Raw genomic sequence first — 57,671 nt, forward strand, 5'->3', positions numbered from 1 at the left:
ACGAGCCAAGCTCCAAGGCTTGAGGGTGCGTCCAGAGTCTCTACCGGATGGGAGATGGTCGATTATGCCTGAGCTTAACCTTCCTTCTCCACCGCCTTCCACATACAAGGGTGGGCAGTGCCCACCGAACTGTTGCTTCATGGCATTTGCGATATGGCGTGCCAATTATTTTAGGTAAAGGCTGTATCTGGCGAATATCTGGTCAATATTTGGCAGATGTTTTATGTATAGAAATTAATAATTGTACTAATTTCATTAATTTCACTAAAACTCAAATTCTGGGGGACATAATGATCAATCATTGCTGATCATGTCCCTAGGGCATCATGCTGATCATGAGTGATCCATACCCCCGTCCCCAGGAACCGGTATCCCATACGCCGCCCCAAGATTCCGATCGATGGCATAGCCTGCGCGACCATTTGCAGCAAGTGGCTCGCCTAACCGCACAATTTGCCGTCCCCCTAGGAGCCGATCGCCTAGGTTACTACGCTGGTCTTTGGCATGACCTGGGCAAATATAACCCTAAGTTTCAGGACTATCTCTACCACTGTCACCAGGCAACCCGGCACGGACAAAATAGCCCAGCGCCCAAGTCTGTTCCTCACGCAGTCCACGGCGCAAAGTTAGCAGAGCAGCAACTTCCCGGCGAGCTGGGCTGCAAACTGGCCATGATCATTTTTGGTCATCATGCCGGTATTCCTAACTTGGCGGATATGGATAGCAAGCTAGCCGGTAACCATAGAGCCAAAACTGAACAGGCCTATCAAGCGGTCTTGCGGGAAGCGGAAAAAACCGATATTGAATTGGAGCCAGATCAGGATTTAACTGATTATGCTCCGGCAGAAAATGATGATTGTTACCAACAGGAAGTTTTTTGGCGGTTTCTGTTTTCTTGCTTGGTTGATGCGGACTATTTGGATACGGAGCAGCACTTTAAGCCCACAGAATCGAGCCAGCGCCACTTGGGAATCACAATTGCCCAATTGCAATCGACCTTTGAGCGTGCCTATGCCCAAAAAATCCTGAAACCCTTAAAAAATCCCCAATCTCCCCTCAATTGCCTTCGAGCTGAAATCTATCAACTTTGTCAGCAAGCGGCGAAACAACCGCCGGGTGTATTTCGGCTCTGTGTCCCCACGGGCGGCGGCAAGACTCTGAGCGGCCTGCGGTTTGCCCTTGACCATGCGGTGGCCCATGGGCGATCGCGTGTCATCTTTGCTGTGCCCTACACCAGCATCATTGAACAGACCGTCAATGTCTATCGCGATTTGTTTCAAGCTGAACTGGGCCCCGAGGCGGTTTTGGAACACCACAGCGCTGTTTGGCAAGAAGCACCTTCCAAAAACGAAAACGAATCCGTAATGCATGGTGACGATCTCGCCGAGGATGCTCGCCAGGCCTTTGCTCGGGCCCGGTTAATTGCCCAAAACTGGGATGCTCCCTTGATTGTGACCACAACGGTGCAACTGTTCGATAGTTTGTTTGCCAATCGGCCGAGTCGTTGCCGCAAATTACACAACCTAATCAACAGCGTGATTGTGCTGGATGAGGTGCAAACCCTCCCGATTGAGCTGTTGGATCCAATTCTTTGTGTGCTGCGTGAGTTGGTCACCCACTATGGCGTGACGGTGGTGCTTTGCACGGCCACCCAACCCGCCCTCGCCGGTCAAAATGGCTATCTTCAAGGATTTGCCACCGACCAAGTGCGGGATATTGTGCCCCCGGAACTGGCCAAAGCTCATTTTCAACAGTTGCAACGGGTGAACTATGTTGTGCCGCCGAAATCTTGGTCTTGGGCGGATTTGGTGACGGATTTGCAAAACCGGCAGGCAAACCAAGCACTCATCGTTTTGAATACGCGCCGCAATGCGTTGGATGTCGTGGCTGCGTTGCAAGGCGCTGGCTGGCCCCGCGAGGCGCTCTTTCACCTCTCCACTTTGCTTTGTGGGGCCCATCGTCGCCAGGTGTTAGCCCAAGTGCGCGATCGCCTGCGGTCAGGGCTGCCTTGCTTGCTGGTGGCTACTCAAGTGGTGGAGGCGGGGGTGGATATTGATTTTCCGCTGGTCTATCGGGCTGAGGGGCCGCTCGATCGCGTTGTGCAAGCGGCCGGCCGCTGCAACCGAGAGGGCAATCTTTGTGATCAGTCAGGCGAGCCAATTTTGGGACAAGTGGTGATTTTCTCTCCCCAAGAGGGCCGGTTACCTGATGGCAGCTACGAAACCGCCGTTGGTACGGCCAATCGCTATCTTCAGACCGATCGCGTGAATCAAGCCTTACACGACCCCAAAACCTTTGAGCAGTACTTTCAGGAGTTGTACCAAACGGTTGGGCGCGATCGGGGTCAACAGATCCAGAACAGCCGAGAAAGTTGGAGCTATGCCGAAGTAGCCGAGCAATTTTCGTTGATGAAAGATGAGACCGTGCCCGTGGTGGTTCAGTACGACGATCGCGCCAACAACCTGATTCAAAAAATTGAGCGCTCCGGTTCCCTAAACAGGGGCGATCGCGATGCGCTCCAGCCCTACATGGTGAACCTGCGCTTCTACGAGTTCAACCAATCAGCCCATTGCCGCCGTGAGGTTGTTCCTGGGCTGTGGTTTTGGAAAGGGGGCTACGATCGGCAACTTTACGGAATTGAGATCAATGGCCAACCTATCCAATACGACCCAGCCGATCTCATTCCCGAAATTTCTAATCAGTAGAGCCGGAGGAATAGCGTAATGTATAAGTCGAAGCGTCAGAAGCTTTATCTGGCGAGGATTGAAACTTACTCTGTTCCGTTTAGGATTTTGCGGGCGGTTCATCCGCCCCTCAGCATTCATTCTTACTTTGTTCTGTTTAAATGTGCTACTGTGTGATCGTACTCGATCAGCACAGGAGTGCTATGCCGTGAACCAACAGCTCAACATCTTAGAAGTTCGCCCCCTCAGCACGATCCTTCACGAGATTTACAAAACCAGCAGAAGCCCAGCCCTGCGATTCGCAATCAAAACCGGTGTGCAGTGCTTGGAGTCAACTTTGCAAATGGCGGCCAAGTCGGAATGTGCAACCATCCGCGACTCAGCCGAAGAGTTACGGCGAATTTGGTGATTCGGAAGTGGTGAGTTGCCTTCGCAATCAATTGGATTACAGGGCAACTCAAGCCGTTAGTTCAGTATTTTTACTGAGACAAAATCCATGGGAAATTCATTGAGGGTGAAATTTACCGCGCCCTATGCTTGCTTTACACGCCCTGAGTTCAAAGTAGAACGCATTTCCTATGATGTGCCCACCCCAAGTGCAATGCGGGGAGCCTGCGAAGCCATTTTCTGGAAGCCAGAAATGCGCTACAAAATTCGCAAAATTCATGTTCTGAAGCCCATCAAATACTTTTCAATTTGGCGCAATGAGGTGAATAGTCGCCAAGTGTTTGCCACTGCCCAAGGTTGGGCCAAAAAAGGCGAAGGATCCTATTTTGCCGATGACGATCGGGCCCAAAGGCACACCCTTTGTTTGCAAGATGTGGCCTATGTGGTTGATTTGGATATTGAAGTTTTGCCCCATGCGGCCGCTGATGTGGCCAAATATCGCGATCAGTTCCAGAGGCGAATTGAGCGAGGCCAGTGTCACCATCAACCCTATTTGGGAACGAGGGAATTTTCAGCATTCTTTGAGAAGCCAAATCCCGATCATTCTGCTGATTGTGCAGATCCCAGTCTCAATCGTGAACTGGGTTTGATGTTGTATGACGTGGAATTCCAAGAGCAGCCGAAGGGGCCGGTTAGCTATCGCAAACGAGATCAATCGGGCGATCGAATCGTTACGGCTCAGGCTCGTCCTCGTTTTTTTCGGGCTTCTTTAAAACAAGGTGTGCTGACCATTCCTGAACAACCCTTATCCTAGGAGGCGCTTATGCTTCTGAGCGAGTTGGCCAAGCTGGCAACCCGAATTGATGAAACACCATCAATGTATGGTTTTTCGCCAGTCAGTTGGCTGATTGAAATTGATCAACAGGGAAGACCGATCGGAACAAGCCTGATGACTCCAATGGTCGAGGAGTCACGAAAGGGGAAAAAACGAGGCAAGAAAATTATTGTTCCCCACATTGGCCGCACAGTAGGCATTCAGCCCAAGCTGTTGGCAGATACGGGGGAGTATGTCCTGGGAGCCGCCCGATCGACCTCTAAGCCAGAGCGTGTTGCCGAATGCCATCAACAGTTCAAAGACCTAGTTGCTAACTGTTTTAGTGCAACTCAAGAACCCGCTGTAGAAGCCATTTTGAAATTTTTGGAAAGTTGGGATCCTGTTCAACAGCGATCGCAATTTTCACTCAATTTGCAGCTTCCTTCTGAGTTTGATGCCAGTGAAGTTATCACCTTTCGAGTTCATTTTTCCGATGCCCCCGCACTCATTCCCGCAGAGAACAAGGCGAATCTAGAAAAAGTTCAACAATTTTGGGCTGCTTACACATCTGGTGAAACAGCATCAGATAGACAAGAACGTCCCATGGGTTGGTGTTTGGTAACCGGAACCTATGGCCCATTGGAACAACGATTACCTTTTTTCATTAAAGGTCTTCCCAATGGACAACCTTCAGGAACAGCTTTGGTTTCTGCAAATTCCGTTGCCTTTGAATCCTTCGGGCTGGCAAATTCCCTGACTTCTCCCATTTCACGGCCAGCAGCGGAAGGATTTGCTAAGGCGCTGAATGCCCTTATTGCCAGTGAAAACGACAGTCTTCGCATTGGGGATAGTGTCTATGTTTGGTGGGTGCAACAGGGTGCTGAAGCAGTTGATTTGAAGATCTTGGGCAAGCCGCGTGATCCATTGAATTCAAAAAGAATTCAGAATCTACTGAAATCACCAATAACTGCTCAGAAAACCAGCGAGAAGACAAGTGCAGCCCTCGCTCAACGTTTTTTCGCAATTGCGCTCACTGCCAACAATGCCAGAGCGGTCATTCGTAGCTGGATTGATGTGACGATCGAGTCAGTCAATCACAACCTGAAAATTTGGTTTCAGGGGCAAAAAATTGACTCACTCTATGAGGAAAATCGCGAATTCTTTGGACTCTATGAATTAGCTGCTTGTGCTTATCGCGAGCCAAAGGACATGTTGTCCCGAACTCCAACAGCGCTGTTTTTGGCAGCTATTGAAGGGCGGCCATTGCCTGCTGACTTGCTCGATCGCCTCCTGCGTCGAATCCGAGTCGAAGGGGGCAGCATCACCCACACAAGGGCTGCTTTGCTCAAGCTAATTCTGACCTTGGAAGGAAAAATCAACATGAATGAGCCTCAAAATGCGATGGAAAGCCTAACTCGCAATCCGCAATTTCAAGATGAGCAATTGGGCGATCGCCTCGCCTACCATGCTGGTCGTCTGTTGGCGCAAGTTGACAGGATTCAGTATGCCGCCTTGGGCAAAGTTAATGCCCCGATCGCCGATCGATACTATGGCTCCATGTCCATCAGCCCTTGCTATCTTCTGGGAAAAATTATTGGCAAAGCTCAAGCCAATCTATCCAAACTTCGCAAGGAAAAACCAGGTCAGCACAACCGGTTTCAAGAGGAGTTGGAGGAAATTCTTAGCAAAATTCCCGATCGTGATCTGCCCAATTTGCCCAGTCGCCTTTCGATGCAGCAGCAAGCTATTTTCGCCATTGGCTATTACCACCAACAAGCACACAACCGCCAGCAAATTCGCGATCGGGCTGCTAATTCTGTTTAGCCAAGCCTATTGCTAGCACCCAGTCATGCTGTTTGCTTGATCACTTGAATTAATTTTCTGGAGCTTAATCATGTCCGCAATTCACACTAATGCTCAGCGTCGCCATGATTTTGTGCTGTTGTTTGATGTGTTGGATGGAAATCCCAACGGCGATCCAGATGGTGGCAATCTTCCACGGGTTGATATGGAAACCATGCATGGTTTGGTAACGGATGTTTGCTTAAAACGCAAGATTCGCAACTGGATCGCTACCTATGGCGATCTGATGGCAGAAAATAGTGAAGAAGCAAGGCGGCTTAAGCTTTTTGTCAAGCATCACGGCGTTTTGAATGACCAAATTCGCGAGGCTTATTTAGCTGAAGGACTACCAGTTGGTCAACCGTCAGAAGAAACGGTTAGGGACTCCAAAGTTTTGGAGGCACTATACCAAGTTCGTGAATTCCTACCTTCAAGTTTTACTCTGTTTGAAGAAGATGATGACAACAATGATCCCGTTGTAAAGTTGCGCTACAGCGGTGAACTAGATGCCGATGAATTGAAAGAACAACTACAAGAGGCTGAGGCTTCACCGGAATGGAAGGCTGTCAAAAAATTGGTGGAAGACCTGATTAAAAATTCTCGCAAGCCCAAGAAGAGCTTGCAAAATACGGAGAAGGCAAAGCACTGGATGTGCGCCAATTTCTTTGATGTGCGAATGTTTGGGGCAGTGATGAGTACTGGTTTGAATGCTGGTCAGGTTCGTGGGCCCATGCAATTAACCTTTTCTCGGTCAATTGACCCAGTTTTTCCAGAAGATTTGGCAATCACACGAGTAGCAGTTGCTGACGCGAAGGATCGTGAAAAGCTACAAACGATCGGGCGCAAAACCAAAATCTCTTACGGTCTATATCGAGGCTATGGTTTCTTTTCGGCTCCTTTGGCCAAGCAAACCGGTGTGACCGATCGGGACTTGGAACTGTTTTGGGAAGCGGTTCAAGGAATGTTTGAAGTGGTGGATCGATCGGCTAGTCGCGGGCTAATGGCTGTGCGTGGGTTATATATCTTTTCCCATGAAAATCCATTGGGTAATGCACCAGCCCACAAATTGTTCGATCGCATTTCGGTGCAAAAGCGTCCTGAGGTCGATACACCGCGATCGTTCGATCACTACGTCATTGAACTAGACGAAACAAATTGGCCCCAAGGAGTCACCCTAACCAAGCTGATTGAAGGCTAATTAGGCCTTGGCGGAAGCCAACTCTCAACCTAGTTGGCTTCCGCACATTTTCTTATCTTTTGGTTCAGGCCAGTTCGTAAACCCTGCAGCGCCCGGCCCCCGGGCTGGGCGAGGATTGAAACCGACGACACCCGCGTCAACTCCTGCTAGGACAATAGGCAGCGCCCGGCCCCCGGGCTGGGCGAGGATTGAAACTTTAGGGATGGCCGTTGGGATCGACAGCGCTGCAATCGCAGCGCCCGGCCCCCGGGCTGGGCGAGGATTGAAACAGGTAAGTGTATGGGCGTGCATAACCCATCGCTGATGCAGCGCCCGGCCCCCGGGCTGGGCAAGGATTGAAACCTGAAATGGGCCAGTGGACGGGTGGTTATCCTGCGCAGCGCCCGGCCCCCGGGCTGGGCGAGGATTGAAACAGTATGCCCAGCAAGAGCAAGGCCCGATGAGGACGAGCAGCGCCCGGCCCCCGGACTGGGCGAGGATTGAAACCCAGAGTTGTCAGCAATTACCAACTCTTTTTCCGCCCCGCAGCGCCCGGCCCCCGGGCTGGGCGAGGATTGAAACTTTGAGCGATCGGGCGAGTTGGCATTGGGCCCGATAAGCAGCGCCCGGCCCCCGGGCTGGGCGAGGATTGAAACCAACAGCTTGCGCGTGGTGTGGCCACTCAGGCGACGGCAGCGCCCGGCCCCCGGGCTGGGCGAGGATTGAAACCGGTTTCTGGGTCATGGCGATCGACAAACTTGCTCCAGGCAGCGCCCGGCCCCCGGGCTGGGCGAGGATTGAAACGATAAACGCACCGGGGTTTGAGTCTAGGTCGAAATGCCGCAGCGCCCGGCCCCCGGGCTGGGCGAGGATTGAAACAGGATCTAGAGCTGGTTGGTAGCGCAGTTACTTTGGCAGCGCCCGGCCCCCGGGCTGGGCGAGGATTGAAACCGGGGTTGCGGTGAGCCTGAGTCGCAATCGTAGGCAGCGCCCGGCCCCCGGGCTGGGCGAGGATTGAAACAGGGGAAATCGTCTTAAATTTGCGGCTAGAGCGCTGCAGCGCCCGGCCCCGGGCTGGGCGAGGATTGAAACCCAATCGTCTGGGGTCGTTTCTTGGGGCTTGCGCTTGCAGCGCCCGGCCCCCGGGCTGGGCGAGGATTGAAACCGGGCCGCGGCCACCGCCCTCGGAATTGCCCAAGGCAGCGCCCGGCCCCCGGGCTGGGCGAGGATTGAAACACCTGGTGCAAGATGCCAAGGGATACAAGCCGGTCGGCAGCGCCCGGCCCCCGGGCTGGGCGAGGATTGAAACAGGCTGGTGGTGTGGATGTTCTGGTCACCGATCAGCAGCGCCCGGCCCCCGGACTGGGCGAGGATTGAAACGTCTATCCTGAGACAATGGAATTGGTCAAACAGTTGGCAGTGCCCGGCCCCCGGGCTGGGCGAGGATTGAAACACCCGGCCATGGTGGCCTCTTACGCCCTGAGCTATCCCGCAGCGCCCGGCCCCCGGGCTGGGCGAGGATTGAAACAAGTTGTCGTACCAGAAGAGTACGTTGATTCTGTCAAGGCAGCGCCCGGCCCCCGGGCTGGGCGAGGATTGAAACAAGCTCAGGGCAACCGCTGGCATGGGATGGATGCAATGCAGCGCCCGGCCCCCGGGCTGGGCGAGGATTGAAACTTAAAACGCTTGGATAACTCATCAGCAACCCGTGCAGCAGCGCCCGGCCCCCGGGCTGGGCGAGGATTGAAACAAGCGTATTACCACGCACCGCAACAGCATCGCCTTTGGGCAGCGCCCGGCCCCCGGGCTGGGCGAGGATTGAAACGGTGATTGATAAGTCGAATTTATATAAATATCTAAGCAGCGCCCGGCCCCCGGGCTGGGCGAGGATTGAAACCACCTGGGCCGCCACCGCCGTTTGGGTGTCTTGGCAGCGCCCGGCCCCCGGGCTGGGCGAGGATTGAAACGACGGCCCGCTTGTTACCGCGAACCAATCCACCAAACGCAGCGCCCGGCCCCCGGGCTGGGCGAGGATTGAAACTATATATAGGGGCTGAAAGGCTTGAAACTTCGTTGCAGCGCCCGGCCCCCGGGCTGGGCGAGGATTGAAACCACACCAAACAAGGCGTTGAATAAAACATCATTGTCCTCGCAGCGCCCGGCCCCCGGGCTGGGCGAGGATTGAAACTGCCCACCACCGCGCCTTACCAACATCTCCTCGCATGCAGCGCCCGGCCCCTGGGCTGGGCGAGGATTGAAACACCGGGCAAGTTTACCGAGTCTATTCAGGCGATCGGTGCAGCGCCCGGCCCCCGGGCTGGGCGAGGATTGAAACATGGCTTCCAGGGTTTTGAGTGGCTGATTTTTCGGCGCAGCGCCCGGCCCCCGGGCTGGGCGAGGATTGAAACTCAATGCCCTTGAGCCAATCCTCAAACTTTTGGGCGCAGCGCCCGGCCCCCGGGCTGGGCGAGGATTGAAACCGAGTTGATTAACGATCGCTAATCTGTCAGGCGATCGCCGCAGCGCCCGGCCCCCGGGCTGGGCGAGGATTGAAACTTCTAGGCGTGGGTCGATCGGTGCAATTGCTACTGGCAGCGCCCGGCCCCCGGGCTGGGCGAGGATTGAAACACCTTTTGGTGTGCAAGGGGTTCGAGCCGGGGCGATCGGGCAGCGCCCGGCCCCCGGGCTGGGCGAGGATTGAAACCCGATCGGCTTTTCCGTTGGCCTCGCCATCAGCGCGGCAGCGCCCGGCCCCCGGGCTGGGCGAGGATTGAAACCCACTGTTGCCACCCGATCGCCAATCCCAGGTTGGGGCAGCGCCCGGCCCCCGGGCTGGGCGAGGATTGAAACCATTGATCCATTGCTGAATCGCTAAGGCTTCGGGTGGCAGCGCCCGGCCCCCGGGCTGGGCGAGGATTGAAACGATCACCATGGCCGCGTTGTTGATCGTGCTGCGATGCAGCGCCCGGCCCCCGGGCTGGGCGAGGATTGAAACCTTGCCCCCAAGTTGGTCTCGAAAGCATCCATCAAGCAGCGCCCGGCCCCCGGGCTGGGCGAGGATTGAAACGCAAACTTCCGAGAGAGATAGCCCATGCTCAGGCTCGCAGCGCCCGGCCCCCGGGCTGGGCGAGGATTGAAACCCGATCTGGCCACCTGGTTGCGCGGCTCTGGCCGCACAGCGCCCGGCCCCCGGGCTGGGCGAGGATTGAAACCGGCTTGCCAATCAACCCAAGAGAAGCGTCCTCCTCCGCAGCGCCCGGCCCCCGGGCTGGGCGAGGATTGAAACCAAACCCCGCGCGGGCGGGGTGGCTAGGGTTTACGGCAGCGCCCGGCCTCCGGGCTGGGCGAGGATTGAAACAGCGACTCCTTGCGCGGCGCTGGCCAGGTCAAAAGCAGCAGCGCCCGGCCCCCGGGCTGGGCGAGGATTGAAACACGATCGGCGCTCGAAAACGTGTTAAACATGGATCAAGCAGCGCCCGGCCCCCGGGCTGGGCGAGGATTGAAACCAATCAACAGCCCTACAACCTTTCTAACGGTCAGGCAGCGCCCGGCCCCCGGGCTGGGCGAGGAATCAAGAACCCCGCCGCAAGCGGACGGGGTATGGAATTGGATCTGCTCCCAAACCTGAAGATTTGGATTGCAGGTTTTTTTGTTTTCGCCGCAGAGCGGCGGGGAATCTGACCCATACTCGATTGAAACAATGGACACCGGGCGATCGTACAGGAAGTTTTAGGCAGCGCCCGGCCCCCGGGCTGGGCGAGGATTGAAACACTTTTTGGACGGCTGAGGCAATCTATGACCCAAAATCAGCAGCGCCCGGCCCCCGGGCTGGGCGAGGATTAATAGTCGCTTTATAAATCAGCTCTAAAACCGGGTCGGCTTTAGATTCTCTTTATGAGTTAGCTCCTAGGTTTGAACTGGGCTAAAAACCGGCATTTCGGTTAGTTCAAGCTCATGGTGATCAGCCCCTGTTGCCCCAGCAGCACTTCACGCAACAGGCTCACCAACCCAACCCAAATGATCGGGCTGATGTCCACGCCGCCGATCGGGGGGACGATCGCGCGGGTCACCTTCAAAAAGGGTTCCGTCGGAGTCACCGCCAACTTAAAGGGCAACTTTTGGGCATCCACCTGGGGATACCAAGTCAGCACGATTCGGACAATGAACAACAAAATGAACAGACCCAACAGCAGGCTCAGGGCCCACGATCCAATCACAACGGTACTCATGCCGAACTTGGGGTAGAAATTGAGAAGGGCGGGCGATCGGCCTCGGGGGGATGGCTAGCGCAAAATCTGGCTCAGAGGGCAGCGCCCGGCCCAGATGCCACCCAACCCCGCTCGGAGATATCAGCCGCAGCACGGATGATCGTAAAGCTTGACGGATCATTCTGGGAAATTCTCAATTCCGCTGGGGCGACAGAGCGTCGATCGGGCGATAAAATACAACCCTAGAGCCAATTGTGCGTTTTCAATCCGAGGATAACTATGACTGCTTCTTTGGCGAATTTCCTGTGGAGCCTGCTCTTGGGAGCCGTAATTGTGGTGCTGCCGATTACCGTTGGCTTGATCGTCATCAGCCAGAACGACAAGGTAAAACGCACTTTCTAAGGTTGCTTGTCGTGCCGCTCAGCCCCTGCGGTTGGGATAGCCTCGGCGCGATCGCCCGCAAAGGACGGCGGTTCCGGTAACCCCATCGGAGCCGCCGTTCGTCGTTAGAATAAACCCGTAACGTTCTTGAGGGACGATGGTTAACGTTGGCTTTAGCTGGGGCAGCCTCATCGGCATCATCCTCGCGGTGGCGGGCGCTGCACTCTATTTCATTCGATCGTACAAGCCAGGACTGGCCCGCGATTACGACATCTTTTTCGCGGCGGTGGGTCTGCTGTGCGGTGGCATTCTGTTTTTTAATAGCTGGCGGCTGGATCCGATTCTGCAATTCAGCCAATTCCTCTTGGCAGGGTCAGCCATCTTTTTCGCTTACGAAAGTATTCGGCTGCGGAACGTGACCACGGAGCAGGCCAAGCGCACTGCGCCCCTGGTGGATGACGATCGGCCCGTGAGTCGGGTGTATCGGGCGGAGCTGGATGACATGGAGCCGATCGAGCGCCAGCCCTACAATCGCCGGATTCGGGGCAGCGACGACAGCCGCGACAGCCGCGCCGCCGAGGAATATGGCAAGGAATATGGCAGCCGACCGCGCGATGGCCGTGAAGTCCGCGACAGCCGCGATAGTCGCGATGGTGGGTATGATGCGCCGCCGCGCCGCCGACCGCCGACCCAACGCCCCCCGCGCGATGACCGCGATTCCTTTGGCGGCCCCAGTGCCGGAGCCAGCCCCGATGGTGGTGGTGTTCCTCGCAAGCGTCGGCCCGCCCAGCGCCCGCCCAACCGCCCCGAAACGGGAGCCGATTGGAGCGAGCCGCCCGTGAGCCGATCGAGCCGTCGCCCCGCTGCTGACTCCACGCGAGTTGACTCCACAAGAGTTGACCCCACCCGATCGGAGGAATCTTGGGGGGAAGATCGCTGGGAACAGCCCGATCGATCCCCTCGCAGTCGGCGCGATCGACCCAGCGGCCCCGAGGATCGCGCTCCCACGCGCAAGCGTCGTTCTGGCGCAACTCCCTTGGCCGATGAGCCACCGGTCAGCCGCACCAACTACGTTGACGAACCGCCCGCCCGCAAAAGCAGCTACAGCGATGGCTATGCCGCAGAGGTGGAACCCGCCGATAGCTATGTGTCCTATCAACCGATCGACCCGGAACCCACCGAAGAAGATTGGGATCGCTACGCCGACCAGGCAAGCAGTCGTCCGCCCCTGGATTTGAGTCCCAAGGACGAAGAAGGTGATGGCTCCCTGGGCAGCAGCCGTGACTCGGAAGCCCGTTTTTCCGACGGTAATGGCAGCGATCGCTACGAAGACGACTTCGATCGCCCCGTTAAGTTTGAACGCTAACCTCCAGCGAAACTTCCCCTAAACGCCCTTGTCCGTTTTGCGATCGTCCCTCAGATTGGGTCAACGGGCCCTAAGCCGGAGCGCGGTTGTTCTCAGCACAGCCGCGCTCCTGGTTGCTTGCGGCAACGGAGCCAACCTCAACATTCCCCTCACCCTCAATTCCCGCTATGCCGATGAGCAGCCCAGTCTCAGCGGCGATGGGCGGATGTTGGCCTTTGTTTCCAACCGAGGGGGCAACCGCCAGATTTTGCTATTTGACTTGCAGCAGCGCCGCTTCATTGAGCTGCCTCGGTTAAACCGCCGAGACGCGATCGCCGAGCAACCCAGCCTCAGCCAAACCGGTCGCTATTTGGTTTATCTGGCCAGCGACTACGCCCGCCCAGAAGTTGAGCTATACGATCGGGCGACGGGCCAGGTTCAAGTGCTCACCCAGGGCTATCGCGGTTGGGTGCGATCGCCCCGCATCAGTCCCGATGGTCGCTTTATTGTGTTTGAAAGCGGGGCCCGGGGCCAGTGGGATATTGAAGTGCTCGATCGGGGAACCAACATCGAACTGGATTTGCCAGAAGGACAACCCCAACCCAGCACGGAACCCTAGCACTTCTCAGTTCTCAACCCTACAGGCTGGGGCCTGAGATTCTGGTTAAAGATTTTGGTTAAAGATTTTGGTTAAAGTTTTGGATTGAAGACCCTGGTTGAAGAGTTGGATTGAGGATTCTGGTTGAAAATTTGGAGAGAAATGCTTGGGTGAAGCGCTGGGCTGAAATGGGTTTCTAGGCCCGGGTTTGCTGGCGTTGAATTTCGTACAACAGGAGTGCCGCCGTCACCGACACATTCAGGGACTCAACCCCCGGCGCAAGAGGAATGCGCACAGCCGTATCCGCCTCAGCAATTAGCTCCGGAGAAAGACCCGCGCCCTCGTTGCCCAACAACACCATCACGGGCGATCGCAAATCCGCCTCCCAATAGCTGAGGTCGGCCGTGGGTACTGTGGCCACAATCTTGAAGCCCTGTTGCTTCAGGTCACGCACAGTCGATCGCAAATCTTCCGCCACCTGCATCGGCATTCGGAACCACTGACCCGCCGTGGAGCGCAACACCTTGGGATGATCCAGATCAACGCTGTCGTCACTTAACCAAATTTGGTCACAACTGGCCGCCGCCGCCGCCCGTACGATCGTGCCCAGGTTCCCCGGATCCTGAAGCCGTTCCAAGCCCAAGGCGATTTGGAGCGATCGCTGAGGGGCGATCGGGCAACGCTGGGCCACCGCCACCACCCCGTCCGGGTTCACCGTGGTAGCAATCGCTTGGAGCACTGGCTCGGCCACCAGCTCGATCGGGGCATGGGCCGCCGCCCGCGCAAAATCCGCCGGATATTTTTCTTGCCAAGTGGGTGTGCAACAAACAAAATCGAGGGAATAATCCACTGCAATTGCTTCTTGCAACAGATGAGTTCCCTCGATTAAGAATTGATTTTCTTCGCGTCTTCCCTTGGCTTGATGAAGCTTTTTAAGCTGCTTAACCAGTGGGTTTTTGACGCTTGTAATCATGTTGGCGTTTAAGATGCGGAACCCGGGACTTGAACCCGGAAGTCCTTGCGAACACAAGAACCTGAATCTTGCGCGTCTACCAATTCCGCCAGTTCCGCTTGCGCGGAATCAATATTAGCACTTTCAGTCTGGAGCGCAACCCCTTTTAGAAATTTTTTTTGGATTTTTTTGAGCAGCATTGAAAAAGTGGGTTCCATGGCGATCGGATCGCCAGCGATCGCCCATGATCTTTGCTCCCGCTCCAGTACCCCTCAGACGCTAGCTAACCGCCTCCGAGGAGCATTGGCTCAGGTAATCGACCCGCCCCGTCCGAAGCTAACCGCCTCCGAGGAGCATTGGCTCAGGTAATCGACCCGCCCCGTCCGATCGCCCTGACAGGGGTTCAGCTTGCTGGGAAAGCGCCGAAACCGGAATTGACAGATCGCCCCCCATACGTGGGTTTCAGGATCTGGAGAACATTGCCAGGGAAGTTGAGTTGTGTAGAATCTAAACGAAATTTGCATTCTCGCAACATTTCAGCTTGGCGCGCGTTTTTGGAGGACCACGGCCATAGTTTCCCCGTCTAGCACTTCCCCCCTCTCTGCTTCCCGCGAAGCGGATGAACCCATCCTAGAAATCTTGGGTGGTCAGCCACTCAGCGGCCATGTCTCAGTCAGTGGAGCCAAAAACTCCGCCCTCGTACTGTTGGCGGCCACGGTACTGTGCTCCGGAGAATGCCGAATCCGTAACGTGCCCTTGCTGGTGGATGTGGCGCGGATGGGTCAGGTGTTGGAAGCGCTGGGGCTGAAAACCCGCTGCCTGGGCGACACATGGGAAATTGACGCACGCCACATCAACCGCGCCGAAGCTCCCTATGAGTTGGTGAGCCAACTGCGGGCTAGCTTCTTTGCCATTGGGGCCCTGTTGGCCCGGATGGGCGAGGCCCGGTTCCCCCTGCCCGGCGGCTGCGCGATCGGGGCGCGGCCCGTGGAACTCCATGTACGGGGTCTCCAGGCCATGGGGGCCGATGTGCATATTGACAGCGGGATTGTATTCGCCAGCATTCGCGGTAAGTCGCGCCTCACGGGGGCCCGCATTTATCTGGACTATCCCAGCGTGGGAGCCACGGAAACCTTGATGATGGCGGCCACCCTCGCGGAAGGGGAAACCATTCTGGAAAATGCGGCGCGGGAGCCGGAAATTATTGATTTGGCGAATTTCTGCAACGCGATGGGGGCGAAGGTTCGCGGTGCAGGAACGGACACGGTGGTGATTGAGGGCGTGGAAAAGCTCCATTCCACCGAACATTCCGTCATTCCCGATCGAATCGAAGCAGGAACGTTTTTGGTGGCGGCAGCGGCCACACGCTCAGACCTGTTGGTGGGGCCAGTGATTCCCGACCACATGAGCGCCACTTTGGCCAAGCTAGAGGCGATCGGGGTGCAAACGGCGATCGAGGGAACCAGTATTCGCGTTTTTCCCGGCCAAGGTCTGTTTGCAACGGATTTGGAAACCCTGCCGTTCCCCGGTTTTCCCACGGATATGCAAGCCCAATTCATGGCCCTGCTCACCCTCTGCGAAGGCAGCAGCACCATTACCGAAACGGTGTTTGAAAACCGTCTGCGCCATGTGGCAGAGCTGAATCGCATGGGGGCCAACATTCGGGTCAAAGACCGGGTGGCGATCGTCAAGGGCGTGCCATTCCTGTCCGGTGCGCCGGTCACCGCTTCGGATTTGCGGGCGGGGGCAGCCCTGGTGGTGGCGGGCTTGGCGGCCCGGGGCAAAACCACCATCCGCGGCCTGCATCACCTCGATCGGGGCTATGAAAACATTGAGAACAAACTCCGCTCGATCGGGGCCAACATCCAGCGCCTGAATGGTTTTGCAGAGGGCGCAGTGCCCGCAGCCGTGAGCTAAACTCAAGCCAGAGCCAGGGCCCCGCGGCCCATCCTCCAAATCTTCCTTTCTCCAACACCATGGCTGACGGTTCCGAGCATTCCACCTCCCCAGCGCCCCTGCGGCTGTTGGGGCTGCGTGCCAACCAATTTCGACACCCCCTCGATTTGGCAGCGACCCAATCGCTCGATCGCTGGCCGGGGTTGGATTTGCTGGTGCGTAATTTGGTGGGCCCGATCGCGGAGGAGGTGATGTATCTCGAAAACATTGCCGCCAGCCTGTTGGTGGGGCCCCACCAACTGCCCCATTTGCACCACCTGTTGCAAGAGGCAGCCCAGCGGCTGGACTTGGAAGCACCGCAGCTTTACGTGCGCCAACACCCGGTTCCCAACGCCTACACCTTTGCCATGCGAGGGCGGCGGCCCTTCGTGGTCATTCACTCGGCCCTGTTGGACTTGCTCACCCCCCTGGAAACCCAGGCGGTGATTGCCCACGAGTTGGGTCATCTCAAGTGTGAACATAGCCTCTATCTGACCCTGGCCAACGTGTTGGTGTTGGCGGCGGGACAAGTGCCCGAGTGGGGACGGTGGTTCGCCCAGGGTTTGCAGGAGCGGCTGCTGGAGTGGTCTCGTTGTGCAGAATTCACCTGCGATCGAGCGGCTTTGTTGGCCGTGCAAGATCCTATGGTGGTGGCTTCGGTGTTGATGAAATTGGCGGGTGGCTCGCCGAATCTTGCGCCCCTGTTGAATGTCGAAGCATTCCTGGCCCAGGCTCGGGCCTATGACGCGATCGACCAATCCCAACTGGGAGCTGCCCTCAAACGCGCTCGCACCGCAACTTTGACCCATCCTGTTCCCGTGTTACGGGCCCGTGAAATTGATCGTTGGGCCCACAGCCGAGAATATCGAGATTTGTTGCACCATTTTTCAAAAAATCCGCTATAATTGCAGAGCGCTACGGGCAAGTGGCGGAACGGTAGACGCACCGCACTCAAAATGCGGCGGAGAAATCCATGAGAGTTCGAATCTCTCCTTGCCCACTTTTGACTGATCAAATTAGAAATCAATCAAGTTGGAAGTCGATCAAACTAAGTCACTCGATTGATCAGATCACCCAACTGATCACTAAGTTCGTGATTAATTAAGATTGAATTAAGCAAGATCGAATTAAGCTCGGGTTGAATCGACCCAGGAAGCTTCCTAAATCAACATTTCGATCCATACTTTCGGTCTGTAACTTCAATAACTTCGATCTGTAACCCAGAATCTCTATCCGCTATTTCTGAAGCTGAGTCACCAAGTGAATTAGCTCCGGCAGAATCAGAGAATCTAAGGCAAGGCTAACCGCATTGCTCGATCCGGGCATCGAAAACACCAACTTTCCTTGGCAAACCCCAGCGATCGCCCGGGAAGCCATGGCCCGTGAGCCAACCTCTGCAAAGCTCAGTTGCCGGAGCAGCTCACCAAATCCGGGCAAAGTCTTGTCGAGCAACCGGGCGATCGCGTCGTAGGTTGTGTCCCGAGGCGCAATGCCCGTGCCCCCATTCAGCAGCAGGGCATCAATATCTGGGTTTTGGCACAGTTGCAACACTGTTTCCGCAATCAGCGCCGGTTCATCCTTCAAAATCTGGTAGGTCACGATCGAGTGGCCCGCCCAGGTCAGGCGATCGCGAATCAGTTGCCCACTGCGATCGGTCTCAAAATTGCGCGTATCACTGACGGTGATTACCGCACAACGCACCTGAAGAGACTCGCGATCGGGATGGGGCCCCTCCAGGGACTGTGGCTGACTCATGGGCGATCACCCCCTCGGGCATGGTTCTGGGATGGTGGAATGGTCGGGCGCTGAGTGGCTAGGCGTAATTGAGTAGCTAATTGAGTAGTTGGGCGATCGCTAGCTGTCAGCCTTCGTGAAGCCCAAGCCGTTCGCTTCAGCGTAGCGATTCATAAACCGCATAAACCGTTCCCAATCGTTCTCCGAGGTCATGACGTAGTAGGCTTCAATGCCCGACGGCTGACCGTTAACAAACTTGCCTTTCACATCACGGGTCATCAACTCACCCTCTTCGTCGATCAGGTACATGCCGGTGATTTCTTGATCGGCGGATGCAGCCAACGTTTTAGGGTTATCAAAGATAAAGATGGCGCGGCCGTTGCTCCCATCACGCGATCGCGTCAAGCGGACATCAGGTACCACCTCTTCGTTAATGCCTCGGATGAATTGAATGACTGCCATATTGTTAAAACTGGTAGTTGAAGCGTGATGAACCGCCAAAAAGCGTCGTTCGATCATCGCACAAAACCTCCACCCCACCAAATGGGCAACCGCCGCCGATCGCCGTGCATCAATGCCTACAAACCCGCGCCTAGCAACCCGCGCCTAACACCCGCACTCCAACGAGCACAACAGGATTGGTTATGAAACCTAACCGCAACTTGCTAACGAATCAAGCTTGGATTGCTCTGAGCTGTGCCGCCACCCTGGCCGGAGCGGGACTGGTGGCGACCCTGGCAGAAGCAGCCACCCCAGCGAACCCGGCCAAGGCCGCAGCTCCCGCCATTCAAGGGGCGATCGAACAATCCTGGGAAGGGATGCTGGCGGTTTCCCCCCGGGGCTTGGCCCAACACCTGCGGCAAATTGGCGCAAAAATGTATGGAGCCTACTGGTGCGGCCATTGCCAAAATCAAAAGGAATTATTTGGTCAGGCGTTCAACCAAATTCGCTACATTGAGTGCGACCCCCGAGGCCGCAACCCGCAGCCGCAACTGTGCGCACAGGCGGGGATCGAGGGCTATCCTACCTGGGAAATTCGGGGGCGAAAATATCCGGGTGTCCAACCCTTGGCAACCCTGGCGCGACTGTCCAACTATCGTGGTCAGTAATTTTGCCATGGCCAGTGATTTTGCCGCGGCCAATGTTTACTACGGCCAATCACTAGTCTGGCCGATGGTTAAATTTGGCCGTTCCTAGGCCAGGCCTAACTCCCGTTGGAGATGGTTCATAGATTGGCTGCCGATGTAGTTTTCGCAACAGATCACCTGCGGGGGACGGATGATGTCTTCTCGGTGCGCGGAAACGGCGGCCTTGACCTTGGGGAAGCTGTCCCGATCGCACCCGATATAGCGCACGGTTTTGACCAATGCCCCGAGCTTGTAGGTGTCGCTGGGGAGGGTGGTCATCACCAAAATTTCTTCGCCCCGGAAGCTATGGACAATCACTTCCGAAGCCCGCAGCCAACCGGGACTGATGCTGACCAGACCGATCCGCGTACCGGCCGGGAGATTCTTCACAAATTCAATTTCTTCGGCATAGTCATAAATGTCCACGGGGATGACGCGGGCCGATTTGGGGGCGGCAATTTTTTCCGCATCGCCAATGAAGTAGCGGCTGGTGACCACGGTGGCGGAAGCGGTGCGATCGAGCGCGGCTGGCAAATCTTCCATGGCCACCAATTGCACGGGAATTTGCAGCGATTGCTCAATTTCACCGGCCATAATTTCGCCCACCCCCAAGTCTTGTTGAGGGGCGGTGACAATCACGCGGGCGCTGCATCGTAACCGCCAATCCACTTCCCCCAAAAACAGTTCCCGAGCGGTGCTGAGGCTGCAACCGGCTTCGATTAACCGATCGAGGCTTTGCTTCACCAGTTGATAGGCTTCGGGGTTTTTGTCAAAAACGGGCGATCGAAGTTGGGCCCCGCCTTCATGGCCCAAGGCCCGCACGTAAATGCCAGAGCCGGGCTGGGCTTCCACTAGGCCGTTATCTTCAAGCTGGCGATAGACCTTGCTGATGGTGTTGCGATGCAAGCCCGTTTCCATGGCCAGTTGGCGGGTGCTGGGCAAACGGTGCCCCGGCGGAAACTGCCGCGAAGCGATCGCAAACCGAATTTGGTTAAACAACTGCGTGGATGCCGGAATATCACTGTCAGCTTGAATACGGAACCGAACCATAGCTAAAGCTAGAGCCGCTCGCTCAATGGGTTAATGAATAGAACAGACAACGGTAAGCGTAGGGGAGAGAGGCGCTGAAGAGGAGTGGTCACTGAAGCCCTTGACCCAGCTTCCCAACCAGGATCCTTTCAGCGAAAAGGCGAAGAACTGACCGGAACAGGGCTGGTTTTGGGCTGATCTTGCCCCCCATCATACCCATGGAAATTCCAATCGGCCCGTTGGGTGGCACATCTTCCGCCCAGGAAGCCTGGCGCGATCGCCCGGAGAGACCCCGGCAGACCGGTGCAATTGTCCCAGGGTTGCGGCGACCGATCGGGGCATTGGGCCACAATTCAGACGTGGGGGGTTTCGCGGTTCGCGATAGGATAGGCTCTGCAAGGGGCTTATACGCTGTCTATTTCGCGTTTTTGTCTTGCGTTTTTTAACGATTTAAATGTCACGGTTTCAATGTCACGGATAGTCATGTGGGTTCGGGGTTTGGCACTGGGCAGCGCTATTGCTCGCTGGTGGGGACGACAGGGGCTAGCTCGGGCGATCGCCTTGTTGCTGTCCTTAACGATTGGGGGTTGGGCCTTGGGGGCCCTGCCAGCCCAGGCCACATTGAATGACGATAATTTTGATGGCAATATTTTTGCGCTCTATGCGGGCAACGGTTCTTTAGTTCCGCCTCGGGTGACCTTGGCCCAATCGCGGGAACGGCAGCGACCCACCCTGTTGGTGTTTTTTGTGGACGATAGCCGCGATTGCAAGCGATTTTCCTCCACAATCTCCCAATTGCAGGCGTTTTATGGCAAAGCGGCGGACTTTTTGCCTATTGTGGCCGATTCTCTGCCCCTGGAGCCGGTAGCGGATCCACTGCAACCGGCGCACTACTACCGTGGCGTTGTGCCCCAAACGGTTTTAATTGATCAATCGGGGAAAGTATTGCTCGATCGCGCCGGTCAAGTGTCCTTCGAGGAACTGGACGATCGGTTCCGAGCAGTGTTTAACCTGTTGCCGCGCTCGGAGTCCGTGGAACTGCGCCGCCGGGAAGTGAATGAGGTGAATGTGGAATTGGTTCCAGAACCGGCCAAGCCGGCCTCCAAGGCGCAATCGACCAACCGCGATCGCTAAGGAGGACTGCTATGCCGGTGAATGATGACCTCGGGTTACTCGACTTAGATTCAGCAGAGTCAGATCATCTGAACATTCTCGAAACTCCGCCCCCGAGCGAAGCCACGCCGCTCCCCGATCCAGACGTGATGTTGCAACTGTTGCAAGATCCGGATCCGGCCCAGCGTGCGGTGGGAGCCAGGGCGTTTTGTGAGCTGCAAGACCCCAGAGCCAGCGAACGGCTGATTTTACTCATTAACGATGTTTGTCCGTTGGTGCGGATGAGCGCCGCCTATGCCTTGGGCCGCAACCCAGATCCAGAGGCGATCGACCCTTTGATTGGCCAACTCCAACGGGATTGGAATGGCTACGTGCGCAAAGGCATCGTTTGGGCCCTGGGCAATGGGCGCGATCGCCGGGCCTTGGCTCCGTTGGTGCAAACCTTGCAGCGGGACATTGCGGCCGTGCGCCTGTGGGCGGCCAGTTCCCTGGGGCAAATGGGAGCCGTGGGTTATGAGGCGATCGTGGGGGCCGTGCCACCGCTGATTGTGGCCCTGCGCCAAGATCCTGTTCCGGCCGTGCGCAGTAACTGTGCTTGGGCCCTGGGGCAACTATGCCGCGACTTGCCCTCCAATGCGATCTATGCGGGAGCCGTGGATGGGTTGATTGAAGCCCTGGTGGAAGATCGCGAACTCGGCATCAAGGAAGACGCGCGATCGGCCCTCTTGAAGCTGGGAGATTCCCGCGCCCTGCAAATCATTGCGGAACTGGAGCAGGAAGGCTGGTTATAACCGGGCCGTCAAACTCCACCCCTAATCCGAACGTGAATTCGGGATAAGGGGAGCGAAGGAAAGACGGGACTGGTTAAGCTGAGGTATTAACCAAAACAACACTCAGCCCAACCCCGTCATGCTTAGTCTAGAAGCTCTGTTCTGCAAAATCGATGACTGCTGCTTTGTCGCCCCCAACGTGCTCACCAGCATCAGGTGTTTCAGGAGTTAGCGGCCTGGGGCAAAACCTCTATGGGTTGGTTCTTTGGTCTCAAGCTGCATCTGGTGGTCAATGACCAAAGTGAACTGCTCGACTGCTGCTTAACTTCTGGCAATACCGATGGCCGCAAACCAGTACGCAACTTACTGTAAAGACTGTTGGGGCAAAGTGTTTGCTGACTGAGACTACGTCTCAAAAGCGTTAGCTCATCAGTTGTGGCAGGACTATGGCTTGCAATTTCTGGTCAAGCCTCGCCGCAACATGAAGAATTCCTTGATGCGGCATCCCGCGTAGTTTGTTTCAATCCCCATTTAGAGCTGCCAAGATTGAAAACCTCGGCTTTAGATTCTCTTTATGAATTAGCTCTAAACAACATCTGCAACAACATTTGCTGTTTAGGTGGGCTGTCGATCGCTGTTGCTGGCATAGACCGGACAACAACCATCGGGAGCCACACGCCGATCGGCCAGGGGAGAGGCGGGATTTCGGCAATGTTGCCCCCGATAAAATTGGCAAGTTTGGCAACAGATCAAGTCCGGTGTGTCGGGCCAGGCGGTGTTGCGATCGAGCACTTCCCGAGGGGACATGCCTCGCAACACCAAATCCGATCCCTGCCAGCGCACTTCCACCAGCCCCGTTTCCGCAAAGGCTTTCCAGCGGGGACTATGGACGATCGCATCAGGCAGATGCACCGTGGCGGCTCCCTCTCCGGTGCTAATTTCCCCTTCATATCGCTCGATCGGGGCGGCCGGTTGGGCAAAGCTTTCCCCGATCGGCAACTCCAAAGCAGCACCCGCACTGGGGCAATGGATTTGGTAGCGGCTGTTGAGTTCATCCAGGGCCGCCAAACCCGACAAATGATCAATGCCCCCATGGACGAACACCACATGCTGAGGGCGCATGTTGTGGATCAGTTGCAGCGTGCCCAAGCCGTCCGAATGTTCCGACAGTTCATAGGTGCTGTAAAGAATTCGATCGCCCTCATGGGGGCTGCGGAGAGGCTCGGCTTCCAACCGGCCACCCGCGGCCGCCTGCACAGACACCAACCAACGTCCTGTCTGACAGAAGCGATCGCACAGTTGGGCCACGGGCAAATCATCATCCACCAACAGCAGGCAGGGGCCTTCCAGGGCCAAATCGGGCCCGTTTTGATCGCTCGACAGCCGCCGCACCAGTGGCCGCACCCGATCATCCCAAAACAGATTTTGATGGCGGGCAAAATTCTGCACCGACTCCGGCAATCGATCGAGAATTGCCAAATAGGCATCACAGCCGGCCGCCACCTGGCGATCGACCCAAATGGTGAACTCGCGCCCCGTGAAGTAGTGGTGGCTGCGCAACAGCATCAACAGTTCTTGGCCCAGACCCAACAGCGGCACGGGCAACAGCACCGATCGCCCCTGGGCCAGGGCTTGGCTAACCTGATCCGCGAGGTCATTTTCCTGGCGGCGACGACGCGATCGGCGGGCCACCCCGTAGGATCCCTCCACGATCAGCACATCCGGCGCAAGGCCGCGCACCTCCGTGAGGGGCATTCCTTCCACCAACCGGCCATTGGATAGGAAAAAATCCCCGCTGTAAGCCACGCAATATTCGCGCGATCGATTGCTGCGGGATTCGGCCCGGGACTGGTATCGCAACAGGGTGAGGGCCGCTCCCGGCAAATGACCAGCAGGCAACAGCTCCACCGTCAAATCATCAGCCAAGGCCACGGGCGATCGCCAAGGAAGGGACTGACAAAACAGCGGAATTGACTCCAGAGGGCGATCGAGCCAATTGGTGGGCAACAGTTGGGCTGTTTCGCCGCTGGCAAAAATCGGCAAATGGGGAAATTGCTCATGGAGCTTCAGCAAGCCGCGTGCATGGTCGCGGTGGGCATGGCTGCAAACCACCCAATCGGCCGGCATTCGGCCCCAGCCCACCATGCCCGATCGCGGTCGGATGGGGTTTGGATGATCCCACGCTTCACCCAGGAGGGGCGACAGGCTCCGCAAGCCACAGTCCAACATGACGCGATGGGTTCCCAATCGCACCACCAGACACATCCCTTCGCCCCCATGGCCCACGGCATAGGGCAAGCACTCTAGCTCGGTCACAGGTTTGGGTTCCTTGATCGATCGGCCGCCACTGGGCCGATCGCCCTTCGTTAGTGAGCCGAACCGTTGCCGTGATAGTTATCCGTGTCGTAAAACCCGTTGCGCGTGCCAAAAAACAGGCAAGCCACCGTGAACAAACCGGTCAACACCGCCAAAATCAATTTCACATCCATGGGACGCAACCACTCACACCAGCTAAAGGAAATAGGGGGGGAAGCTTGGGGAAATGTTAAATTCCCAAATTTTCCCAAATTTCATTGATGCCCCGGGCCGAAACCAAGGATCCGGCGGCGGGTTTGAGGCTTCGAGCCTTTCCTCTACCGTATCGAGCGGCTCCCGGGCTGTCAAATCGGGATGCAGCCAACGGCCCTGAGCAGATTGAGGCCAGGACAGATCAGATCCAACTGAGACCCAACTCAGGCCCGATCGGTTGGCAGCAAATTCCAAAAAATTTCAAAAGCTAATTCTAAAATCCAATTCAAAAGCCCAATTCAAATCGGGATTTCCTCGATCGCGTCCCACAGGCGATCGAGCGGTTCCGTCAACGTCCAAGGCAAAGCCGCCACGGCCGATTCCGCCACCGAGGGCGATCGGCCGCAACGGCTGGCAAAGGAACATGATCGACAGGCGGGGCTGTGGGCCGGCAATTGCGGCAGCGCCTGCCCTCCGTGATAGGCGGCGATCGCCTGATCAATCGCTTGGCCCATCTCCAGCAATTGCGCTTGGGTGGATTGGTGCCAATCGGCGCTGTATGCAAACGTTTCGCAAGCCAACTCCGGCCCGTTGGCGGCGGTCGAAGCGGCCGGCGATCGGACAAACCAATAACTCATGGCCAGGCGATCGGGCGGTAAATGACTCGTTTCCGCCAACACAAAAAGATACAAACGGGTTTGCCAATCCTCTTGCAGTCGATCGCGCGACAGGGGTTGGGCGTGAGTTTTCCAATCAAAAATCTGCGCTTCTGTGGGTCGGGTTGCCAATAGGTCATACACCACAGTGAGCAGGCGATCGCCCATCACCCAAGTGCGGCGATGTTCCGCATCCAGTTCCCAATCGCTGGCTCCCGATTGATCCCACCACTGGCGCAGGCTATCCCAGGTGCGATCGACCGCATGATGGAGCGCTTGGGCTTCCGCATCCTCTTCTGCCTGCAAAACCAAGGACATCTTGGCCGCCGATTCAGCCCCCAATTCAGTGAGTTTGCAGTCCGTTCCACGGTTCTGAATGGATTGTTGCATCAGCCAATGGAATCGACTTCCCCAAACCATTCGCTCCTGTTGGTGGGGATTGGCCGGCAACAGTAAACAATCCAAATAGAGATGTTGAAACTGTCGCGGACAGGTCATCCAAGCATTCAAAACCCCTTGGGACAAATGCTGCATCATGCAAAACAATGTGGCTATCCAAAGCCATTAAAAATCAAGTTCTTGAAATAGTTCAGCGATCGGGAGGCTGAAACCTGGAATGATCGCTTCACCATCGAGGCGATCGGCTGTTTTGAGCAGGCGATCGGGTTCTTGGGGCGATCGATAAACCAAAATATAGCGCTGCTGTGGATTAATCACCCACATTAACCTTGTGCCATTAGCAAAATATTCCGTGATTTTCCCGTCAATTTCTTCGACGGTGTTTCCTGGCGATAATACCTCAACGGCTAAGTCGGGTGCGCCTTCGAGAAAGCCGGTGGGTAGGGTGGTGAGTCCTTGAAGTCGGTTTTTGGCAAAAAAGGCTAAATCGGGCGATCGTGTGTTGCCATTTTGCATCTTGAAGCCGGTGCTGGAGTCAAAGAGCAATCCCAGTTTTTGGCTCCGAATATAACTCCCCAATAAAATCATCAGGGCGCTACAAATGTGGCCATCTAAAGCACCTGAATTTCCTATATCAATTAGTTGATTATTGACAAGTTCATAGCGGTGGCCGTCGTTGGGCAGGGCCATGAATGCGGCATCTGTCCATGGGGGTGATGAGGTGGATTCGGAGGTGGATCGAGGTTGCGTGAGGGTCATGGCTAGCCTCGGGCGATCGCCTGGATAAGACCGATTATAGCGATCGCCCCTGGGCTGACCTAGAACGGCTGACAGGGCATAATCGAGGGAATGCAGTCGCGGACAACGGCAAGTGAGATGACGCTGAACCCCGGAGATCGGTTAGATGGCGATCGCTACGAAATTGAGCGGGTTTTGGGTTGTGGGCGATTTGCAATTACCTACTTAGCGATCGATGGTCAAAACCAAAACCGGGTAGCGATCAAGACCCTAAACGATAGCGCCAAGGTTCATCCTGACCTGAGCAAGCTCTGTCAAATTTTTCGGGATGAGGCGATGCAACTCAGGGCTTGCAACCATCCCCATGTGATGAAGGTCGATCGCCTGTTTGAGGAGGATGGTGCGCCTTGTGTGGTGATGGAACACATTGCGGGCGCAGATTTGGAGGAATTGGGGCGATTGTCTGTGGATGAAGCCATGCGCTACGTTCGGCAAATTGGCTCGGCTTTGGACTATATCCATGGGCGCGGATTTATCCATCGCGATGTGCGACCGGCCAATATTCGGTTGCGGGCAGGCGAACCAGCGGCTGTGTTGATTGATTTTGGGTCGGCGCTGAATTTTTCGGATGAGTTGAGCGCGACCCAAACCGCTAGCCATGCGGGCGGTTGTGCAGCGCCGGAAGCCGGCAAGAGCAAGGGCGATCGCGGTTCCTACACGGATATCTATTCCTTGGGGGCGACGCTCTACACGCTTTTGGAGGGAAAAGCACCGCCCGATGCATTGGAGCGACACCCTAAAGGAAAGAATGTGCAGCTTACCTTTTCAGGGCAATATGATGCCAAGATTTGCCGGTTAATTGAAAAGGCGATGGCGTTGAAACCGACTGATCGTCCGAAATCGGCGGCGGATTGGTTGGAACCGTTTTCCCAGAAAGCTAAAACGCCATTGCTCTTGGACTTCAAAAGCTGGAATTGGTTAACTATTTCAGCAGTGATCGGAGTGGTTACAGCAGTGATCACAGCAATTGGGACTCTGCTAGGTGGATTTGGGGCAATGGGCTGGTTTAAAAATGAACCACCTACAGTGCCTTCGCCTGCTGCTTCGCCAATTCAATCCCCTGCAAAGTCAACTAAATAGAGCGAGTATTTTTATTTTTATGGTTTTGAGACCGGGCGATACCCTGCGCGGAGGGCGATATGAAATCAAGGCTATTTTGGGGCTAGGGGGCTTTGGAATTACTTACAAAGCCTGGGATTGTCATCTCAAGCGGTATGTAGTGCTGAAGTCTCCACACGAGTATAGACAGCATAAGTCGGACTATATGACGCAGTTTGTGAGAGAAGGACAAATGATGGCCAAGATCGAGTCTCATCCTAACTTAGTCAAGGTGTTTGATCTATTTTCAGAAACAGCTAATAATTATTATCTCGTGATGCAATTTATTGATGGTCAGACCTTATCTGATGTCGTGAAAGAAAAGGGAAAATTACCAGAAAAGGAGGTAATATCTCTTGCCAAACAACTTGGCAGTGCATTGGAACTAATGCACAATCACAAGCTTGTTCATCGAGATGTGCATCCCGGCAATATTATGCTGTGTTCTGATGGAAAAGCAGTACTGATTGATTTGGGTGGAGCCAAGGAATTTGTTGCATCTCCTAATACTTCAGAAGGTACTTATCACCAGATTTTTTCGCCATGCGAACAAATTGATTACCCTAAAGATACTAGACATCCTTCAGCAGATATCTTTAGTTTGGCAGGGAGTTTATATTTTGCAGCAACTGGCAAATATCCTGCCCAACCTTTTGCCAGACGATCTACTGGCGGAAGATTAATACCACCTGGCCAACTGGTTGAAATTTCTGAAGATCTCAATACAATGCTGATGGCGGGATTGGAGTTAGAAGCGGACGATCGCCCGCAATCAGTGACTCAGTTTTTGCAAGTCTTCACTGATAGGGATTGGCGATCTGAACGAATTGCTGAGAACTCTCCGCAACCTGAACCATCTGTCCAAGATAATGAGACCGCTAGTATCCCTTGGGGATTGCTTCAAGGTTGTGTGATCGCTTACACCATCATTGGGATTGGTGTCAGTGTGCCGCCATCACCACTAGTTAACTGGGCTGTGGCTGGGGCTGAGGCTTTGGCTGTGGCTGTGGCTGGGGCTGAGGCTTTGGCTTTGGCTGTGGTTTGGGCTGTGGTTTGGGCTGTGGTTTGGGCTGTGGCTGTGGCTGGGGCTTTGGCTGTGGCTGGGGCTGAGGCTTTGGCTTGGGCTGTGGCTGTGGCTGTGGCTGGGGCTGTGGCTGTGGCTGGGGCTGGGGCTTTGGCTGTGGCTTTGGCTGAGGCTGAGGCTAAGGCTGTGGCTTGGGCTTGGGCTGTGGCTTTGGCTGTGGCTGTGGCTGTGCTTGGGGCTGGAATGGCTCTATGGCGGGGATCTTGGGAGTTGATTGGTGGCTATGGATTTGTGTTTGTGGGTCTGTGGTGGGGGAGCTGGCCCCTGAGCTTGGGTCTGCTCCCAGGATTCGCGGCTGTGGAAACGCGAGACCGCAAAGGGTTGGCGGTTGTTTTGCCGACTTTGGCGGCTGGGGTTGGGTTGGCGATCGGGTGGTGGATCTATCGCGCCGTGCATCCTGCCTAGATGGTTTTGGAGGAAATGCAGTCGCGGAAAACAACAAGTGAGACAACGCTGCACCCCGGAGATTCGGTTAGATGGCGATCGCTGCAAAATTGCTGCTGAATTGCATCATCTCGTACACCATCATCGGGATTGGTGTTAGCGCCTCAGTCACCCAACTGCCATCGTTTAGCGGGTTGGTTTTCATCGCAGTTTTAGCCGGGTCTGGAGCTTGTTTTTGGGCTGAATATGCAGCTCTTAGCTATTTACTCAATGTGCTTGGCCATGCCTTTAGACTGACATCTAGACTCTTCCCAAATCTGATATCTACACCGCAAGATCGCACCTCAAAAGCTCTCTGGGACATCGTGGGCGCTGCTGCGTTGCTGGCTTTGAGGGGCGTGGTGATCGCCTGGACTGTCGCCGGGGCTGGGGTCGTTCTGTGGCGCGGATCCTGGGAATTGGTCAGTGGCTATGGATGGGGGTTTGCGGCGCTCTGGTGGGTGAGCTGGCCCCTCAGCTTGGTTCTGTTCCCAGAATTCACAGTTGACAACCTGGGAATCAACAAAAGATTAGCCGTTACTTTGCTAACCCTAGCGGCTGGAGTCGGCCTAGCGATCGGGTGGTGGATCTATCGCACCTTGCATCCCGCCTAGCCAGTTTGAGTTGAGTTGCTAAGCTCTAAGTTCAGCAAACGATTTTCTTAAAAATTTAATCTTTTTCTGTATTCTGACTTCCTAATTTCAGCTCCATGAAAATTACTCATTTTACAGAAAATCTTGATAAGAATTTTTAGAAACAATTGACCTGAATTCTCCACGTCCGGGTTACCTTCAACAGAGTCTCAACGGCCCAAAATTATCGAGCCGATCGCTCCAAAAATCCACACCAGCCCGATCGCGCAGCTTTCGGCGCTCAGCCAATCACCCCAACCAAGCATCCATCAGCCCCAAAGAAGTCCCAGCCCAGACACAGAAATTTTCACCTCGCATTTCTGAATTTTCACTAAAAGTAAGTGAATTTTTCGGCAACCATGCGCCAGAAACTGCGCGGCAACCTAGACAACTGGCTCAGGATCCATTCCAAGTGGGCCCCAGGGTGGCAAAAATACGAAAATCGTCGTTGACTGGTGGCGGATTCGCCATCACCCTGGCAACAATCATTTACAAGTCACCCAGATTTGGTGTTTATTGGATCGGCTGGTCATCGATCAACGCTACATCTTGCGTTGATCGATGACCAGCGGCCTTTCGTGTCGTCTCAACTGTTGTTCACAGCCAATCCCATGGTGCAAGAACTGAACCGCGCTCAGCAGCAACCCGTCGATTTCCCTGACCACGCCCCCACCGCCTACCCGGTGTTTTACCGCACCTACAGCCGTCGGATGGACGGGGAGCGGGAATCGTGGCAGCAAACGACCGATCGCACCCTGCGCGGCTTGGTCAAGTTGGGCAATCTTTCCGATCAGGAAGCGAGCCTGCTCGATCGAATGCAGAAGCGGATTGTGGCGCTGCCGTCGGGGCGTTGGCTGTGGGTTGGGGGCACGGACTGGCTGGAAAACCCACAAAACTTTTCAGGAGCCTACAACTGCACCAGCACCAATGTCATCGACTGGAAAGCCTTTGGGCTGATGATGGACTTGGCGATGATGGGCTGTGGCACGGGCGGCGTGCTGGAACCGCGCTACATTGAACAGCTCCCGCCAGTGCGCAACTCAATCACCGTGACGGTGACGGGCGAGCTGGGTACGGTTCCGGTGGGTCAACGCTTGCAGGAAACAACGGTGGATATCGTTGGCAACGCGGTGCGCGTGGTGGTGGGCGACAGTCGCCAGGGCTGGGTGAAGTCGTACCAAACCTTGCTGGATCTGTGCAGCGATGAGCGATTTGACGGTGAAGTGCAAGTGGCGATCGACCTCAGCAACGTGCGGCCGGCCGGGGAAACGCTCCGGGGCTTCGGCGGCGTGGCTAACCCGATCAAGCTGCCGGAACTCTACGATCGGGTGACTCGCATCTTGAACCGGGCGATCGGTCGGCAACTCACCTCGGTGGAATGCTGCCTATTGATCGACGAAGCAGCCGTGACGATCGTCGCAGGAAACATTCGCCGCAGTGCCGGAATCCGTCAGTTTGACAGTAACGACGAGCTGGGAGCGACTGCCAAAGACAATTTGTGGCAGCAAGATGAGGCCGGCAATTGGCGAATTGATCCCGATCGCGACTCCCTGCGGATGGCCAATCACTCGCGAGTTTTTCATCACAAACCCACGGAAACGGAGTGCATCGACGCGGTTCGCAAGCAGTTCTATTCCGGCGAAGGTGCAATTCAATGGGCTGGTGAGGCGATCGCCCGCAGCAATGCCGATTTAATCGCTGGAGATGATGAAAAGAAAGCGTTTATTGCTGCTTTTCAGGAACAGAAGGGCGCAGAGTGGCTGAAAGAAAAGTCACCAGAAATTGATGAGCGAGAATCTGCCCATCGTCTGCAACGCTATGGCTTGAATCCTTGCGTCACGGCTGATACCTGGGTACATACAGAATTTGGCCCGCGCCAGGTCAAGGAGCTAATTGGTCAACAGCATGGAACCTATGTCAATGGCGAGCTGTTTAGCACCACGGCAGAAGGCTTTTTCTACACAGGCGATAAACCAGTCTTCAAAGTAACCACTCGCGAAGGGTTGTCGCTGCGACTGACTGCAAACCACCAACTCTTGCGCGTGAGTGCTCAAACTCAAAAACGGCAGTATTTGGAATGGATCGCTGTTGAAGATTTGAAACCAGGTGATCGCCTCTCCATCCACAATCACCGTGATATTCAACCCTGGTCGGGTCACGGAACCTTTGATGAAGGCTGGTTGCTCGGAAACCTGGTTGGTGATGGCTCCCTCGCAGAAACAAGCTGGAGTGATCAAGGAATCCTCCGCTTTTGGGGTGATTCGCAACAGGAAATGGCTGAATATGCTGTGGCAACACTCCAAAAAACCGTTGCCTGTGGTGCAAAATTAGCTGGTTCCTATCATCCCCATCATCACCTACATCAAATTGCTTCGAGTGGCTTGGCGGCCCTAGCTGATCGCTTCGGTATCCACCGCCGCGAGAAATGGGTGACCGGTGAAATTGAGCGATCGAGCTATGAGTTTCACTGCGGTTTCTTGCGAGGGCTGTTTGATGCGGATGGCAGCGTTCAAGGCACTCAGCAAAAAGGCATTAGCGTCCGCTTGGCCCAAAGCAACTTGGCAACCCTAGAAGCCGTTCAGCGGATGTTGCTGCGGATTGGCATTGTTTCAACGATCTATCAAAATCGTCGGCCAGCCGGTGTTCGTTTGATGCCCGATTCCGATCGCAACTTGGCTCCTTACTTCTGCCAAGCGCAACATGAATTGGTGATTGCCAATGACAACCTCCCGGAGTTTCGCGATCGGGTCGGCTTCCAGCAACCAGAAAAACAAGCCAAGCTCAACGAGCTATTAAGTAACTACAAGCGCAAGCTGAATCGCGATCGCTTCAGTGTCACGATCGCTGCAATCGCACCTGACGGAATTGAAGCAGTTTATGACTGCACAGTTCCTGGCCCATCACGATTTGATGCGAATGGCTTCATGGCTCACAACTGTGGTGAAATCCTAGGCGCTGATTTCCACTGCGTTGCCGGGAATACGCTGCTGATTACCCGGGATGGATTGCATGAAATTCAGTCCTTGGTAGGGCAATCCGTTGAAGTTTGGAATGGACGGCGCTGGAGTTCTGTCACGCCAATTTTGACCGGCCGCGATCGCTCCCTGTTCCGCGTGCATTTTGCAGATGGCACGCATTTGGATGTCACGGAAGGCCATCGATTCTTTGTCAAAGATCGCTTTGGTCAAGCCTATCAAGAACGGACAACGGCCGAATTGATCGACCAATTGCCGAACCTGAAATACGCCATCCATACGGAACCCTTCCAAATTGATCACCGGGATGGCGAGGCGATCGATCCGATTTGGGCCTACACCCTTGGGCAATTGGTTGGGGATGGTTCTCTGTGCCAATCCCATGGCAAGCCCCAACTGCAACTGCGGCTTTATGGGGTCAAGAGCTACCAGAAGGAATTGGCGATCGCGGGTCGCACCTCGGGTCAACCTCGGTTCTACGCGGAAAATCCCGATACCCCTTGCTTGCTCTACACCGGCTTCGATCGAGAATTTGATCCGGAGCAGGTGCGGAACCTGAAGCAGACCGCTGAACCCTTTGAAGCGATCGCTCGCTGGAATCGTGAGGCCATTCTGCACTTCATTGCCGGTTTGATTGATGCGGATGGTTCCCTAACCGCAACCGGTGGTGTCCGCCTCTACCTCTCGGGCTACGATCGCGCCTATCGGGTCTATCTGTTGTTGCTGAAATGCGGCATTCGCTCTTCCATCAACCTGATGGCTCGGGCGGGAGAAGCGACCAACCTCGGCGTGCGTCAGAAAGATTTGTGGTACTTGCAAATCACTGACTGCGCAGCCATTCCTTGCCAGCGAGTGGATACCAGCCGTGGTCATCAACCGGCCGCTAAGGGGAAATGGCAGGTGATCCGCTCGATCGAACCGTTGGAGGGTCGCCACGACACCTTCTGTTTCAATGAGCCAGAGTTCCACAAGGGCGTTTTTGGCGGTACGTTGACCGGCCAGTGCAACCTGAGCGAAATTCACCTCAATCAAATTGACCCAAAAGATCACCAAACCCAAGAGGATGCCTTCAAGGCTGGGGCCTTGTCGGTGGCAGGTTTGCTTAACCACCGGTTCCAGGAAGAGCGCTACCAATACAGTCGATCAATTGACCCGATCGTGGGCGTTTCCTTCACTGGTTTGTTCGATTTCTTTGTGCAAGCCTTTGGGGTCGATTGGTTGCGCTGGTGGGAAGCGGGTCGCCCGGACACCGTGCAAGGTTTGGAATTTAAAGATCAGGAGCGGCAATACCTCAACCGTTGGCGGGAAATTGTCCACCAAACGGTTTGGGACTACTGCGATCGCCATGGTTTGCGCCGCCCCAACCGCTGCACAACGGTGCAACCCTCGGGCACAAAATCGCTGTTGACGGGGGCTTCACCCGGTTGGCACCCACCCAAGGCCGCGCGGTTCATTCGGCGGATCACGTTCCGCAAAAACGATCCGGTGGCGTTGGCTTGTCTGGACTATGGCTACAGCATTGTGCCGTCCCAGTCCGATAAGGATGAAAACGGCAACTTGCTGAATGATCCGTTTGATCCGCGCTGCACTGAGTGGCTGGTGGAAATTCCGGTGGCAGTGTCTTGGGCGGACTTGCCGGGGGCGGACACGATCGCGATCGAGCAGTTCAGCGCCCTGGCTCAGTTTGACTTCTACATGCAAGTACAAACCCACTACACCACCCACAACACCAGCGCCACGATCGAACTGCGGGAGCCGGAAATCGAACCGTTGGGCCGCCGGATTCACCAGGCGATCCAAAACGATGAGGGCTATATCTCGGCGGCGTTGCTGGCCCGGTTTGACGATCTGCAAACCTTCCCCCGGTTGCCCTTCGAGCCAATTTCGCGGGAAACCTATCAGGAAATGCACGATGCGGTGCTGCAACGGCGGCGGATCAGTAGTTTCCATGAGGCCCTGCGACGCTATGACAAGGGCGAAATGGCGGAAGCGGGCCCGGCGGGCTGCGATTCGGACAAGTGCCTGCTGCCAGAAACGAAGGGCTAGAGCCGGGGGCGATCGCGCCGGTTGAGGCTGGGGCTGTGGTGGTCAGCCCAAATGGCTGATTGTCAGCGCCCCGGCCATCCTAGACTAAAGTCTGTCTTGGGTTGGTTTTGGGGTGATTTTGAGTTCGATCATTGCGAAATGGCGCGATCGGTTGTGCCACATACCGAATGCTGCTGAGTTATATCAGCAATTAGCAACGGATTTGTGGGCCGCCGGTCAACTGGCCGCGGCCGATCGCGCCTTGGCCCAAGCATTGAAATTAGCCCCCGATCGCGCCAGTTTTTGGGTGCAGCGATCGGCCCTGGCTCACCAATTGGGAAACATTCAACGAGCGGCAACCGATCAGTGGCGGGCCCTGGAACTTGACCCGCAATTGGTGAGCAGTCGTGACCATTTGCAATTGGGTAATCAACTGGCTCAGCAGGGAAAATTAGCCCAAGCTCGCCAGTGCTATGAGTGGGCGATCACCCAAGATCACCAATGCTGGGAAGCCTATTTTAACTGGGGTTGGGTTGCCCAAAAAAGCCAGGATTTTGCGGCGGAAGTTCAGATTTACCAACGGGCGATCGCTCAGGGTTGTCCCGATCCAAGACTGCCCGATCGCTTGGCCCAAGCCTGGGCCCGGCTCGGCAAAGCGGCCTATCTCGATCGAGCCTATGGCCAATCCATTCAGGCCTATCAAAACGCCCTGAATCTCAATTCCCAACAAGCCAGCTACTGGAGTGATTTGGGTTGTGCTTTAACCGCAGTGGGACAATGGTCTGAGGCAGAAACAGCGCACCAAAAAGCAATTGCCCTTGATTCTCAAGCTGCCAATTATCATTACAATTTAGGAAATTTCTATTGGAAAAAGGCTGATTATTTACAAGCCATTTCAGCCTTTCAGAGTGCGATTCAGCATAACCTGCAAGATGCCAAAAGTCATTGGAATTTAAGCCATATTCTCTTGGCGTTGGGTCAACTCACCGAAGGATTTCGCGAATATGAATGGCGCTGGGCAACGGTGCAACCACCCCCAGAATTACCCCATCCCCAATGGCAAGGAGAATCGCTACATGGCCGCACCATTCTCTTGCAGGCAGAACAGGGACTAGGAGATTCTTTGCAATTCATTCGCTATGCGGATTTATTAGCAAGCTGGGGGGCAAACGTTTGGTTTAGTGGCCCTACCGTTTTGCATCGACTTTTTGCCCAATTACCCGCCATCGATCGGGTCTTGCCGGTATTGGAACCAGGGCAAATTCTTCCCGGCGTAGACTATCGATCGCCCCTCTTGAGCTTGCCCCACCAATGCAAGACCGATTGGGCAACAATTCCCAACCAAATTCCCTATCTAACCGTTGATCCTGCCTGGCCACTACCGCCATCTTTCAAGGAATTACCCGCAAAACCCAAAAAGATTGGCATTGTTTGGGCGAGTGGCTATCGAGTGGAAGACGAACTGCATGATATCTATCTTGATAAGTCCCTACCTTGCGAGCTTTTGCTGAAGGCTTTGCAGGAATTTCCAGTGATGCTTTATAGCTTACAAGTTGGAAAAAATGCCCAGGACTATCAACCCTTGATCGGTCAATTTCCAGACCTCAATTTAGTGGATTGCAGCCCCTGGATTCAGGACTTTGCGGATACAGCGGCCATTTGTCAACAGCTTGATTTGTTGATCTCGGTGGATACTTCGGTGGTGCATTTAGCGGGTGGGTTGGGCAAGCCCACTTGGGTGTTGCTGCCGGCCCGCTGTGATTGGCGGTGGCTGCTCGATCGCCCCGATTCTCCTTGGTATCCCACCATGCGGCTATTTCGACAAGCGAAACCGGGCGATTGGTCAGAACCCTTGCAACAGGTGCGATCGACCCTGAATCATTGGTTGACCGCATCCTAGATTCCGATCATGGTGATTGCCTTGAGTTAAAGATTAGGTCACAGGGTGAAGACGAAATTGCAGGTTAGATCGAGCAATGTAAATTGCCGGATTTTTGCGAAAACTTGAAATTCTCCTGATAGTCCACAGGGCAATCAATCACAGCAGGTACAGAATCCGCCAAGGCCTGTTTCAAAATCGGCATTAAGTCTTCATTGGACTCCACCCGATAGCCTTTTAAGCCCATACTTTCGGCAAATTTCACAAAATCAGGATTGCCAAATTTGATGTAGCGCGATCGCCCAAAGGCATCCTGTTGTTTCCACTCAATGAGTCCGTAGCCACTGTCATTGAAAACCAACGTGACAAAGGGAGTGCCAATGCGCAGGGCGGTTTCTAATTCCTGGCAATTCATCAAAAATCCACCATCACCAGTCACGGCCAAAACCTTGCGATCGGGATGCACCAGTTTGGCGGCCACGGCTCCCGGAATTGCGATGCCCATGGCTGCAAACCCATTGGAAATGAGGCAAGTATTGGGGCGATCGCAGTGGTAATTCCGTGCAATCCACATCTTGTGGGCCCCCACATCGGAGATCAGAATATCTTCGGGGGCCAGCACTTGCCGAATGTCATAAACAATTTTTTGAGGCTTAATCGGAAACGCTCGATCGCCTGCATATTGTTCATAATCCTCACGAATTTCAGCCCGCAATTGAACCGCAAAGGGTTCTGGTTGGTGGGAGCGATCGGTGCGTCGCAACAGCTCCAACAACGAATCAGAAATATCGCCTACCACTTCCACTTGGGGGATGTAGCTACTATCAATTTCAGCGGGCATTGCACCCACATGGATAATTGGAATGGAGCCGTAAGGATTCCAGCGCTTGGGTGAATATTCCACCAAGTCATAGCCGATCGCAATGATCAAATCAGCGGCTTCAAACGCACAGGTAATAAAGTCCCGTTTTTGGAGTCCCGTTGTCCACAGGGCTAAGGGATGAGTGTAGGGAATAATGCCCTTACCCATGAAGGTGTTGACCACCGGAATTTGCAATTGGGTGGCAAACTCGGTGACCGCTTGATCGGCCCGGGCCCGAATGGCTCCATTGCCGGCCAGAATCAGGGGATTTTTTGCTTTGGCAATCAGGTTTGCTGCTGAATTGAGGGCACTGAAAGAAGCAAAAGTTTTTTCGTTTTGATCCGTGGCTAAGGGTTTGCCTTCCACGGCCATGGCAGCAATATTTTCGGGCACATCAATATAAACAGCGCCGGGTTTTTCACTTTGGGCCCGTTTGAAGGCTTTGCGAATAATTTCCGGGGTGTTGCTGGGGCGAACGACTTGGCTGCTCCATTTGGTAATTGGGGCAAAAATTGACACCAAATCCAAATATTGATGGGATTCAATGTGCATTCGATCGGTGCCCACTTGTCCCGCGATCGCCACGACCGGTGACCCATCCAAATTGGCATCGGCCACACCAGTAATCAGGTTGGTGGCTCCGGGGCCCAAGGTGGATAAACAAACCCCAGCTTTGCCGGTTAATCGACCATAAACATCAGCCATGAAAGCGGCTCCCTGTTCATGGCGGGTGGTGATGAATTGAATTGAAGATTGGCTGATCGCTTCTAACAAATGGAGGTTTTCTTCTCCAGGCAGTCCAAAAATATATTGCACGCCTTCGTTTTCAAGGCATTTGACCAATAATTCTGCGGTATTCATAGATTAGGTTCCGGGATCGTCAATGGTGGTTGTTTAAACGGATCAATTCCTGAGAGTCAATTCCTGAAGGGCGACGGTAGCTGTGGGTCATAGCAAGGGGCCGATCGCCACGGGAGCAAGGGGCTGAAGCTGCTTGTCTTCTTCAATTTTCAAATGCCTAGTGAACCCAAACAGTTTTGGCGTTCATAAATTCCAACATGCCCTGACGAGCGAGTTCACGACCATAGCCGGAACGTTTGATGCCGCCAAAGGGCAGTCGCGGATCCGATTTCACCAGGCTATTGACAAACACAGCGCCCGCCTGTAGTTGTTGAATTCCTTGCTCAATTTCTGAAGAATCCGTAGTCCAAATGCTGGCCCCCAAACCGAAGGGTGTGTTGTTGGCTAGGGCGATCGCCTGGTCGAGGGTTTCGGTGTGGAAAAGGAGGGCAACGGGGCCAAAGAATTCCTCTTGGGCGATCGGGGCGTTGGGGGGCAAGTCCGCCAGCAGGGTTGGGGGATAGAAGTGGCCGCCTTGCAGGGAGGGCGGCAGACGATCGAGCAGGTCCGCCCGATCGCCCCCAACCACCACTCGGGCCCCGGCAGCGATCGCCCGGTTCACTTGGTCTGCCAACTCCTCCAGAATTGAGGCCGTGGCCAGGGGCCCCAACTGGGTTGCGCGATCGCCCGGATCGCCAACCACCAACCGAGCAAAGGCTTGGGCAATGGCTGCTTCAAAGGCCGGCCCGATCGCTCCCACGGTGATGAATCGTTTGGCGGCGATGCAGGTTTGGCCATTGTTCAGCATTCGCGACGCAACGGCCGTGGCCACCGCTTGCTCAAAATCAGCACTGGGGCAGACGATGAGCGGGTCGCTGCCGCCCAACTCCAGCAGGGTTTTTTTGAGGTGGGTTCCGCAATGGCTCGCCAGGGCGCTGCCTGCCCCTTCGCTGCCGGTGAGGGTAGCCGCCGCCACGCGCGGATCCGCCACCAGGGCCGCCACCCGATCGCTCCCGATCAGCAAGGTTTGGAAGATGCCCGCCGGAAAGCCCCCCGCCAAAAATAAGTCCTCTAGTTTTTGGGCCACCTGCGGCACGTTAGACGCATGTTTCAGCAGGGCCCCGTTACCGGCCATCAGGGCCGGAGCGGCAAAGCGAAACACTTGCCAATAGGGAAAGTTCCAAGGCATGACGGCCAAAATGAGGCCCAAGGGTTGATACCGAATGAAGCTGCGGTGAGCATCGGTTTCAACCATTTCATCCGCTAAGAATTCAGCTGCTCGATCGGCATAAAAACGACAAACGGCGGCGCATTTTTGCACCTCCCCGATCGCTGCGGTTAGGGGTTTTCCCATTTCCAAAACAGCTAACTGGGCGAGGGCTTCGCAGTCCGTTTCCAGGCGATCGGCTACTTGGTTTAACCAGGCTGCTCGTTGGGCGATCGGCACAGTTTGGTAAGCCTGAAAGGCGCGATCGGCTAACTCCAGTTTGGTGGCTAATGCCTGATCCGTGAGGGGTTCAAAACTTTGAACCCATTGCCCCGTTGTGGGATTGACGGTTGCGATGGCCACTGGACACCTCCTAGTTTGTCCATATCTGATCAGCACCTCTCTAGAACCAATCCGGAACTCGTTAAGGACTGATCAAGCACTAATCCAGTTCTAACTCAAAGGCTGATTGAAGGGTCAATAAAGGGCTAGTCAAAAAAATAACAGCAAAAAACAACGAGTAATTAAGCACTAATCAGTGAGCAATTCAAATTAATTATGAACATCAATTGTGAGCATCAATTGAGAATACCAAATTATTGTTCAGGAATTGCTGAAGTAATCAATAAAAAATCAATGAACAGGAATCAAATAATCAAGATCGAAAAAAGAATTGAAAAACCTGAAAGAAATTCATGATCGATCATGATCGATTCATATTTCATTCAACCCCTATTGCTATCCTAGATGGGTTTTGGGGCCCAATTCTCGGTACTTCACAAAAACCGTGTAACCTTATACAAAACTACATCATGCCCAATCACACCAACCGTTAATGGGCCGTGAATTGGTCACTAGGGTGCAGCGCTTTGCGAGCGCCGGCAACTGAGTTTGCGCGACTGGGGCCAAGGGGTGTTGTCTTGAATTGCCGTTGTTTTTTGGATTAAGACTGTGCTGAGTTGCGCGTGACCTAATCGTTCTGCCGGGTCGCTTCAGCCTCGCCTGCGATTCACTGCCGCATCACTGGTTTCTCAGCTCTCCTCTTACCCACCCAAGGACAACTCCCATGGCAACTTGGCTCGATCGCTCTGGTAATCGGTTGCTGGTGCTGCTGTTGTGGGGCAGTTGTTTGGGGGGTGGGGGCGATCGCGCTTGGGCCTTTGATCCCGAGCATTTGCGCCAACTATTTGCCACGAACCAATGCGAGGGCTGCGATCTATCTGGGGCGGATCTCAGCGGCCAACGGATGGGCTATGCCAACTTGAGCGGGGCGGATCTGCGGGGCGCAAATTTATCGGGGGCCAATCTGGAGTCGGTTTTGGCTTGGAATGCTAACTTTGCCGGAGCCAATTTGACGGGGGCCAATTTGGAAGATGCCACCCTGTCGAGGGCCAATTTGCAGGGGGTGAATTTGCGATCGGCCACCGTGGAGGATTGCGATCTGGATGGCACAGATTTGACGGGGGTTGACCTCAGCGGCGTGGATTTGTCCCGCGTCAATTTCAACGGGTCTAACCTGACGGGGGCCCAGTTGATGGGGGCCGATTTGTCTTGGGCGGAGCTAAACCGGGCCAATTTGACCAATGCCGACCTCACGGGGGCGATTCTGTTTGGGGCTGACTTGAATCAGGCGAATCTGACCGGGGCCAAGCTGGACGGAGCCAACATCGATGGGGCCGAAATGGCGGGGGTGATTGGCTACAGCGGCCCGCTGCCCAAGGCGGGGCCGGCGATTCTGATTCAGGAGCAACAGGACTCGGCGGAGGGTAATCGCCTGTTGGAGCAGGGGGTGAGCCTGTTTAGCCAAGGTCAGTTGCCGGAAGCGCAGGCCACCTGGGAACAGGCCCTGGGAATTTATCGGCGCGATCGGGATGGGGCGGGCGCGGCGGCGGCCATGGCTCAGTTGGCCTTGGTCAACTTTCAGCGGGGGCAACTGGATCAGGCGATCGATTGGGGATTCCAGGCGCTGAATCTGGCGCGGCAGGAGCGATCGGCCAGTGCTGAATCGGTGGCCTTGGGAATCATTGGCAATGTTCACTACGAACGGGCGGATTATCTGAAAGCCCTGGAGTTTTATCAACAACGGTTACAGGCTTCCGCTGGGGGGCCCTTTTACCATGCGGCTTTGATCGATCGCGCCAAGGGGGCGATCGCCATTGGCGACTATGCCACCGGCATGATCGACAGTTTGGAGGTGCTCAACGATCCGCTGCAAACGGCCACGCCTGTTCGGCGTTTAGGGGCCTTGATCACCATGGTGCAGGGCCTGATCGGTGCGGGAGACTATGCCCAAGCTCGCCGCTACCTGAGCGAAGCCCGCCAAGATCTGAAGGGGGTCAGCAATCGCCTGTGGGAGCCGGAGTTTTGGCAACTGAGCAGCGCCCTTGACTTGAACCAAGGCAACTTTGCGGCGGCGATCTCAGCGGCGGAACAGGCCTGGGCGATCGCCCCCAGCCCCCGATTGAAATATGCGGCCCAACGCTCGATCGGCCTGGCCCAAGCGGCCCAAGGCAACTGGGGCGCGGCCATCAAATCCTATGAAGCGGCGCTGAAAATTGCCCAAACGGTGAACGATCGACGGGGCCAAGTGGAAGTGCTCAGTGATCTGGGCTTGGCCCTACACCAATCCGGTGACCTGAACCGAGCTGCCAGCGTCCTCACCCAAGCGAGCGAGGGTTGGGATGAGCTGGTGAAAACCTTCATTGGGGAAGATTATTTCAAAGTGGGCTTTATTGAGCTGCAAACTCAAGTCAATCAACGGCTTCAGGATGTGTACTTGGCTCAAAACCGCCCGGAACAGGCCCTGGTGGTGTCCGAGCAGGGGCGATCGCGCGTGTTTTTGGACTTGATGATGGGGAAATTGGCCGCCCAAGGTCGTTTGTCGAACCCTGATGCCGCTGTGTCGGTGGAAAGCATCCAGGCCACAGCCCGATCGCAGCGGGCCACCCTGGTGATCTACGCGGTTCAGCAAGAGGACAGCACGACCTATTGCAGCATCTACAGCAAGTCTTGCCAATTAACCACCGCCAAGCCCCAAACCAGCGCCCTCAACCCGCCGCCGCCGAACCAGGTGAATATTTGGGTGGTGTCGCCCGAGGGGCAAATTCACTTTCGGCGCGGCCAGTTACCCCAGGCCGAAAACCAGCCTCATCCGGTTCCCTTGAATGATCTGGTGAGTCGCAGCCGCAGCAAGGTGACCTTTCAACAATTGCCCAGCCTGCGCCAACTCCACAGCCTGTTGATTGAGCCGATCGCCGATCTATTGCCCAAGCAGCCGAGCGATCGGGTGGTGTTTATCCCCCAAGGCACGCTGTTTTTGGTGCCCTTTGCGGCCCTGCGCGATGCCGATGGCCAATACCTGATCCAAAATCACACCCTGTCGGTCTCTCCCTCCATTCGTGTGTTGGCCCTGGCCAGCAGCCAACTGCCCCCGCTCTCGGCGGGACAACCCCAACCCCTGCGTGGCCCGGCTTTGGTGGTGGGTAACCCAACCATGCCCCAAATTCCCGATCGCAACTTGGGCGACCAGGAGCGCTCCTTGGCCCCCTTACCGGGAGCCAGCTTGGAGGCCCGGGCGATCGCCCAATTGCTGAACACTCAGCCCCTGGAAGGCGCAGCGGCCACCGAAACCGCCGTCACCGCCCGAATGGAAGAATCCCAAATTATTCACCTTGCCACCCATGGCCTGCTGGATGACTACTTTGGTGAGGGGGTCATTCCAGCGGTTCCGGGGGCTTTGGCTTTGGCTCCCAGCCCCAATCCGGAAGGGGATGACCAAGACGGATTTCTGACCACTGAGGAAATCTTGAACCTGAAGCTGAAGGCGCAGTTGGTGGTGCTGAGTGCCTGCGATACGGGGCGGGGCCGACTCACCAGCGATGGGGCGATCGGGCTGTCGCGGGCGTTCATTGTGGCGGGCGCACCCAGCACGGTTGTTTCCCTCTGGGCAGTGCCAGATCAGCCCACGTCGGAATTGATGTTGACGTTCTACCGGGAATTTTTAAAATCGGGCGATCGGGCAGCGGCCTTGCGGGCGGCCATGCTGGATACCCAACAGCGTCATCCGGATCCGGTGAATTGGGCGGCCTTTTCCCTGGTGGGGGCAGCCCGTTAGGGATCGACAGGAAAACAGGCGATCGTGCGTGAATCTGTAACGTTCTTCAACGGAAGATTGACAGGCTTGATGATCATTCCGTAGCTTTAGATACAGAATTAGATACAGAAAAAGACTGGTCTTTTAAGCTGGGCGTTGATGTCCAAAGGAGTTGAGGCCATGCAACTGAGCGATCGCGTCACCCGTTCCTACAGCCCCACAACCTGGACGGCCGCGGCCAACCTTGCCCGCCCTCAGGAGCGCTGCTGGGTTGATCTGCTCTGGTTGCCCAATGATGCTTGCCACGATCGGGCGCTGTTGCTTTGTGAGCATGAGGATGAAGCCTGGACGGTGTGGATTCCTGGCCATGGCGAAATGGTGATTGCTCGATCGCAAATGGGCCCGATCGTCTGCGAAGCGGCCTAGCAACTTCGGCCAAGATTTCCGGCTGAAATTTCCGAACAGAGCAGTGGCCAAGCAGCAGGACAAGCCGCTTGGCCACTGTTTGGTTTGATCAGCACCGTCCTGACTCACGCGAACCAGGGGCACGCACAGGGCATGAGCCGGAAAGCCAACACCCGATCGAGGTCAGCTCCCGGCAAGGCCACCCCTGCGAACGCTGATCAGCCTAAGGCGCGAGGTAGGTATAACCCTGAAGGCTGCGCTCATAGTTTTGTAGCAGCAGTTGCGACTCGCGCAAGGAAATGTGTTTTTCCTGCATGGCTTGCTCTGCCTGGCGACGAATACTTTCCACCAAATCATCCGACTCGTATTGCACGTAGCTGAGGGCTTCCTTCATAGTGTCGCCCTTCACCACATGCTCAATCCGGTAGCCCTTGGGGGTGAGGTGGATATGAACCGTGTTGGTGTCGCCAAACAGATTGTGCAGGCTGCCCATAATTTCCTGATAAGCGCCGTTCAGGAACATGCCGAGGTAGTAGGGTTCATATTCCCGATCGCCATAGGCCTCCTGTTGGCTGGGATCAACCGGCTTCAGGGCGTGCAGTTCCAACACGTTTTTCACGTCGCGCAAATCGATGAATTGGTCGATTTTGCCGTCGCTGTCGCAGGTGAGATCGGCCAAAATTCCCCGCTCGGTGGGTTCTTCATCGAGGCGGTGGATCGGCGCGATCGGGAAAAGTTGCCCGATCGCCCAAGTATCCGGGGCCGACTGGAACACCGACATATTGATGTAGTAGATCGACGACATCATCTGTTCTAGGTACTCCAAATCATCGGGCACGTAATCTTCCTTGCGGACAATTTCCCGAATCTTGGTGCAGCAAGCCCAATACAACCGCTCAATTTTGGCGCGATCGGTCAGGCTCAAATAACCAAAACTAAACAGACTCAAGGCCTCATCCCGGGTTTGCGTTGCATCGTGGAACATCTCTTGATAGTTGTCCCGATCGATCAACGAATAGGTTTCGTAAAGGCTCTTGAGGGCTGCATGGTCTTCCGGTTCCGACGGCTGCGGCTCCGTGAAAGCCATTTGGCTCACACTCAACACATCAAACACCAACACCGACTGGTGCGAAGCCACCGCCCGCCCGCTCTCGCTAATCAGGGTGGGAACCTTCACCCCTCGCGACGAACAGGTATCATTCACCGCCGCCACGATGTCATCGGCGTAATTTTGCAGCGTGTAATTGGTGGAAGCGTGGAAATTCGTCTTGGAACCGTCATAGTCGATTCCCAAGCCGCCTCCCACATCCAGGTATTGCATCCCCGCGCCCAGTTCATGCAGCTCCACATAAATCTGGCTGGCTTCGCGGATCGCATCCTTAATCACACTGATTGAGGAGATCTGAGACCCGATGTGGAAATGCAGCAACTGCAAACAGTCGAGCATATCCGCTTGGCGCAGTTGATCCACCGCGCCCAGAATTTCCGGAATCGTCAGGCCAAATTTTGCCCGATCGCCCGCCGAATCTCCCCAGCGGCCTACGCCCTTGGCATTCAGCTTGGCCCGGACACCCAAAATTGGCTTGATGCCTAACCGTTGACTAGCGGAGATGGCAAGTTTCACCTCTTCCACCTGCTCCAGCACAATCACGGGCGTTTTGCCCAAGCGCTGGGCCAAGATCGCCGTTTCGATATATTCCCGATCCTTGTAGCCATTGCAAATCAGCATGGCTCCCGGGGTGGTCAACATCGCCAGGGCGATCATCAATTCTGGCTTTGACCCAGCCTCCAGGCCAAATTGATAGGGCTGGCCAAATTCCACCAGGTCTTCAATCAAGTGGCGCTGCTGGTTGCACTTGACGGGGAACACACCCTTATAGCCCCCGGCATATTTGTACTTGGCGATCGCCTTAGCAAAAACCGCCGTGAGCCGTTCAATGCGATCGGCCAAAATATCCGTGAACCGAATCAACAGAGGCAGACCCAAATTTCGCTGCTTGAGCGCTTCAACGAGTTCATGCAGGTCGATCGCCCCGCCGCGCTCCGCTTTTGGCGAAACCGTCACGTGACCCGCTGCATTAATCGAAAAATACGGCTCACCCCATGCCCGAATGCGATAGGTGGCTTCGCTGTTCTCGATTGTCCAGGGACGTTCCCCGGTCACGCTATTTGTTTTTTGTGCCAATTCCGTTAAACCCTGAATTGCCGTGCGTGCATCGGCCCGCATTCCGCGCTTGCGTCGTCCGCCCCGGTCACTGCGGGCTGTTGCTTCCGCTGCCTTTGCAGTAACCGACCCGTCCACCATTGGACTTTCGGCCTGGGCGATCGTCGATTCCGCCGTGGCAGTCTCGACCGTCAAATCGATCCCCATTTTTCGTCAACCTCCAGACGACAGTCCAGCTAGCAGCGGGTCTGCTTGATTGATATTGACCGGCAAGAACCGGACTAAGATAAACCAGCTTCTCAGTGTATCCTAATTCCAATCAAAAGGGCGGCAATCCTGACGGGGTAAGGATTTGATTAACTTTTGGTTATCCTCCCGCATCCCGATCGCGACCGGTGAAGTCAACCGTGAAGCCCTAATCGACAGTCCCGGCGATCGATCCTGACCAAACTGGCCCATTTTTTTGCACTATTAGAAGGGCAAAAATTTCCCGCCCCTATTATTTTTCCCTTTCTTGAGGAGTGCAAGTCGTGGAACGTACGTTTATTGCCATCAAACCCGATGGCGTGCAGCGCGGTCTGATTGGTGAAATCATCAAGCGTTTTGAAGTCAAAGGCTTCACCCTCGTGGGTCTCAAGCTGCTGAACGTGAGCCGCGAGCTAGCCGAAGAGCACTACTCGGTACACCGCGAGCGCCCCTTCTTTGCTGGTTTGGTGGAATTCATCACCTCCGGCCCCGTGGTGGCGATGGTGTGGGAAGGTGACGGCGTGGTGGCATCGGCCCGCCAAATCATTGGGGCCACCAACCCCCTGACCGCCAATCCAGGCACGATCCGGGGTGACTTCGGGGTCAACATTGGCCGCAACCTGATCCATGGTTCCGACGCAGTGGAAACGGCCCAACGTGAAATCGCCTTGTGGTTCAAGGATGAGGAGCTGGCCAACTGGTCTCCGACGATCAGCAAGTGGCTGTACGAATAGGATCGTTGACTAACCCTCGCCACTCGCGAGATTGGGGCGCGTCCTCAAATTCGATTCATGAAAACTTGATTCGTTGGGGCTGAGATATGTGAATCTGCTCAACCCCATGATCCTGGGCAAGGGGCTTCAGCCCCTTGTCTTTGCTGCTTTTGGGGTCTTTTAGCCGCGACTGTGGAACTCGATTTGATTGCCCCGAATGATCAGGTCATAGCCACCGAAAAAGTTTTGACCCAATAGCCCAATTTCCAAGGCCGGCGCAACGCCCACTTCTAGGTTGCTGACCGACAGGCCTTCCACTTGCACGGTGTCAACGCGGGCCAAGTCCATGGTGACGCGGCGATCGCTCGGGGTGGAAACCAAGATTTTGTCGTGGGGCCGAATGCCGAGGGTTGACAGCATTTTGCTGGTGATCACGGTGGCGCTGGCTCCGGTGTCCAACATCATGGGAAATTTGCGCCCGTTGAAGGTCACTTCAATGACGGGAATGCCACTGACCCGCCGGATGATGGGGATGGTGGCGATGACGGGCCCGGAACTGGCGGCGGTGCTGTTTGGGCTGTCGCTGCCGGTTTCCGGAGCGGGCAGGTTGGAGCTGGTGTCCGGGTTGCCGCTGGGGCTGCTGGCGGGAATGGGGGTGGCGGCGGCTCCGGGCTGGGTTCCGCCGTTGCTGTCTGGGGTGGTGTTGCTGGCGGGGGCGCTCAGGGGTTGGGCGGCAATGGTGGCGGGGGGTTGAGCGATCGGCTGGCGCGATCGCTCCCGAGCATAGGCCAAGTTGCTGCGGTATTCCTGGATTTTGGCTTGGGCTTGGGCATGTTGGGCACTTTGGGGCGGAACTGATTGCAGCACCACGATCGCCTCTTGCCAACGGGACATGACATATTGCCAATCCGCTGGAATGTAGGCCGATTGGGTGAGCTTCGCTGCGCCATAGCCCAAGTCCAGGGCTTTTTGGAAGGTGGCGGCTCCGTCGATCGACGGGGTGGGTGCGGTGGGGGCTTGGGGCTTGGCGGCGATCGGGACGGGGGCGCTTTCGTTGGTTTCGACGGGCGCGGGGGCGGGGGCAGAGCCAAGGGGCAGCGCCTCACAACCGGCCAGGGCGATCGCCCCTAGCCCAATCCAGGTTGCCCACAGTTGCTTCCACATGGCTTTGATTTTTGGCTTGAAGGTTAACTGCAACGTTGACTGTAAAGAAGCCCCTTAATTTGGGGGATGGGTCGGGAAAATCAGCCCTTGGCATCTTGATCGATCGAAGTTGATCGAACAGGCGACAACCCCTGAAACCGACCTTGCCCCAATGTTTTTTCCTAGGTTTCCCAAAATCCTATAGAAAACTGTCGAATTTGATAGCACTCGCGGGCCAGAAATGATTCTATATAGACTTGATTTTATGCTCACTTCATCGACTGCTGCACAGGCATTGCTCACCATGTCTTCAACTTCCGATCGCCCAGCGCTTTTAGTCTTGGCCGATGGCAGCGCCTATTTGGGTCGCAGCTTCGGAGCCACCGGCACAACCGTTGGCGAAGTCGTCTTTAACACCGGCATGACTGGCTATCAGGAGGTGCTGACCGATCCGAGCTATTGCGGCCAGATTGTGCTGTTCACCTATCCGGAGCTGGGCAACGTTGGCATCAACCCGGAAGATGAAGAGTCCGATCGCCCCTACGTGTGCGGGGCGATCGCCCGCAACGTGTCTCGCCGGCCGAGCAACTGGCGATCGACCGAGGCCCTGCCCGACTACATGGGCCGCCATGATATTCCAGGCATCTACGGGGTTGATACTCGGGCGATCGTCCGCAAAATTCGGGCCGTGGGGGCCATGAACGGGGCAATTTCCACGGAAATCCTGGATCCGGCGGATTTGCTGCGGTTGGTGCAACAAACCCCGAGCATGGCGGGCTTGAACCTGGTGAAGGAAGTCACCACGGCAGAAGTTTACGAGTGGACGGAAGGAACCCAACCGGAATGGGAATTTAACCCGGCGACGGAGGCGGCCAAGGCCACCACGGGTGATCAGCCGTTGACGGTGGTGGCGCTGGACTTTGGCGTGAAGCGGAATATTCTGCGCCGGTTGGCGAGCTTTGGCTGCCGCATCATTGTTGTGCCCGCCAGCACCCCGATCGACACCATCTTGGGATTCAATCCCGATGGGATTTTCCTCTCGAACGGCCCCGGCGATCCGTCCGCTGTCACCGAGGGCATTGAAACCGTGCAACAACTGGTGAATGCCAACAAGCCCATGTTTGGCATTTGCATGGGTCACCAAATTTTGGGCTTGGCCCTGGGAGCCGAAACCTTCAAGCTCAAGTTTGGCCACCGCGGCCTGAACCAGCCGGCTGGCTTTGCGGGGCAGCAGGTGGAAATCACCAGCCAAAACCACAGTTTCGCCATTTCCGACGGTTCTCTGACGGAAGGAGAGGTGGAAGTGACGCATTTGAACCTGAACGATCGAACGATCGCAGGGTTGCGCCACCGCCAACTGCCGCTGTTTTCGGTGCAATATCACCCAGAAGCCAGCCCCGGCCCCCACGATGCCGATTATTTGTTTGAAAAATTCGTGCGATCGATGCAAGATGCCCGCCGCAATCGATCGGCTGTCACGGCCTAGGCAACTGGGATCGTGTTTGGGCAATCAATCCCAATCAACAGGAACTCAAGCACGTTAACCCAACAAATCTAAACAAATCTAAGGTAGGGGCGCACCGATGTGCGCCCTAAATTGATTGTTTTATTTACTATTCTCGTGCAGAAATTTCAAATTCTTCCATAAAAAAAGGGGCCGAAGCCCCTCAACCACCAAAATTCCACCAAAGATTTAGAGAACTTGACCAGTTAACGATCGCCCTCATGCTTCATGATTTAGCACTAAATTTAGAACTAACCATCAAGCATCAGAATCGATCGCGTCACCGGACGAGGAAAGCACTCAATTACAGACAATTCAGCGTGGGTCACTGAGTTAACAACCTAGTTACCAACTCAGCTAGCACCTCAGTTAGCGAACGGTTCCCCGTAGCGCTTCCGCATCCACCCCTGGCAACAGGAACAGACGCAGCAAATGCCCAAAAATTTGCACCTGAATCGGGAGCTTCTTCAGGGATTTCAACCACTTGGGCTGTGGCGATTTCTCGATCGCGCTCATCCGCTGATTCAGATCAGAACATTGATGGAGTCGATCGAGAAATTCTGGATGATCCACATTTAAAACAGACGGGAAAGCCCGCGCCGCCGTTTCGTTGGTTTTGCGAATCACTTCCGCATCAAAGTCCGTGGGATTGATGCCAAGGGTGTGATAGAAATTCGCGCGCTCGTGAACCGTTAAGGTGTGGGTTGCAAACACCGTCAGCAGGAAAAAACGGCTCCAGAGGCGCGATTGCCAGGTTTGCCACAGGCCGGGCTGCGATCGCAGGAGGGCCTTGAAAATATCGCCATGGCGATTTTCATCCTGACACCAAGGTTCAAAGTATTTGAACAGGGGATAAAACTGATTTTCGGGATGGGCGGCCAGGTGACGATGAATCAGAATATAGCGCCAATAACCAATTTTTTCAGACAAATAAACCGTGTAAATCACCCACTCGATCGGGAAGAAAGTGTACTGACGATTCTTGGTTAAATGTCCCAAATCCAGAGTACGCCCAAAGTCTCCCATAGCTTTGTTCAAAAATCCCGCATGGCGAGCCTCGTCCCGCGCCATCAGTTGGAACATTTCCGCCAACAAAGGGCTGCGCTGCTTCACACGGCGCGACAGTTCCTTAAAGAGCAAAAATCCCGAAAACTCAGAAACGCACGATCGCTCCAGGTAATCAATAAACGCTTGCCGAGCCTCGCCCGTAATATGATCCCAGGACTGATTAAACGATTGATCACGCACAAAGTGGTCGCGATTATAGTCCGCGCGCATTTCCGCCAACATCGCTTCCAGTTCCGTGGCTTGGGCTGACAAGTCCAAGCCCGCAGCCACCTCAAAATTTGTGGTGTAAAAGCGCGGTGTCAGGAGATTTTCTTGAATTGCGACCTGCTTGGCGATCGCGGGTTTTGCCAATGAATCAACCATGGTCAAAGATCAAAGATCAGAAATTAAGGACTAGACCAAAACGGAACGAAGACTAAACAAAAACTCAACTTGCGCCTGCGCTAGCGTTCGGAGAACCCCAACCGTCAGCACTGAGCCATGGGACAGGGCGGGAATTGGGTTTGCTAGCGGGACTGGATGAGCCGGATCGTTGGGGATGACCGCCTGCCGGGGGCTGGTTTGTTAAGTTATGAGAATTTCCTACTATTGAATCATTTAATCGCTATATGGTTATTTATCGTTAACAGAATTTTACGCAGCCTAGGAGCGGGCCACCATGAGCCACGACCTGAGCCACGACCTGAGCCACAACACCCAACCCCTCGCCCCCGGCCACCAGCTCGCCGCGCGCCTGCGGGAGGGAACCCAGCAATCCCACACCAGCGCCGAGAACACGGCCTACATGAAGTGCTTTCTGAAGGGCATTGTGGTGCGCGAGGCTTTCCAGAAACTTTTGGCGAATTTGTATTGGGTTTATGATGCCCTGGAAACGGAACTCGATCGCCTGAAAAATCACCCGATCGTTGGACAAATCTACTTTCCAGAGTTGCTACGGCGGGATCAACTCGCCCGCGATCTTGCCTTTTATTACGGGGAAGATTGGCCAACCCAAATTACCCCTAGCCCAGTCACGCTCAACTATTTGATGCGGATTCATTGGGCGGCTTCAGAGCAGCCAGAACGGTTAATCGCCCATGCCTATGTGCGCTATTTGGGTGATTTGTCCGGTGGTCAAGGTCTGCGAACGATCGCCCGATCAGCTTTGAATTTGCCAGCCGATCAGGGAACCCGTTTGCATGAATTTGACTCATTGCCAACACCTGAAGCCAAACGAGATTTCAAGATGCGCTATCGGGATCTCTTAAACGCACTGCCCTTGAATGAATCGCAAGTGGCGGGCATCGTTGAAGAGGCGAACCTCGCCTTTAGTTTGAATCGCCAGTTGGTAGAAAGTTTGGAACCGGTGATTCAAGCGGCCGTGAATCCCGCGATTTTTGAAGAAGTGGTTTTGCAATCTCGTAAGGGCAGCACCGAATTGGTGAGTGTGAGTTAGCGATCGCCCGCCATGTTCGCCATTCATCTGCCATTCACTCGCAATTGCTGGTGAATCTGGTGAATTCTCAGCCAATCAACTGTCCATCCCACAACAACTATTGCTCGGGCGATCGCTCGGTGAATTGATTTATTGATTTTCTGGGCGATCGCTACTTTCTTTGTCTGTTCGCATTTTGCCTTTTGGTGTTTTTGAATCCCGCTAGGAACTCCACCCATGCAAGTTTTAGATCAAGCTTTAAATTTGGCCTTTGATGCAGATTTGATTCAAAAATATAATTGCTCTTTACCTCGCTATACCAGCTATCCGCCAGCCACAGAACTTTCGACTCAGTTTCCAGAACAGGACTGGATCCAATCCATTCAGCGTGGCAACGATCGCAAAACGCCCCTTTCCTTATATTGCCACATCCCCTTTTGCGAATCGGCTTGCTATTTTTGTGGTTGCAACACGGTCATCACTCAACACAAGGCCGTCACAGAAACCTATTTGGATTATCTGCAACGTCACATTGAGCAAGTTTCAAGGTATTTATCAGATGACCGACTGGTCAATCAGATGCATTGGGGGGGTGGCACTCCGAATTATTTATCGATCGAGCAGGTGCAGCATCTCTGGAAAATTCTGCACCAACATTTTCAATTTACTGACGATGCAGAACTGTCGATCGAGGTGAATCCGCGTCCTCTTACGGAAAGCTATGTTTCGGCCTTGCGATCGCTCGGCTTCAATCGCATTAGCTTTGGCATTCAAGACTTCAATCCTGTTGTTCAAGAAGCCATTAATCGCATCCAGCCAGAAGAAATGCTCTTTCAAGCGATGGATTGGATGCGGGCGGCTGAGTTTGAAAGCATCAATGTCGATTTGATTTATGGGTTGCCTTTCCAGGATCTCAACACCTTCCGGGAAACGCTGCATAAAACCCTAGCCCTGAATCCCGATCGAATTGCAGTGTTTAACTTTGCCTATGTGCCCTGGATGAAACCAATTCAGCGGCGGATTCCCTACGATGCATTGCCATCGGCGGAAGAAAAACTAGACATTTTGCAGATGACGATCGCCACCCTCACGGAAGCGGGCTACACCTTCATTGGCATGGATCACTTTGCAAAACCCGATGATGAATTGGCGATCGCCCAGCGCCAGGGCCAGCTTCACCGCAACTTCCAAGGCTATACAACACAGCCCGATTCTGATCTGATTGGGTTTGGCATGACTTCTATCGGAATGCTGAATGATGTTTATACCCAAAATCAAAAGCGTCTGCGGGATTATTACCGAGCCATTGACTATCAAACGCTCCCGATCGAGCGTGGGGTGACCTTAGACGCTGATGATATTTTGCGGCGTTCAATCATCATGGAACTGATGTGTCAATTCCAGGTTGATCGGGATGCGCTGGCCCAAAAATATGGGCTGTCCTTTAAGCACAGTTTGGAAGCCCATTTTCCGCAGGAATATTTGGATTTACGGAATCTGGAAGCCGATGGCCTGTTAACCCTGATGCCCAACCGGATCACCATCACCCCGATCGGTCGCCTGTTGGTGCGCAATATTGCTTCTGTGTTCGATCGCTATCTGCGTGCTCAGACCTATAACGGTTTCTCAAAGGCAGTTTAGAGAACGAATGAAGGGGATCAGCCTGGCGATTATTTTGAAGTGATCCCAAGCTGTAGAGATAAGGGGCTTAAGCCCCTTGTTTTTGTTGAACATTATTTTAGGGAGTGATCTTCACTTGCCCTGAAAGCTATCTGTGGCATGGTGTACCGGTCATACTGGATAAAGGCTGTATTTTCGGGGAATGATCTTCATTGGTTCTGAAAGTAAGCTTCAGTTGATCTTCATGAACTCAAGTTTGCATCCTAAAACTCATTGCCAAAAAGTTGCAGCTTCAAATTGGTAAACAATGGGCAATGTGATACATGGTTCGTGATAATTGGTGTGTCAAAAATAAGGTTAGAACCACAGGGGCAAAATGATTGGCAGCAAAATAACCGAGGTGCAATAACAGGGCCCAATCAAGGCCCGTGAACCCCCAATCCCTAACGCTGACAAATCAGGCCAGCGGCCATCAAGCTAGACAGGGCCTGTTCCACTTCCGGGCGTGTGTATCGAGAGCAGGCGGAAATGGTGGCGGAGCTGATGGCGGTGGAGTTGTGGGCCAGCATTTGCACTAGGGCTAAAATTTCTCGTTCCACTTCAGTCAAAGTGTACTGAATGCGTTTACCCATGCGAACTTCAGTCATGACGGCAACTCCAACCTGTGTGATGCAACCAAAAATCATTTCACCGAGCCGCGAAATTCACCCCATGTGCATCGGGGTTAGCAATTGTCGCGACTGGTTCGTCTAAAGAATCGTGGTTTTCAGATGGTTTTGCGGCGATCGCCATCCGTAGCCAGTTGTGAAATTGCCCTAGGCGAGATGCGATCGAGTGGGGGTGAGTGGTGCGATCGCGATCGCAAGCCAATTGCTTTCCGGTTGCCCTGGCCCGATCGCTCCCCCAAGATTGCGCCAAAAGATTGCCCCATCAGCTTTCCTGACAAGGGTTGATCAACAGTACAATCGCAATCAACCGAGGTTCTTCAACAGCTACGGCAACCCAATTCAGCCGAGTTCTGTTGATCTGGTTGGGAAAATCAGGACACCTTGGGAACCGACGGGTTGCGTTTGCACAATTTTTGGAATCTGGCTGCGTGATTGATTCATCTCCTAACTCACCCTTGCTCCCGAATTCGGCAGAAACCAGCGCTCCTGAAGGGCTGATCGAGCCGACTGTGGTTACGGATCCCGATCGGCTCGATCGTGCCCTGCTGCAAGGGGCCCACGCCTGGGAGGCCTCCCGTGGGGAGCTGGCCCTGCTTTGTGTGCCGGGGATGATCGATTTGCATGTGCGGCGGCTGGAGATGTTGGCCGCCGTGTTGGGCTATCCCTTTTCGCCGGAGGAAATGGCGCGGGTGCGAGCCACGGTGACCCAAAACGTGGAGGAGGGGTTTGCGGCTTCTCCCTATTCGCAATTGCTGGTGCGCTATTCGCCAGCTCCGCCTCCCCATCGGGGTCTGGTTTGGGACATTCGACCGGTGGCTATTTCTTACAGCGATCGAGCCAAATTGTTTTTGCAATACCGCCCGCCTAAGGATAGTGATCGCTATCCCGATGCCAAGGTGTTGGATTTGGCGGCGGCCCTCAGGGCCCAAGCCCCCGCCGCCACAATTCCGGTGTTGGATGTGGGAGCCGGGACGGGGCGCAACGCGATCGCCCTGGCCCAACAAGGCCACCTGGTGGATGCGATCGAGTTCACCCCCGAAATGCTCGACACCATTCGCCAACTGGCTAAGGATGCGGGTGTGGCGATCGACCTGATTGAGCAAGATATTCGTGATCCTGCCTTTACCCCCAAGCCCGATCGCTACGGTCTGATTGTTCTGACCGGTGTGGTGCAATATTTCAGCGATCCGGCCCAACTGGCGCATCTGTTGGCCAAGCTGACTCCGGCGTTGCGGCCCGGCGGGAAAATTGTGATGGACTGCTTTGTCACCACCGATGGCTATGACCCCACGCCGCTGGCGCGGCAACTATCCTACGTGACTGATAGTTTTCTGTTGCAGCCAACGGAGCTAACCCGGGCGATCGCCTCGTTGCCCCTGCGGGTGGTGTCCGATGAGCCGGCCTTGGCCTATGAGCGGGAACACTTGCCCCCGGAAGCCTTGGCGGCCCGAGAGTGGTTGGATCCCTGGGCCACAGGCGATCGACTCTTCCCCCTAGGAGATCAACAACGGCCCCCAGTTTCTCTGCGATGGCTGGTGTATGAACGGGTCACGCCCTAGCACTTTCGTTGGAAATTGCTCGATTTTCAGCGTTTCTGGCTTGTCTGACGGTTGATTTGAACTCAGAGATAACTCAGAGATATTGTCCTATGCCTGCAACCAATCCCAATTCCCCCGGTTCTCAACTAACGCCCGATCGCCCCACTTGGAGCGGCCAGGCCCTAAGCCGTTGTTTACCGACATCGGAATGGATGTTGAGTATGGCCGTCTTGCCCGTTTTGACTGGTTTTGTGGGGATTCGGATGTTGGCAACGGCAACGGCAGAATTAGGAGAATTAGCGGAAGAAATCTTTCGGGGCGATCGGTTGCCCTTGCTGAATATTCCCCAACCCCAATCCAATGAGACCTCAATGGTTGAACAGTAATTGTCCTTCGTCGGTCGTGCGACGATCGGGCTATTGGATCACTCCTAACTTGGTTGCCAAAACACCATGCCCAATCGCCTAGCCCCCCTCTTAAACCCCGATCGTCGATATACCTTTTCCGACTACTTCGACCTCAACATTTCTACTCGCGAGCTGGTTGAATATTTTGGTTGTTCCTACCATCTTCAGCCCCTCAATCTCCCCTGCTGGCCGCAATCCAGCGGTGCAGCTGCGACGCAAACCCTCCGGCCGAGTGATGGCGTAAGCCTGACGGAGCAATCTCGCCTCCGTGCCACCTATACCCAAAAACTGCCCTTCATTTCGTTGACTTCGGAAACGGCCAAACGAGAATTTTATATTGCACCCCTGTTGTTGGAATTACTCGACTACGCCCCGATCGAAATTGAAGTGGAATATAGCCTCAATGGTGGTGAAAACCTCAGTGGAACCGTAGACTATTGCCTCAAGGCAGCGAATCAAATGCTGATTATTGAAGCGAAAAAGGGCGATTTAGAGCGCGGTTTTAACCAATTAGCCGTTGAATTAATTGCCTTAGATCGGGCGATCGCCCCTGACCAACCCTGGTTATACGGAGCCGTGACGATCGGGAATGTTTGGGTTTTTGGCCAACTCGATCGCGCTAGCCAAGCGATTTATAAAGACCTCAATGCCTATACAATTCCTGGCAATCTAGACGACCTGATCGCCATTTTGCTGGGTATTCTTCAGGCTAAGTCGTGACATTTTAGAGGATCTCTGAAAAGCCTAAATGGCTAACCTTTCAGATCTTGCAAGCCAGCGAAGACAAGGGGCTTAGGTTCCGTGCCCCAGTCGTCGTAACAAGGAGCTTGAGCATCTTGCTCCCCACGATCCGCTAACGGCAGATCTAGGGTTTTGGGCTAAATGATGATTATTGCTTGACCTGTACCAAAAAATGCTTTTCAGACCTCTTCTAAGTCAAGACTCCAAAATAGATCCATCAACAATCAAAAAAGGGAGGCAGAATATAACATCCTGCCTCCCGCATGATTCAAAAAACTACTAGCGAAGACTAGCTACAGAACATTGCAAGATCGAGTAGCTAGCTGAAGCTTTGGGAAACTACTTCCACTTGCGGGCAACCAGTTCCGCCAAGTCCACAACGCGCTGGCTGTAGCCCCACTCGTTGTCATACCAAGCGATGACCTTCACCATGTCGCCGCCCAGCACCAAGGTCAGGCTAGCATC

The 57,671-nt window shown here is 55.0% G+C and carries 45 protein-coding genes, 2 tRNA genes and 1 CRISPR repeat array (1 of these 48 running past the window's edge); of the genes, 29 read left to right on the forward strand and 18 right to left on the reverse strand.

From position 1 onward, the window contains the following. Positions 1-335 precede the first annotated feature (335 nt). The 5 genes from cas3 (at position 336) to cas7c (ending at position 6,925) form a co-directional block, all read left to right on the forward strand. Positions 336-2,705 carry a CRISPR-associated helicase Cas3' gene (gene cas3, locus H6G52_RS12955; protein ID WP_190528859.1) on the forward strand — a complete coding sequence of 790 codons (2,370 nt, stop codon included), beginning with the start codon at positions 336-338 and terminating at the stop codon, positions 2,703-2,705. Positions 2,706-2,892: 187 nt separating this feature from the next. Then, complete coding sequence (locus H6G52_RS12960; protein WP_190528861.1) at positions 2,893-3,093, forward strand: hypothetical protein; 201 nt, start codon at positions 2,893-2,895, stop codon at positions 3,091-3,093. Positions 3,094-3,180: 87 nt separating this feature from the next. Further along, a complete protein-coding gene (gene cas5c / locus H6G52_RS12965) occupies positions 3,181-3,885 on the forward strand; it encodes a type I-C CRISPR-associated protein Cas5c (protein WP_190528863.1) in 705 nt (234 codons plus the stop codon). 9 nt (positions 3,886-3,894) lie between these two features. Further along, entirely contained in the window at positions 3,895-5,709 is a 1,815-nt protein-coding gene (gene cas8c, locus H6G52_RS12970; RefSeq protein ID WP_190528866.1) for a type I-C CRISPR-associated protein Cas8c/Csd1, read from the forward strand. A gap of 70 nt (positions 5,710-5,779) precedes the next feature. Further along, positions 5,780-6,925 carry a type I-C CRISPR-associated protein Cas7/Csd2 gene (gene cas7c / locus H6G52_RS12975; protein ID WP_190528868.1) on the forward strand — a complete coding sequence of 382 codons (1,146 nt, stop codon included), beginning with the start codon at positions 5,780-5,782 and terminating at the stop codon, positions 6,923-6,925. An 85-nt stretch (positions 6,926-7,010) separates the two neighbouring features. After that, positions 7,011-10,481: direct repeats of the CRISPR family, unit length 37 nt; unit sequence GCAGCGCCCGGCCCCCGGGCTGGGCGAGGATTGAAAC. A 364-nt stretch (positions 10,482-10,845) separates the two neighbouring features. Here cas7c and H6G52_RS12980 read toward each other — a convergent pair. Beyond that, entirely contained in the window at positions 10,846-11,133 is a 288-nt protein-coding gene (locus tag H6G52_RS12980) for a YggT family protein (RefSeq protein ID WP_190528870.1), read from the reverse strand. 258 nt (positions 11,134-11,391) lie between these two features. Here H6G52_RS12980 and psbX point away from each other — a divergent pair, with 258 nt between their 5' ends. The 3 genes from psbX to H6G52_RS12995 all read left to right on the forward strand — a co-directional run bounded on the left by psbX (position 11,392) and on the right by H6G52_RS12995 (position 13,457). Beyond that, positions 11,392-11,514, forward strand: a complete 123-nt coding sequence (psbX, locus tag H6G52_RS12985; protein ID WP_099533165.1) for a photosystem II reaction center X protein — start codon at positions 11,392-11,394, stop codon at positions 11,512-11,514. Between the two features lie 136 nt (positions 11,515-11,650). Further along, positions 11,651-12,859 (forward strand): Ycf66 family protein, encoded by a 1,209-nt coding sequence (locus H6G52_RS12990; RefSeq protein WP_190528871.1) that lies wholly within the window; start codon positions 11,651-11,653, stop codon positions 12,857-12,859. A gap of 28 nt (positions 12,860-12,887) precedes the next feature. Then, on the forward strand, positions 12,888-13,457 hold the full coding sequence (locus H6G52_RS12995; RefSeq protein ID WP_234406568.1) for a biopolymer transporter Tol: 570 nt from the start codon (positions 12,888-12,890) through the stop codon (positions 13,455-13,457). A gap of 175 nt (positions 13,458-13,632) precedes the next feature. Here H6G52_RS12995 and H6G52_RS13000 read toward each other — a convergent pair whose 3' ends face one another. Together H6G52_RS13000 and H6G52_RS13005 are read right to left on the reverse strand one after the other, a co-directional pair. Continuing rightward, a complete protein-coding gene (locus H6G52_RS13000; protein ID WP_099532092.1) occupies positions 13,633-14,409 on the reverse strand; it encodes an RNA methyltransferase in 777 nt (258 codons plus the stop codon). A gap of 14 nt (positions 14,410-14,423) precedes the next feature. Beyond that, positions 14,424-14,507, reverse strand: a tRNA-Leu gene (locus tag H6G52_RS13005). Positions 14,508-14,958: 451 nt separating this feature from the next. Here H6G52_RS13005 and murA point away from each other — a divergent pair. The 3 genes from murA (at position 14,959) to H6G52_RS13020 (ending at position 17,323) form a co-directional block, all read left to right on the forward strand. Beyond that, the gene (gene murA, locus H6G52_RS13010) at positions 14,959-16,305 is read left to right on the forward strand and encodes a UDP-N-acetylglucosamine 1-carboxyvinyltransferase (RefSeq protein ID WP_190528980.1); all 1,347 of its coding nucleotides are present in this window, start codon (positions 14,959-14,961) and stop codon (positions 16,303-16,305) included. A gap of 59 nt (positions 16,306-16,364) precedes the next feature. Further along, a complete protein-coding gene (locus tag H6G52_RS13015; RefSeq protein ID WP_099532094.1) occupies positions 16,365-17,228 on the forward strand; it encodes a M48 family metallopeptidase in 864 nt (287 codons plus the stop codon). A gap of 14 nt (positions 17,229-17,242) precedes the next feature. Further along, positions 17,243-17,323, forward strand: a tRNA-Leu gene (locus H6G52_RS13020). Positions 17,324-17,559: 236 nt separating this feature from the next. Here the strand turns inward: H6G52_RS13020 and H6G52_RS13025 are convergent. Both H6G52_RS13025 and psb28 read right to left on the reverse strand, forming a co-directional pair. After that, positions 17,560-18,078, reverse strand: coding sequence for a molybdenum cofactor biosynthesis protein B (locus H6G52_RS13025; RefSeq protein WP_190354756.1), 519 nt, complete (start codon positions 18,076-18,078; stop codon positions 17,560-17,562). Between the two features lie 99 nt (positions 18,079-18,177). Continuing rightward, entirely contained in the window at positions 18,178-18,519 is a 342-nt protein-coding gene (psb28, locus tag H6G52_RS13030) for a photosystem II reaction center protein Psb28 (protein WP_099532117.1), read from the reverse strand. Positions 18,520-18,701: 182 nt separating this feature from the next. Between psb28 and H6G52_RS13035 the strand changes: the two genes are divergently transcribed. Then, positions 18,702-19,166, forward strand: a complete 465-nt coding sequence (locus tag H6G52_RS13035; RefSeq protein ID WP_099532096.1) for a hypothetical protein — start codon at positions 18,702-18,704, stop codon at positions 19,164-19,166. Positions 19,167-19,250: 84 nt separating this feature from the next. Here H6G52_RS13035 and H6G52_RS13040 read toward each other — a convergent pair whose 3' ends face one another. Next, positions 19,251-20,234, reverse strand: a complete 984-nt coding sequence (locus H6G52_RS13040) for a GntR family transcriptional regulator (RefSeq protein WP_099532097.1) — start codon at positions 20,232-20,234, stop codon at positions 19,251-19,253. A 462-nt stretch (positions 20,235-20,696) separates the two neighbouring features. Between H6G52_RS13040 and H6G52_RS13045 the strand changes: the two genes are divergently transcribed. From H6G52_RS13045 to H6G52_RS19130, 3 genes are all read left to right on the forward strand, one after another. Continuing rightward, positions 20,697-21,347 carry a thylakoid membrane photosystem I accumulation factor gene (locus H6G52_RS13045; RefSeq protein WP_190528874.1) on the forward strand — a complete coding sequence of 217 codons (651 nt, stop codon included), beginning with the start codon at positions 20,697-20,699 and terminating at the stop codon, positions 21,345-21,347. A gap of 11 nt (positions 21,348-21,358) precedes the next feature. Next, positions 21,359-22,117, forward strand: coding sequence for a HEAT repeat domain-containing protein (locus tag H6G52_RS13050; RefSeq protein WP_099532098.1), 759 nt, complete (start codon positions 21,359-21,361; stop codon positions 22,115-22,117). A 195-nt stretch (positions 22,118-22,312) separates the two neighbouring features. Continuing rightward, positions 22,313-22,468, forward strand: coding sequence for a transposase (locus H6G52_RS19130; RefSeq protein WP_190528876.1), 156 nt, complete (start codon positions 22,313-22,315; stop codon positions 22,466-22,468). Positions 22,469-22,711: 243 nt separating this feature from the next. Here the strand turns inward: H6G52_RS19130 and H6G52_RS13060 are convergent, their stop codons facing one another. The 4 genes from H6G52_RS13060 to H6G52_RS13070 form a co-directional block, all read right to left on the reverse strand. Beyond that, positions 22,712-24,412: an MBL fold metallo-hydrolase gene (locus tag H6G52_RS13060; protein WP_370567707.1), complete on the reverse strand. Its 1,701-nt coding sequence runs from the start codon at positions 24,410-24,412 to the stop codon at positions 22,712-22,714. A gap of 50 nt (positions 24,413-24,462) precedes the next feature. Continuing rightward, complete coding sequence (locus tag H6G52_RS18820) at positions 24,463-24,585, reverse strand: hypothetical protein (protein ID WP_099533167.1); 123 nt, start codon at positions 24,583-24,585, stop codon at positions 24,463-24,465. A gap of 318 nt (positions 24,586-24,903) precedes the next feature. Then, positions 24,904-25,794, reverse strand: a complete 891-nt coding sequence (locus H6G52_RS13065; RefSeq protein WP_190528878.1) for a PD-(D/E)XK nuclease family protein — start codon at positions 25,792-25,794, stop codon at positions 24,904-24,906. A 30-nt stretch (positions 25,795-25,824) separates the two neighbouring features. Continuing rightward, the gene (locus tag H6G52_RS13070) at positions 25,825-26,418 is read right to left on the reverse strand and encodes a Uma2 family endonuclease (RefSeq protein WP_190528880.1); all 594 of its coding nucleotides are present in this window, start codon (positions 26,416-26,418) and stop codon (positions 25,825-25,827) included. Between the two features lie 117 nt (positions 26,419-26,535). Between H6G52_RS13070 and H6G52_RS13075 the strand changes: the two genes are divergently transcribed. From H6G52_RS13075 to H6G52_RS13095, 5 genes are all read left to right on the forward strand, one after another. Continuing rightward, on the forward strand, positions 26,536-27,537 hold the full coding sequence (locus H6G52_RS13075; RefSeq protein WP_190528882.1) for a serine/threonine-protein kinase: 1,002 nt from the start codon (positions 26,536-26,538) through the stop codon (positions 27,535-27,537). Next, the gene (locus tag H6G52_RS13080; RefSeq protein WP_190528884.1) at positions 27,440-29,044 is read left to right on the forward strand and encodes a serine/threonine-protein kinase; all 1,605 of its coding nucleotides are present in this window, start codon (positions 27,440-27,442) and stop codon (positions 29,042-29,044) included. The genes H6G52_RS13075 and H6G52_RS13080 overlap by 98 nt, the downstream gene beginning before the upstream one ends. 344 nt (positions 29,045-29,388) lie before the next feature. Continuing rightward, positions 29,389-29,676, forward strand: a complete 288-nt coding sequence (locus tag H6G52_RS13085) for a hypothetical protein (protein ID WP_190528886.1) — start codon at positions 29,389-29,391, stop codon at positions 29,674-29,676. A 629-nt stretch (positions 29,677-30,305) separates the two neighbouring features. Beyond that, the gene (gene nrdJ / locus H6G52_RS13090) at positions 30,306-34,715 is read left to right on the forward strand and encodes a ribonucleoside-triphosphate reductase, adenosylcobalamin-dependent (protein ID WP_190528888.1); all 4,410 of its coding nucleotides are present in this window, start codon (positions 30,306-30,308) and stop codon (positions 34,713-34,715) included. Between the two features lie 118 nt (positions 34,716-34,833). Then, complete coding sequence (locus H6G52_RS13095; protein ID WP_190528890.1) at positions 34,834-36,594, forward strand: tetratricopeptide repeat protein; 1,761 nt, start codon at positions 34,834-34,836, stop codon at positions 36,592-36,594. Between the two features lie 64 nt (positions 36,595-36,658). On the opposite strand, the gene H6G52_RS13100 is transcribed toward H6G52_RS13095, so the two are convergent. Together H6G52_RS13100 and H6G52_RS13105 are read right to left on the reverse strand one after the other, a co-directional pair. Continuing rightward, entirely contained in the window at positions 36,659-38,296 is a 1,638-nt protein-coding gene (locus H6G52_RS13100) for an acetolactate synthase large subunit (RefSeq protein ID WP_099533173.1), read from the reverse strand. A gap of 157 nt (positions 38,297-38,453) precedes the next feature. Then, a complete protein-coding gene (locus H6G52_RS13105; RefSeq protein ID WP_190528892.1) occupies positions 38,454-39,845 on the reverse strand; it encodes an aldehyde dehydrogenase family protein in 1,392 nt (463 codons plus the stop codon). A 703-nt stretch (positions 39,846-40,548) separates the two neighbouring features. Between H6G52_RS13105 and H6G52_RS13110 the strand changes: the two genes are divergently transcribed. Further along, positions 40,549-43,596 carry a CHAT domain-containing protein gene (locus tag H6G52_RS13110; RefSeq protein ID WP_190528894.1) on the forward strand — a complete coding sequence of 1,016 codons (3,048 nt, stop codon included), beginning with the start codon at positions 40,549-40,551 and terminating at the stop codon, positions 43,594-43,596. A gap of 138 nt (positions 43,597-43,734) precedes the next feature. Then, positions 43,735-44,001, forward strand: a complete 267-nt coding sequence (locus H6G52_RS13115; protein WP_143473006.1) for a hypothetical protein — start codon at positions 43,735-43,737, stop codon at positions 43,999-44,001. A gap of 202 nt (positions 44,002-44,203) precedes the next feature. Here the strand turns inward: H6G52_RS13115 and speA are convergent, their stop codons facing one another. Further along, positions 44,204-46,351 (reverse strand): biosynthetic arginine decarboxylase, encoded by a 2,148-nt coding sequence (speA, locus tag H6G52_RS13120; protein WP_242026374.1) that lies wholly within the window; start codon positions 46,349-46,351, stop codon positions 44,204-44,206. Positions 46,352-46,674: 323 nt separating this feature from the next. Between speA and ndk the strand changes: the two genes are divergently transcribed. Further along, positions 46,675-47,124, forward strand: a complete 450-nt coding sequence (ndk, locus tag H6G52_RS13125; protein WP_099533180.1) for a nucleoside-diphosphate kinase — start codon at positions 46,675-46,677, stop codon at positions 47,122-47,124. 159 nt (positions 47,125-47,283) lie between these two features. Here ndk and H6G52_RS13130 read toward each other — a convergent pair whose 3' ends face one another. Next, positions 47,284-48,267 carry a TIGR02281 family clan AA aspartic protease gene (locus H6G52_RS13130; RefSeq protein ID WP_190528897.1) on the reverse strand — a complete coding sequence of 328 codons (984 nt, stop codon included), beginning with the start codon at positions 48,265-48,267 and terminating at the stop codon, positions 47,284-47,286. Between the two features lie 283 nt (positions 48,268-48,550). Here H6G52_RS13130 and carA point away from each other — a divergent pair, with 283 nt between their 5' ends. Then, positions 48,551-49,732, forward strand: coding sequence for a glutamine-hydrolyzing carbamoyl-phosphate synthase small subunit (gene carA, locus H6G52_RS13135; RefSeq protein ID WP_190528899.1), 1,182 nt, complete (start codon positions 48,551-48,553; stop codon positions 49,730-49,732). Positions 49,733-50,119: 387 nt separating this feature from the next. On the opposite strand, the gene acsF is transcribed toward carA, so the two are convergent. After that, positions 50,120-51,181: a magnesium-protoporphyrin IX monomethyl ester (oxidative) cyclase gene (gene acsF, locus H6G52_RS13140; protein ID WP_190528901.1), complete on the reverse strand. Its 1,062-nt coding sequence runs from the start codon at positions 51,179-51,181 to the stop codon at positions 50,120-50,122. 295 nt (positions 51,182-51,476) lie between these two features. Here acsF and H6G52_RS13145 point away from each other — a divergent pair, with 295 nt between their 5' ends. Both H6G52_RS13145 and hemN read left to right on the forward strand, forming a co-directional pair. Further along, on the forward strand, positions 51,477-52,253 hold the full coding sequence (locus H6G52_RS13145) for a heme oxygenase (biliverdin-producing) (protein WP_190528902.1): 777 nt from the start codon (positions 51,477-51,479) through the stop codon (positions 52,251-52,253). 216 nt (positions 52,254-52,469) lie between these two features. Beyond that, positions 52,470-53,873: an oxygen-independent coproporphyrinogen III oxidase gene (hemN, locus tag H6G52_RS13150; protein ID WP_099534066.1), complete on the forward strand. Its 1,404-nt coding sequence runs from the start codon at positions 52,470-52,472 to the stop codon at positions 53,871-53,873. 422 nt (positions 53,874-54,295) lie between these two features. Here hemN and H6G52_RS13155 read toward each other — a convergent pair whose 3' ends face one another. Both H6G52_RS13155 and H6G52_RS13160 read right to left on the reverse strand, forming a co-directional pair. Next, positions 54,296-54,499: a hypothetical protein gene (locus tag H6G52_RS13155; protein WP_099534076.1), complete on the reverse strand. Its 204-nt coding sequence runs from the start codon at positions 54,497-54,499 to the stop codon at positions 54,296-54,298. Positions 54,500-54,618: 119 nt separating this feature from the next. After that, positions 54,619-54,783: a hypothetical protein gene (locus tag H6G52_RS13160; protein WP_158234473.1), complete on the reverse strand. Its 165-nt coding sequence runs from the start codon at positions 54,781-54,783 to the stop codon at positions 54,619-54,621. Between the two features lie 192 nt (positions 54,784-54,975). On the opposite strand from H6G52_RS13160, the gene H6G52_RS13165 reads away from it, so the two are divergent. The 3 genes from H6G52_RS13165 to H6G52_RS13175 all read left to right on the forward strand — a co-directional run bounded on the left by H6G52_RS13165 (position 54,976) and on the right by H6G52_RS13175 (position 57,185). Beyond that, positions 54,976-56,079, forward strand: a complete 1,104-nt coding sequence (locus H6G52_RS13165; protein WP_190528904.1) for a class I SAM-dependent methyltransferase — start codon at positions 54,976-54,978, stop codon at positions 56,077-56,079. A gap of 89 nt (positions 56,080-56,168) precedes the next feature. Next, the gene (locus tag H6G52_RS13170; RefSeq protein ID WP_190528988.1) at positions 56,169-56,444 is read left to right on the forward strand and encodes a hypothetical protein; all 276 of its coding nucleotides are present in this window, start codon (positions 56,169-56,171) and stop codon (positions 56,442-56,444) included. A 66-nt stretch (positions 56,445-56,510) separates the two neighbouring features. Next, positions 56,511-57,185 carry a hypothetical protein gene (locus H6G52_RS13175; RefSeq protein WP_190528906.1) on the forward strand — a complete coding sequence of 225 codons (675 nt, stop codon included), beginning with the start codon at positions 56,511-56,513 and terminating at the stop codon, positions 57,183-57,185. A gap of 360 nt (positions 57,186-57,545) precedes the next feature. Here the strand turns inward: H6G52_RS13175 and H6G52_RS13180 are convergent, their stop codons facing one another. Continuing rightward, positions 57,546-57,671, reverse strand: the final stretch of a protein-coding gene (locus H6G52_RS13180) for a type I glyceraldehyde-3-phosphate dehydrogenase (RefSeq protein ID WP_099534083.1). 888 nt of this gene lie beyond the right edge of the window; the window shows 126 of its 1,014 coding nt (coding positions 889-1,014); its start codon lies beyond the right edge, outside the window — the gene reads right to left on this strand; it ends in the stop codon at positions 57,546-57,548.

The organism is Limnothrix sp. FACHB-881, from assembly GCF_014698135.1.
Classification (GTDB): Bacteria; Cyanobacteriota; Cyanobacteriia; order CACIAM-69d; family CACIAM-69d; genus CACIAM-69d.

Excerpts from the sequence above, each read along its gene's own strand:
- H6G52_RS13175 (WP_190528906.1), top strand. The coding sequence starts at position 56,511 with ATGCCCAATCGCCTAGCCCCCCTCTTAAACCCCGATCGTCGATATACC.
- H6G52_RS13100 (WP_099533173.1), bottom strand. The coding sequence starts at position 38,296 with ATGAATACCGCAGAATTATTGGTCAAATGCCTTGAAAACGAAGGCGTG.
- H6G52_RS13070 (WP_190528880.1), bottom strand. The coding sequence starts at position 26,418 with ATGACCCTCACGCAACCTCGATCCACCTCCGAATCCACCTCATCACCC.
- H6G52_RS13050 (WP_099532098.1), top strand. The coding sequence starts at position 21,359 with ATGCCGGTGAATGATGACCTCGGGTTACTCGACTTAGATTCAGCAGAG.
- H6G52_RS13145 (WP_190528902.1), top strand. The coding sequence starts at position 51,477 with ATGAGCCACGACCTGAGCCACGACCTGAGCCACAACACCCAACCCCTC.
- cas7c (WP_190528868.1), top strand. The coding sequence starts at position 5,780 with ATGTCCGCAATTCACACTAATGCTCAGCGTCGCCATGATTTTGTGCTG.
- H6G52_RS13160 (WP_158234473.1), bottom strand. The coding sequence starts at position 54,783 with ATGGGGCAATCTTTTGGCGCAATCTTGGGGGAGCGATCGGGCCAGGGC.
- H6G52_RS13075 (WP_190528882.1), top strand. The coding sequence starts at position 26,536 with ATGACGCTGAACCCCGGAGATCGGTTAGATGGCGATCGCTACGAAATT.
- psbX (WP_099533165.1), top strand. The coding sequence starts at position 11,392 with ATGACTGCTTCTTTGGCGAATTTCCTGTGGAGCCTGCTCTTGGGAGCC.
- H6G52_RS18820 (WP_099533167.1), bottom strand. The coding sequence starts at position 24,585 with ATGGATGTGAAATTGATTTTGGCGGTGTTGACCGGTTTGTTCACGGTG.
- H6G52_RS13025 (WP_190354756.1), bottom strand. The coding sequence starts at position 18,078 with ATGAGTCAGCCACAGTCCCTGGAGGGGCCCCATCCCGATCGCGAGTCT.
- H6G52_RS13110 (WP_190528894.1), top strand. The coding sequence starts at position 40,549 with ATGGCAACTTGGCTCGATCGCTCTGGTAATCGGTTGCTGGTGCTGCTG.
- nrdJ (WP_190528888.1), top strand. The coding sequence starts at position 30,306 with ATGGTGCAAGAACTGAACCGCGCTCAGCAGCAACCCGTCGATTTCCCT.
- H6G52_RS13000 (WP_099532092.1), bottom strand. The coding sequence starts at position 14,409 with ATGATTACAAGCGTCAAAAACCCACTGGTTAAGCAGCTTAAAAAGCTT.
- cas8c (WP_190528866.1), top strand. The coding sequence starts at position 3,895 with ATGCTTCTGAGCGAGTTGGCCAAGCTGGCAACCCGAATTGATGAAACA.
- cas5c (WP_190528863.1), top strand. The coding sequence starts at position 3,181 with ATGGGAAATTCATTGAGGGTGAAATTTACCGCGCCCTATGCTTGCTTT.
- carA (WP_190528899.1), top strand. The coding sequence starts at position 48,551 with ATGTCTTCAACTTCCGATCGCCCAGCGCTTTTAGTCTTGGCCGATGGC.
- H6G52_RS13045 (WP_190528874.1), top strand. The coding sequence starts at position 20,697 with ATGTGGGTTCGGGGTTTGGCACTGGGCAGCGCTATTGCTCGCTGGTGG.
- acsF (WP_190528901.1), bottom strand. The coding sequence starts at position 51,181 with ATGGTTGATTCATTGGCAAAACCCGCGATCGCCAAGCAGGTCGCAATT.
- H6G52_RS13155 (WP_099534076.1), bottom strand. The coding sequence starts at position 54,499 with ATGACTGAAGTTCGCATGGGTAAACGCATTCAGTACACTTTGACTGAA.
- H6G52_RS13040 (WP_099532097.1), bottom strand. The coding sequence starts at position 20,234 with ATGGTTCGGTTCCGTATTCAAGCTGACAGTGATATTCCGGCATCCACG.
- H6G52_RS12990 (WP_190528871.1), top strand. The coding sequence starts at position 11,651 with ATGGTTAACGTTGGCTTTAGCTGGGGCAGCCTCATCGGCATCATCCTC.
- H6G52_RS13130 (WP_190528897.1), bottom strand. The coding sequence starts at position 48,267 with ATGTGGAAGCAACTGTGGGCAACCTGGATTGGGCTAGGGGCGATCGCC.
- hemN (WP_099534066.1), top strand. The coding sequence starts at position 52,470 with ATGCAAGTTTTAGATCAAGCTTTAAATTTGGCCTTTGATGCAGATTTG.
- H6G52_RS13115 (WP_143473006.1), top strand. The coding sequence starts at position 43,735 with ATGTCCAAAGGAGTTGAGGCCATGCAACTGAGCGATCGCGTCACCCGT.
- psb28 (WP_099532117.1), bottom strand. The coding sequence starts at position 18,519 with ATGGCAGTCATTCAATTCATCCGAGGCATTAACGAAGAGGTGGTACCT.
- H6G52_RS13035 (WP_099532096.1), top strand. The coding sequence starts at position 18,702 with ATGAAACCTAACCGCAACTTGCTAACGAATCAAGCTTGGATTGCTCTG.
- cas3 (WP_190528859.1), top strand. The coding sequence starts at position 336 with ATGAGTGATCCATACCCCCGTCCCCAGGAACCGGTATCCCATACGCCG.
- H6G52_RS13170 (WP_190528988.1), top strand. The coding sequence starts at position 56,169 with ATGCCTGCAACCAATCCCAATTCCCCCGGTTCTCAACTAACGCCCGAT.
- H6G52_RS13015 (WP_099532094.1), top strand. The coding sequence starts at position 16,365 with ATGGCTGACGGTTCCGAGCATTCCACCTCCCCAGCGCCCCTGCGGCTG.
- H6G52_RS13065 (WP_190528878.1), bottom strand. The coding sequence starts at position 25,794 with ATGCAGCATTTGTCCCAAGGGGTTTTGAATGCTTGGATGACCTGTCCG.
- speA (WP_242026374.1), bottom strand. The coding sequence starts at position 46,351 with ATGGGGATCGATTTGACGGTCGAGACTGCCACGGCGGAATCGACGATC.
- H6G52_RS12980 (WP_190528870.1), bottom strand. The coding sequence starts at position 11,133 with ATGAGTACCGTTGTGATTGGATCGTGGGCCCTGAGCCTGCTGTTGGGT.